Genomic DNA, 55,046 nt, shown 5'->3' with positions numbered 1-55,046 from the left:
CGTCTGTATTTGGTGGTGTTTCTTATCGGGCTGGCTGGTTTTATGGGATGGATAGCCTTGCCGCAAGGCTTGCAGCTGCTGGCGCATCCGGTGGTGCTGGGGGCCAGCGGCTTCATGGTGTTTGTCGAGTTTTTTGCCGACAAGATTCCCGGGCTGGATTCCTTGTGGGACGTGGTGCACAGTGTCATCCGCATACCCGCCGGTGCTGCTTTGGCGGCTGGCGTCTTCGGTGCCGACGGCGGGGCAATGGCCCTGGTGGCGGCCCTGCTGGGCGGCACCTTGGCGGCGACCAGCTTTGCGGCCAAAGCAACGAGCCGCGCGGCCATCAACACCTCGCCCGAGCCTTTCAGCAACGTGGGCGCTTCGCTGCTTGAAGACGGCATCGTGCCCCTGGGCTTGTGGCTGGCCGTAGCGCACCCTTTGTTGTTTGTGGCGTTGCTCGCGGTGGTGCTGGTGCTCAGCATCTGGCTGATTCGCATTTGCTGGCGGTTTTTAACGCAACTGCTTGCCCGCGTCGCCCGCATCTTCAGCGGCAAACCTGATCCGGGCTTGTCGCCTGCTTTTACCTTGAAGTCACCCTTTTCAAAGAACGACAGACATGTTTAATAAAATCCTGATCGCCAATCGCGGAGAGATCGCCTGCCGCGTCGCCGCCACGGCCAAACGCATGGCCATCAAAACGGTGGCCGTGTATTCGGATGCCGATGCGCACGCCAAGCATGTCAGCGTTTGCGACGAAGCCGTTCACATTGGCGGCAGCGCGCCCAAGGACAGCTACCTGCGCTGGGAGCGCATCATTGAAGCGGCCAAGGCCACGGGTGCGCAGGCGATTCACCCGGGTTATGGCTTCCTGTCTGAAAACGAGGAATTTGCCCAGGCATGCGCGCAGGCCGGTCTGGTCTTCATCGGCCCGCCGGCTTCCGCCATCAAGGCCATGGGCCTGAAAGCCGAGTCCAAGCAGTTGATGGGAAAGGCCGGCGTGCCGCTGGTGCCCGGCTACCATGGCGCTGACCAGGACCCGGTGCTGCTCAGGCATGAGGCCGACCGCATTGGCTACCCGGTGCTGATCAAGGCCAGCGCTGGTGGTGGCGGCAAGGGCATGCGCGCGGTCGACAAGGCCGGGGACTTTGATGCCGCGCTGGCCTCCTGCAAGCGCGAGGCCATCAACAGCTTTGGCGACGACGCCGTGTTGGTGGAGAAATACGTACAGCGCCCGCGCCACATCGAGATCCAGGTGTTTGGCGACACGCATGGCAACTATGTCTACCTGTTCGAGCGCGACTGCTCGGTGCAGCGCCGCCACCAGAAAGTGCTCGAAGAAGCGCCGGCGCCGGGCATGACGCCCGAGATGCGCCAGCAGATGGGCCTGGCCGCCGTGGCGGCGGCGCGTGCTGTGCACTATGTGGGCGCGGGCACGGTGGAGTTCATCGTCGAGCAGCGGCCGGACGGCAGCATGAATTTTTTCTTCATGGAGATGAATACAAGGTTGCAGGTGGAGCACCCGGTGACCGAAGCCATCACCGGCCTCGACCTGGTGGAATGGCAATTGCGTGTGGCCAGCGGTGAGAAGCTGCCGCTGGCGCAGGACCAGCTGCGAATCAACGGTCATGCGATAGAGGCCCGCATCTGCGCTGAAAACCCTGACAACAACTTTCTGCCGGCCACCGGCACCTTGCATGTTTACCAGAAGCCCGCTTGCACCAGCTTTGAGCGTAGCGTGGTCCGCGTAGACGATGGCGTGCGCCAGGGCGATGCGATTTCACCGTTCTATGACTCCATGGTCGCCAAGCTGATTGTGCATGGCGACACCCGCGAGCAGGCGCTGGCCCGGCTCGACGAAGCGCTGGCGCAAACCCGTATCGTCGGACTCAACACCAACGTCCAGTTTTTGCGACATGTGCTCCAGAGCCATTCGTTTGCCCAGGCAGATCTGGACACGGCCCTGATTCAGCGCGAGCAGGCGCACTTGTTCGGGCAGGAGAAGATCGGTTTTCCCATGGCGGCGGCCGCGGCGATTGCGCAGACCCTGCTGGAAGAAAAAGCAGGCGAAACCGCTGACCCTTTCAGTAAAACGGATGGTTGGCATTCGCATGGCGTGGCTGTGCGGCGTTTCGAGTTCGAGTTCCATGAGGAAACCCTCAAGGCCGAATTGACCTGTCTGCACGACGGTGCGCTGCGCCTGTCGGCCGGCGGCGTGGAAGGGCCGCTGGTGTTCTCGCGCGGCACAGCGGGGGTTGACATCGGGTTTGCAGGGCAGCGCCAGAGCGTCCACATTCATAGAAACGGCGAAACCCTTCATGTCTTTGGCGTCAAGGGTGCGACCCACATCACCGCCATCGATTTACTGGCGCATGCCGGCGAAACCCATGCGGAAGGCGGGCGTTTGACCGCCCCCATGCCGGGCAAGGTGGTGTCGTTCGCCGTGAAGGCGGGCGACTTGGTTCAAAAGGGCCAGGCGCTGGCCGTGATGGAGGCCATGAAGATGGAGCACACAATTGCCGCACCGGCCGATGGCGTGGTGCAGGAGCTGCTGTATGCGCCTGGTGACCAGGTCACGGAAGGCTCCGAGTTGCTCAGGATGACGGCCTGATATGGCCCCCACGCTTGTCGCTTCGCGTACTGCGCTGCCCCCCGAGGGGGCCGTAGTCGCCTTGGGGCGGCCCGGCGGCGACTGAGGGCGCCTTGAATTTCGGCCGACAATATACCGCATGAGAATTTCGTTTTGCTGCACGGATACCAAGGCCGAGCCATGGCTGGAGGGCTTGCGCGCCGCCTTGCCGCAAGCCGTGATTGAGCCGTGGTCACCCGGCGCGCCCCTGGCTGATTACGCGGTGGTCTGGATGCCGCCGCAGCAGTTCCTGACAGAGCAAACCCGGCTCAAGGGCATTTTCAACATCGGCGCGGGGGTGGATGCGCTGATGAAGCTGGACTGGCCGTCTGGCGCCCAGGTCGTGCGCATTGATGATGGGGGTATGGCCGTGCAGATGGCCGAGTTTGTGTGTCATGCGGTGATCCGCCATTTCCGCGAGCTCGATGGCTATGAAGTCGACATCAATAATGGCAAATGGTCGTTTCGCCGGCCCCGCCTGCGGGCCGATTTTCCGGTCGGCATCATGGGCTTGGGCGTGCTGGGTGAGCGTGTGGCGCAAGCGGTTTCGCATTTCGATTTTCCGGTGCTGGGCTGGAGCCGTTCACCCAAATCAATCGATGGTGTGCAGTGTTTCTCGGGGCAGGCGCAATTCAACGAATTTCTGGCGGCGACGCGCATCCTGGTGTGCCTGTTGCCGCTGACACCGGACACGCGCGGCATCATGAACCTGGACGCCTTGTCGCGGCTCAAGCCCGGCGGGTATGTGATCAATGTGGCACGCGGCGCCCATCTGGTGGAGGGCGACCTGCTGGCCCTGATTGACAGCGGGCATTTGTCGGGCGCCGCACTGGACGTGTTCAGTACCGAGCCCCTGCCGCCGGCCCACCCGTTCTGGACGCATCCCGCCATTACCGTGACGCCGCACACCTCGGCCCGCACGCTGCGGGAGGAAAGCATTGCGCAGATTGCAGGCAAAATCCAGGCCTTGCAGCGCGGAGAACCCATTGCCGGTGTGGTTGACCGGAACAGAGGATACTGAGCACGCTGTCATCCTGAGCACAGCGAAGGATCTGGGTATGGGTAGCCCACAGGGATTCTTCGCTGCGCTCAGAATGACAAGGAAAACACTGCAAGACGATTCATATGAAACTGCCCTCCAAAGTCAAACTCGTCGATGTCGGCCCGCGCGACGGCCTGCAAAATGAAAAGCAGCCGGTGCCCGCCGAGGTCAAGATCGGCCTGGTGCACCGCCTGCAAGACGCGGGCCTCAAGGAAATCGAGGTCACCAGCTTCGTCTCGCCCAAGTGGGTGCCGCAGATGGCCGACGCGGCCTCCGTCATGGCCGGCATCCAGCGCAAGCCCGGCGTGCGCTACTCGGTGCTCACGCCCAACATGAAGGGTTTCGAAGCCGCTGTGGCGTTCAAGCCGGACGAGATCGTGGTGTTCGGCGCGGCCAGTGAGGCCTTCAGCCAGCGCAACATCAACTGCTCGATTGCCGAGAGCATCGAGCGCTTCCGCCCGGTGGTGGAGGCGGCGCGCGCCCAGAACATTTACGTGCGCGGTGCGATCTCCTGCACCGTGGGCTGCCCTTATGAAGGCGAGATTCCGCCCGAGCGCGTGGAACTCGTCGCGCGGCTCATGAAAGACATCGGCGTGCAGCACATCGGCGTGGCCGACACCATTGGCGTGGGCACCCCGCTCAAGGTGCAGCGCGCCATGGAGGCAGCACTCAAATACTACGACCTCGACGATGTCTCGGGCCACTTCCACGACACCTATGGCCAGGCGCTGGGCAATACGCTGGCCTGCCTGGAGATGGGCATCTGGCAGTACGACACCTCGTCGGCGGGGCTGGGCGGCTGCCCCTATGCCAAAGGCGCCACCGGCAACGTGGCGACCGAAGACGTGGTCTACCTGCTGCAGGGCATGGGCATAGAAACCGGGATTGATCTCGACAAGCTGATCGACGCCGGCAAGTACATCAGCGACTTCCTTGGGCGCAAGCCCAATTCGCGCGCGGCCACGGCCATCCTGAACAAAAGGGCTGGCTGAGATGTGTGGCGCTGAATTGCATTCAATGCCTGAGGGCGTGCAGCGCGTGGCGCGGGCCTTGCAGGACAAGGGCCACCCCCACGCGCCGTTGATGCTCGACGACGCGGCGCGCACGGCGCAGCAGGCCGCCGACGCGTTGGGCATTGCCGTCGGCCAGATCGCCAAGAGCATCATCTTTCGCCGCAAGTCCGACGATGCGGCGGTGCTGGTCATTGCCTCTGGCGACCGGCGCGTCGACGAAAAGAAGGTCGACGCGATTGTCGGCAAGACCGGCCGTGCCGATGCCGAGTTCGTGAAGAGCAAGACGGGTTACTCCATCGGCGGCGTGTCGCCGATCGCGCATGCCGTGGCGCCGGTGACCCTGATCGACCGCGAACTGTTCCGCTTCGAGGAAATCTGGGCCGCGGCCGGCCATCCGCACGGCGTGTTCAAGCTCAGGCCGCAAGACCTTGAAAGCCTGACCGGCGCGCCGGTAGCCGATGTGGTGCAGGAGCCCCTGGTTTCATGAAAAGCGCTATTGATTTAATAGCTGATTGCGCAGAATCTGCAAGGGCTGGCGGCCAAAATGATGTGCCGTCGCCTTGCATTTCGGTGTGCCGCATGAGCCCGGTCAGCGGTTTGTGCGAAGGCTGTTTCCGCACGCTGGAGGAGATCGCAGGCTGGAGCCGGATGGACGGCGAGGGCAAGCGGGCCATCTGGCTGCTGATCGAGCAGCGCGCAGGGCTGGTGCCGACTTAAGGAGCACATGAACCCCCACGCTCACATTCGTTCGCTGCCCTCCGAGGGGGCTGAGTACCGCGGCTCTGAGCCTGCCCGCGCAGGCTCGGACGGCACGAAGAGCCGCTGCGTCTCGCAGCGGTCCGGTCTGGAAGACCATGCCTTCTTTGAGGCAGCTCGGCAGGAGGCCGCATGAAACACATCACCTTCTACCTCGATTTCATCTCGCCCTATGCCTACCTGGCGTTCGAGAAATTGCCCGAGGCGCTTCAAGGCATCAGCCACAGCGTCAGTTACAAGCCGGTGCTGTTTGCCGGGCTGCTCAAGCATTACGGGCAGCTCGGTCCTGCCGAGGTGGCGCCCAAGCGCGACTGGACTTACCGGCAGGTGCTGTGGCTGGCGCACAGCAACGGCATCGAGATGCAGCTGCCGGCCAGTCATCCGTTCAATCCCTTGTCGCTGTTGCGGCTGGCGCTGGCCTGCGATGCCCGGGGCATGCCCAACCGCTATGCCTGCGAGACGCTGTTTCGCCATGTCTGGCGTGGTGGCGCAGAGGCTGCCGATCCGCAGCGCCTCAAGCTGCTGGCCGAGCAACTGGCGCCTGTGCGCGACATGAATGGCGAGGACGTCAAGGCCCAGCTGAAGACGCATACCGAGCAAGCCATTGCGCAAGGCGTGTTTGGGGTGCCCGCATTTGCAGTCGATGACAAAGTGTTCTGGGGTTTTGATGCCTTGCCCATGCTGCGCGACTATTTGGCGGGCGATGCCTGGTTTGCGCAGGGGCATTGGGAGGGCGTCGGTGCGGTCAAAACGGCTACCGTGCGCCGACCGTCCTGAGCCATTTCGCGTTATAGCCGTTATAGCCGGTAGTCGAGCTTGAGCCGGCTTTGCAGCTTGCGCGCCTGCTTGAAGGCTTCCTTCAGGATGTGGCGATCGAGTTCATTCAAAAGGTCCGGGTTGATGCGGTTGCCCCCGCCGGGTGCGCCCAGAGCCTGATGCTGGTGGCGCAATCGCAGCAGCTGGATGTAGTAGAAACTGTCCACGATGGCCGCCACATCGTCGCCGCCGAAGTTCATGATCCGGGAAGTGGCCAGCAGGCGTTGCACGGTGCTGGTCTGCCGTACCCCGTGCGCGAGTGAGAGCAGGCGCGCCGCATCGACAAAGGGCCTGGAGCCATACAGCTTGAGGTTGATGGTGTGGGGGAAGTCCTTGTCGCCGTCGAACACGAAATCGCGAATCAGGCCCAACGGTGGCGCGCATTGCAGCGCGTTCTCGACCATCAGGCGCAGAAACAGCCGCGCGTTGCGGGTTTGATCGAGTAACCAGCTGCGCAGCGTGTCGCTGAGGTTCTCGTCGCCATAGAGGGGGCGAAAGTCGAAAAAAATCGCGGCGTTGAGCAAGGCCTTGGGTTGGGGGTGTTCAATCCAGTCGCTGAACCTGGCGCGCCATTCGGGCAGCGACAGGCACCATTGCGGGTTGCCCGCCATGATGTCGCCCTGACAGAGGGGAAAACCACAGGCATCGAGCTTGTGGTTGACCGCCTGGGCAAAGGGCAGGAAGCGCTGGCGCAGCGCTTCGGCGGCCGCTTCGTTCTCGCACGCGAAGATGATGCCGTTGTCCTGATCGGTGCACAGCGTTTGTTCATAGCGCCCCTCGGAGCCCAGCGCGAGCCAACACCACTTGACTTGCGGCAGGTCAAATTCATCGTGGGTGAGTTCAATCACGCGCAGGGTCAGCAGGTCATTGAGCGTGGAGACGAACTGCGTCAGTTGCCCCGCGGCCATGCCCTGCGTGAGCAAAGTCAGGGCGATGCGCTGAATGTCCTTGGCGCAGGCCTGCAGGCCCGGCAGGTCGCGGGCCTGTCGGATGTCGTTGCTGACGTCCTTGAGGCTGGTGCGCTGCAGGGCAAACAAATCGTTCTGCGACACGATGGAGACCAGGCGTCCGGCTTCATCCACCACCAGCAGATGGCGCAGGCCGCGGCTGGCCATGATGAGGGAGGCCTCGTAGGCGGTGGTGTGTGGCTTGACCGTGATCACACCGCCAGTCATGACGCTGGCAATCGGCTGGTCAAGGCCGACTTGTGGCAGCGTCACGCGATGCAGCAGGTCGCGCAGGGTGAAGATGCCCAGGGGCATGTGTCCCTGGGCATCCACCACGATGAGGGAGCCGATGCGCAGGCGGTCCATGATCGCCAGCGCCTCGCCAAGCGGCGTGTCCAGCGTGACCGTCACAGGCTCGCGCCGTGCAATCTGACTCAGCGGGCTGTGCATGGCCTGGAGATCATGGCGCGGGTTGGGGTCTGGGGCTGCTTCCATGATACTGGTTCAGTAACTGACTCTGGCGTAATAGGTGCGCGCGGCCGCCTCGCGTGCCTGGCGCAAGGTGTGAATGTCCTGTTTCGCCAGCAAGGGGATCATCTTGAGGAAGATCTCTCCGGTAACGATCGCGTCGCCCAGGGCCGTATGGCGCCCGATCACGTTGATGCCCAGGCGCCCGGCAATGGCTTCCAGGCGGTGTGATTCCTGGTTGGGATGAAGCAGCGCCGACAGCAGCAAGGTGTCCAGCACCGGTTGCTGGAACACGATGCCGGTGGATGCCTCCTTGAGTTGCAGGAAACGCATGTCAAACGCGGCATTGTGCGCCACCAGCACCGTGTCCTCGCAGAATTCATGAAAGCTCGGCAGGACCTGCTCGATCGTGGGTTGCCCCTTGACCATGTCTTCGGTGATGCCGTGGATGAGAATGGATTCGGGCTTGAGCCGTCGCCTGGGATCAATCAGCTGGTCGATGGTCTCGTTCTTGAGCAGGCGACCGTTGACGATGCGGATGGCGCCAATCTGGATGATCTCATCGCCGGCCGAAGGCTCCAGTCCGGTGGTCTCGGTGTCAAACACCGTGTAGCTCAGTTGCGTCAGCAGGCGATCATCCAGCGCACGTGTCTCCTCGGTTTGCTTGAACAGGTCAAAGTCGTAGTACTCGGGGCGGCTCTCATGGCGCAGCCATACGGCCGGGTCGGCCGCATCCTGCGCCGCGGCGGTTGGCAGCAGCATCCGGATCAGGGGTTGCTGCGTATTCTGGTCGCGCTGGTGCCAGAGTTCGCCGCCATGGCGTTCGATCACTTCGCGCAGCGTCAAGGGGGGGCCTTCGCCGTCAGCGTTCATGGGCGACTGTTCCCACCTCGCCAGCACGGCCGCGTCCAGAGCGGCGCCCGACCAGAGCAGGTCCAGTTGTGCCAGCCGCCCGGCTGGCCGCAGACGCAGGGCCACGGCGCCCACGCCGCACTCATCCTTGAGCCGGGTGGCGAGGTAGCTCAGGCCCTGCAGCAGCGAGAAGCTGTCGACCTTGACCCACAGGCCGTTGGCGACCTCTTCGCTGCTGGCACTCACACCGGGCTTTTGCTCAATGCGCTGCTGCAAGGCCTGCACCAGGTCCGCGCCATGCATGTCTTCCAGCGGCCAGCGCGCCTTGAGTGTGTCGGCGAACTCGGCGCTGGCGTGGTTGATGCGCTGGCTCATCGCCTCTGCTTCGTCGCGGATCACGCCCACGAAGCGGTCGCGCTGGCCGATCTCCATGTCCGGGTATTGCAGCAGGTTCTCCACCGCCGCGCGTACATTGCCCAACGCGGCGCGGCTGCCTTCGGTGAGTGTTTGCAAGAGCAGGTCGCGCCGGCTTTGTGTTTCTACATGGCGGGTGATGTTGTCGAGCATGAGCACGTAGCCGCTGATGACCCGCTCCCCGGTGGCGCCGGCCTGTGCGTCGTGATCGCGCCAGGAGTTGCCAAAGACCGGGGCCATCTGAACGCGTATCAGTTGCCCGGTGCGCGTGGTGGTGACGAAGGTGGCCGAGGGCTGTGCGCCGCCGTGCTGGAGGTGGTGCTGCACGCTCTCCAGGGCATGCGTGATGAGACCGCGCCCCATGATGGCAAAAATGGAACGGCCCAGGCCGATCAAGGCTGCGCCGCCGCCTTGCGCACCTTGTCCAGGCACCTGGAACTGCTGCCGCGCACGGTTGTTGTAGAGCAGGATGCGTCCATCCAGGTTGCACACGACCACGCTCTGCGTGAGTTCCGACATCAACGCGGCCAGACGGTTCTTTTCCTCTTCGACCGAGGCCTTGGCTTGCAGGATCTTCTGCTCCACATCGCGCTGCAGCGATTCGCGCTGGTCGGCCAGCGTATTGACGACCTGCGCCAGCGTTCGGATCTCGGGGGCGCCAAGCTCCTGCAGCCGCAACGCCGGGTTGGAGTTGACCATCACCAGTGCCTGCTCACGCAGGCTCAAAGGGGCCAGCACATAGACCCGGTACAAACCCCAGGCCAGCAGCCCCAGCCCGGCCCAGGCCAGCAAGATGATGAGCAAGGCCAGTGCGTAACGCTCCCGCATGATGGCCAGCACCGCCTGCCGCTCGGCGTCCTGCATGTCGGCCCACAGCACCACACCCAGGATGCCAAAGAGCACCGCCAACAGTCCATACAGAGCACCGAGTCCCACAGCGAGCCGGATTCGGGGGGTCATGGCGGCTGGGCAATGGCTTGGGCGGGCGCGTCGTTGAATGGACGGCTATTGCGCCGGCAGTCCGAGCAGTTGACGCACCTGCGCAACCAGGTCCTTGGTGGAAAAGGGTTTGGTCATGTAGGCGTCCGCGCCGAGTGCGAGGCCCTTGCTGACCTCGGTGTCGCGCCCTTTGGCGGTGAGCATCACCACCTTGAGCGATTGCCACTGGGGGTTGGCGCGGATTTGCTGGCACACCTCAAACCCGTCCTTCCTGGGCAGCATGATGTCGAGCAGGATCAGGTCCGGCAGCTGCGCGGCGATGGCCTGCAACGCCGCCTCTCCGTCCACGGCCACCTGGACATCAAACCCTTCGCGTTTCATCAGAAACTCGAGCGACACCACGATGTTGGGTTCGTCGTCCGCAATCAGGATGCGTTTGCTCATGAGTCGGTCCAATCTGGCTGTTGAGGCGCGGCGGCCCTGGTGCCCTCTTTGAAGGGCAGTGTAAACGAGAATGTGGCCCCGCTGCCAGGTTCGCTTTGCACCCACAGCCGCCCCCCAAAACGTTCGATGATGTGCCGGCTGATGGGCAGTCCCAGCCCGCTTCCCTGGGGCTTGTCGGTCATGGTATTGCCCACCTGGCGAAAGCGCTCAAAAATGATTTTTTGATTGGCGGCACTGATGCCGCTGCCGTTGTCCCGAACGTCCACGCGCAGACCGCCGGGCTCCTGGCGCAATGAGACGTGTATCCGGCCCCGGGTCGGATCGCAGAACTTGACCGCATTGGACAGCAGGTTGAGCATCACCTGGATCAGGCGGTCGCGGTCGGCCAGAATGCGGGGTGTGTGGGATGCCAGGTCTTGTGTCAGTGTCACATGCCGGTCGTTGAAGGTCGAGTAGGTGGCCGCCACCGATTCCTCGATCACTTCGCGCAAGTCCAGTTCCGACGTGTGCCATTCGGCATTGCCCGATTCGATCTTGGCCATGTCCAGCACCTGATTGATCAATCGGGTCAGGCGCTCGGCTTCCTTGACGATGATGCCCAGGAACTTCTTGCGCTCGTCCAGGCCTATCCTGGGGTCATCCAGCAGGATTTCCGAGAATGCGCGAATGGAGGTGAGGGGCGTGCGCAGCTCATGGGTCACGGTGGACATGAAGTCATCCTTCATGCGGTCGAGCTCTTTCATGCGTTCATTGGCGGCCCGCAACTCGGCGGTGGCGGCTTCGAGCTCCTGCGACTTGAGTTCGAGCTCCCTGGAGTAGGCGCGCACCTGGGAGGCCTCATCGAGGATGTTCATCACCTCGTCAATGCCCAGCGGTTCCTCCTGCACCACCGAGGCCACCATGGCCCGCGCGGAAGCGCTGCCCAGGGCGCCGGCCAGCAGTGTCTCGGCGTAATGCACCAGGTCCGCGTCGGCCTTCAATTGCGCGACGGATGACAGGCCGCGTGCCCGCGCATAGCTCAGGAAGGCTTCCTGCGCACGCACCGGCCCGAGGAAGCGGCCAATCAGCGGCAGCAGGTCCTGCACCTGGGCGCTGCCGCGCCACAGGCGCGAACCGCCCGCAAGGCTGACGGTATGACGAAACACATCCACAAAGGCCGTGGCCTGCCTGGTTTCCTCCACCGTCGCCCGGCCCGCCAAAGACACGCCCAGGTAGAAACCGATGTTGGCCAACAGGCTCCAGAACAGGCTGTGCGAAATCTCGTCCAGTCCGGACAGGCCGAACAGTTGCTGGGGCCGCAGCAGTTCCAGTCCGAACAGACCCTCGTTCAGAAAGGACGATGGCAACCAGCCCGATTTGGCGAATGAAGGCAGCAGCAGGGTGTAGCCCCACACCGCGAAGCCACCCAGCAGCCCGGCCATGGCGCCGTGGCGCGTGCCGCCTTTCCAGTAGATGCCGCCAAAAATGGCGGGCGCAAACTGGGCCACCGCAGCGAACGAGATCAGCCCGATGCCCACCAGGGCGTAGGCCTCGCCCGCGGCGCGGAAGTAGATGTAGCCCAGCAGCAGGATGGCCACGATCGCCCAGCGGCGTATGCCCAGCAGCAAACCGGAGAGGTCCTGCCGCTCGTTCAGGCGCAAGGCCTTCATGCGCAGGGCCAGGGGCATCACCAGGTCGTTGCAGATCATGGTGGACAGCGCAATCGTTTCCACAATCACCATGCCGGTGGCGGCCGAGAGGCCGCCGATGAAGACGAACAGGGTCAGTGCTTCGTGCCGCTGGGCCATGGGCAGGGTCAGCACGAAGGTGTCGGCATCCACATGGCCTGCCGGGAAGTGCAGCATGCCGGCCAGGGCAATCGGCAGCACGAAGATGTTGATCAGCAAGAGGTACAGCGGGAACAGCCAGACCGCCTTGCGCAGGTGCTGCTCATTGACGTTTTCCACCACGGTGATCTGGAACTGCCGGGGCAGCAGCATGACCGAGAGCATGGAGAGAATGGTCAGCGACCACCAGCTGCCATAGCCGCTGCCGCTGCCGGTGTCGGCCACGGTCATGAGCGCCTTGAGTTTGGGCACCAGCTCGGCGCGCTGAAAGATGTCGCCCATGCCGTCGAAGATGCCAAAGGTCACGAACAGACCCACAGCCAGGAACGCCAGCAGCTTGACCACCGATTCAAACGCAATCGCTGCCACCATGCCTTCATGCCGCTCGGTGGCATCCAGGTGCCGCGTGCCAAACAATACGGTGAAGGCGGCCAGGATCATGGCGATGTACAGCGCGCTGTCCTGCCACAGGGCCTGGGCGGTGGCTTTGGTGGGCATGACGATGTCAGGGTAGTGCAGAAGGATCGTGAAGCTGTTGGAGACAGCCTTCAGCTGCAGCGAGATGTAGGGAACAACGCCGATCACGGCAATCACGGTCACCATCCCGCCCAGCAGCTGGCTCTTGCCGTAGCGCGAGGCCACGAAGTCGGCAATCGAGGTGATGTGGTTGGCCTTGCTGATGCGAATGATCTTGAGCATCACAAACCACCAAAGACCCGCGATCAGTGTGGGGCCCAGGTAGATGGGAAGGAAGCCAATGCCCGCCGATGCGGCGCGTCCGACACTGCCGTAGAAGGTCCAGGTGGTGCAGTAGACGGCCAGTGACAGGGCGTAGATGGCCGGATTGGCGATGATGGAGCGCCCCGCGTCGGCGCGCTTGTCGCCGTAATAGGCAATGGCAAACAGAACGCCCAGGTAGGCAAAGGACACGCTGATGATGACCCAGCCTTGCAGCATCACTCGCGCCGTTCACTCACGTAGGCCATCAGGCCAATGAGCAAGGCCCACACCGCGAAGATGTAGAAGTACAGGAGCGGAATGCCGAACAATGCGCCGGGCTTGCTGAAGAGGGAGAGCACCGGGTAATTGAACAGCACGCAACCCAGCAGAACGATGGCAACCAGACGCTGACCCGTGATGTCGGAGTAATGCATGGCCGTGTCTCCTCAAGTTCTCGGCGCATTGTAGGCTTTGGCGGGATTAGGACATTCCCTAGGGCAGAGCGCATACTGGCTCTCCTCTCGCATCGCAAAACGGTGCGCCATGGTAAATACCTACTTTGTAAGTTTGCATTCAGCGCGGCGTCAGAATCTGGTCAGGACACGGCCTCAGATTGCGATCTGAGACAAGAATCTGTAAGAAAGAATAAAGCTTTATGTTGTTGACAGTCGTGATCGCAAAAAGCCTGATTGAGTTGTCGCTCATGTTCATCGTGGCGCGCTTCATCCTGGGGCTGCTGGCCGGCGCCAAGCGCAGCACCAACGTGTTCTGGCAACTGCTCGACATCGCAGCCAGGCCCGCGCTGTGGCTCACCCGGCGCGTGAGCCCCAAGCTCATCCTGGACCAGCACATCCCCTTGGCCGCCGCCAGCTGGTTGCTGATTGCCTGGGTGGTGGTGGTCAAGCTCAAGATTGATCTGTGTTTTCAGGCGGGGGCCGCAGCATGCCAATGAATTCGGTTCAGGGTGGTTCGTCCCGCGTGCCAGCGTTGGGGCGCTTAGAGCGTTTTGTGCTGGGCTGGAAAGCCAAGGTTTTGTTGCTGCTTGGCCTGCAGGCGCGCGCCCTTGAGGTGTTCCAGGACATTCTGCGGCGCTCGCCGCAAGACCTGCATGCCCTCAACAGCCTGGGCTATGCCGCCCTGCAACGCGGGGAGCATGAGCTTGCGCACCGCTACTTTGAGCAGGCGCTTGAGCTCAATTCACGGGCATCGAATGCTCATTTCAACCTGGCGTTCGTGGCGGAGCTGCTCGGGCGGCTGGACGAGGCCGAGCAGGGCTTTCGATCGGCCATTGCGCTGGAAGAAAAGATGGACCGGGCCTGGTATGGCCTGGGGATCGTGCTGGTGCGCCAGGGGCGTTTGCCAGAAGCGCTGGTGGTATTCAAGCGCAATGCCAAATTGCAACCCATGAGCCCGTTTGGCTGGTACCAGATGGCGCGGGTGCATGTGGACTTGCAGCAGCCCGAAGAGGCCAGGGCGGTGATCCGGCACCTGAAGGGATTCGAGCCCAAGGTGGCGGCCCAGCTGGAGCGCGAAACCGGCTTGCGCCCGGTGTGAGTTGGTTAGTGGTGGGTGGTAGGTAGTAGGTAGTGGCCCATTTCAATGGGGGCTGGCGGGGTGAGCCAGAGCTTGTTCGGAATGGTTATTCATATCAATGAGGAGCAAGCAATGCAGCTATCAGAAAAACACCAGGAGTACTGGCGCAAGAACCTTCGGATAACCAGCATCCTGTTGGGCATCTGGTTCTTGGTGACCTTCGTCTTACCGTTTTTTTCCAAGGAGTTGACCTTCAAATTTTTTGGCTGGCCATTTTCATTCTGGGTCGCCGCGCAGGGCGCCCTGGTGGTGTACTGCCTGATCATCTGGTACTACGCGCGGCACATGAACGCCCTTGACAACGAATACGGCGTAGCCGAAGGGGAAGAATGATGTTTGGCAACGAAAAACAGACGCAGAACGCATTCAAGAAAGGCCTGAACAAGGTCTATGGCTTTTACACCGGCGGCTTCATCGGCTTCGTGCTGCTGCTCGCCGCGCTCGAGCAGATGGGTTTGTCCAGGGCCTGGATCGGCTACTTTTTCCTTGCCGGGACGGTGCTGCTGTATGCCGGCATTGGGGTCATGAGCCGCACCAGTGATGCGGCTGAATACTATGTGGCCGGACGCCGCGTGCCCGCCATGTACAACGGCATGGCCACAGGCGCGGACTGGATGTCGGCGGCCTCCTTCATCGGCATGGCCGGCACGCTGTACCTGACCGGCTTTGGCGGCCTGGCCTTCATCACGGGATGGACGGGAGGATATTGCCTGGTGGCGCTGTTCCTGGCGCCTTACCTGCGAAAGTTTGGCCAGTTCACGATCCCTGACTTTCTGGGCGCCCGCTTTGAAGGCAACCTGCCCCGAATCATTGGTGTTTTTGGTGCCATTCTGTGCTCCTTCACCTACGTGGTGGCGCAGGTCTACGGCGTGGGCTTGATCACCACGCGTCTGACCGGGCTGGCTTTTGAGGTCGGCATTTTTGCCGGGCTGGGCGGCATTCTGGTGTGCTCGTTCCTGGGCGGCATGCGGGCCGTGACCTGGACCCAGGTAGCCCAGTACGTGATTCTGATCATTGCCTATCTGCTCCCGGTGATCTGGCTCTCGGTCAAGCACACCGGCGTGCCGATTCCGCAGGCGGTCTATGGCTACACGCTGGAGAAGGTGACGGCCAAGGAAGAGGTTCTGATCAAGGACCCCAAAGAGATCGAAGTGCGCAACATCTTTAGCGCCCGCGCCGATGAGGCCAGTGCCAAGCTCAAGGACGTGCCTGCCGCCATGGCTGCCGACAAGGCTGCAGCACAGAAGAAGCTGGACGACCTGAAAGCTGCGAACGGCGCTGTGGCCGACATCAAGGCCGCTGAAGCCGCCCTGGCGGCGCTGCCCAAGGACGAAGTCGCCGCCAAGACTGCCTACACGGCGGCCCGCGTCGGCAATGCCGCGCGTTCCGCCCCGCCACTGCGTCACGCCACACCCTTCCCCGGCAAGGATGAGGCCGCCAGCGACGTGGCGCGCAAGAACTTCCTGGCGCTGGTGTTCTGTCTGATGGTTGGAACAGCGGCCTTGCCCCACATTCTGATGCGCTACTACACCACGCCTTCGGTGAAGGAGGCGCGCGAATCGGTGAGCTGGTCGCTGTTCTTCATTTTCCTGTTGTACTTCACGGCGCCCGCGCTGGCGGTGCTGGCCAAGTTCGAGGTCTACACGGTGCTGGTGGGCACGCCCTTTGACCAGTTGCCGGCCTGGATTGCGCGCTGGAGCCTGGTGGACAAGAGCCTGCTCTCGGTGGCGGACATCAACAAGGACGGCATCCTGCAGTTGGCCGAGATAGCCATCGGGGGTGACATCATTGTGCTGGCCACGCCTGAAATTGGCGGGCTGCCCTACGTGGTGTCGGGCCTGGTGGCGGCGGGCGGTCTGGCTGCGGCGCTCTCCACGGCCGATGGCCTGCTGCTGACGATTGCCAACGCGCTGTCGCACGACCTGTACTACAAGATACTGGACCCGAATGCGTCCACTGCACGTCGTGTGATGGTGTCCAAGATGCTGTTGCTGGTGGTGGCGCTGTTGGCGGCCTATGTGGCGGCCCAGAAACCAGCGGACATCCTGTTCCTGGTGTCGGCGGCCTTCTCGTTCGCGGCGGCGACTTTCTTCCCGGCGCTGACGCTGGGCATCTTCTGGAAGCGTGCCAACAAGTGGGGGGCCTCGCTGGGCATGGTGGCTGGCTTGGGCATCACCTTCTACTACATGATGACGACTCAGCCCTGGCTTTACAAGCTCACCCACAGTGGGGCCGCCCTCACGCCTGAAATCCTCAAGGCCAATACCTGGTGGGACATTGCCCCGATCTCGGCTGGCCTGTTTGGCGTGCCGCTGGGCTTTGCAGTGATCATCATTGTGTCGCTGCTGACCAAGGCTCCGGGCAAGGAAGTTCAGGAACTGGTGGAGCATGTGCGCTACCCCAGCCTGGATGGCAAGGTTGCCGCTGCCGGTGCCGGCCACTGAACGCGGTCGCAGGTGAATCAAAAACCCCGCTAAGGCGGGGTTTTTTTACGGGTCTTCTCGCCGGGACTGAGCAGGTTAGGAGGTGGCGGCGAGCAAGAACTCCGCGGCTTTTTTCTCTGAGCGCATGGCCGCGATGATGCGCGAGATTTCAATGATCTTGGCATTGAGTTGCGCGCTGGAGGTGCAGCGCTCGATCTGCAGGCAGAGGCTTTCCGAATCCGGTCCGAGCAGATTGTCCAGCAAGTGTGTTGCACGCCGCATCGCCGCCGTCAGGGTGGCATCCGGTTCATTGTCTTTGGGCTTGGCGGCTTGGGTCGGTGCCGGCGTCGGCTGGGGGGCAGGTTTGGGCGCGTCGACGATGGAGGCAAATCCTGCGTCCAGCAACTGCGCCAGCATCTGCCTGGCTTCCTCCGGGTTGGGCAAAGGTTTGAGCAACTCTGCGACGGACTTCGCACCGTCCACCACAATCAACAACATGCGCAGCTTTGGAGTCAGCAGCGGATCTCTTTGTTTGATGCCGTTGATGCCGGCTTCGGTCTTGCGCAAAACGGTGCTGGCCTGGAGTTCGGACATGAGTGACTGCCTCCTCAAAATCGCAGGAATGGCCCGATCAGCGACTGCGAGAACGCGGGCATCCTGCTCTTGCTGCATTCTATCCATGCCGACTTCTTGTTGGAAATAAATTGGGAGCTGCCTGGGCTTGGTGCAGGGTGTTGGGGTTTTCCCTCGACTTGTCAGCCACGCATAAGTTTCACGCAAGCTCCTGTTGGTTTCGCGTCAGAGCTGGGTCAGGCCTGTCCAAAATAATCGTCTCCAGCTTCCATGTTGGAGGCCCAACTATTATGGAGACAAGCATCATGTCAACAGCAGTCGACAACAGACCCATGACAGGTGAGCAGAAGAAAGTGATCTTCGCCTCATCGCTGGGCACCGTATTCGAGTGGTACGACTTCTACCTGTACGGTTCTTTGGCCCCCATCATTGCAAAGCAATTCTTCAGCGCCCTGGATGCCGGCTCCGCCTTCATCTTCGCCTTGCTCGCGTTTGCAGCCGGTTTCATCGTGCGCCCCTTCGGTGCGCTGGTGTTCGGGCGCCTGGGCGACATGATTGGTCGCAAATACACCTTCTTGGTCACCATCGTGATCATGGGTCTGTCCACGTTCATCGTGGGCTTGCTGCCCAGCTACGCCTCCATCGGCGTCGCCGCACCGGTCATCCTGATTGCCTTGCGCATGCTGCAGGGGCTGGCGCTGGGTGGTGAATATGGTGGCGCCGCCGTGTACGTGGCCGAACACGCGCCGCACGGCAAGCGTGGCGCTTACACCTCCTGGATCCAGACCACGGCCACGCTGGGCCTGTTCCTGTCGCTGATGGTGATTCTCGGTACCCGCACCATTGTTGGCGAAGCGGCGTTTGCTGACTGGGCCTGGCGCGTTCCGTTCGTCGTCTCCATTCTGTTGCTGGCCGTGTCGGTGTACATCCGCCTCTCCATGAACGAGTCCCCCGCCTTCCAGAAAATGAAGGCCGAAGGCAAGACCTCCAAAGCGCCGCTGTCCGAGTCATTCGGCCAGTGGAAAAACCTGAAGATCGTGATTCTGGCCCTGATCGGTTTGACCGCAGGCCAGGCCGTGGTCTGGTATTCCGGTCAGTTCTACGCGCTGTTCTTCCTGACGCAAGCGCTCAAGGTGGATGGCTCGACGGCCAACATCCTGGTGGCCTTCTCCCTGGTTCTGGGCACACCGTTCTTCATCGTCTTCGGCGCCCTGTCTGACAAGATCGGCCGCAAGCCCATCATCATGGCCGGTTGCCTGCTGGCGGCCTTAACGTATTTCCCGGTGTTCACCGCCCTGACCAAAGCCGCCAACCCCGATCTGGCTGCTGCGCAAGCCAAGAACCAGGTCATCGTGACGGCTGATCCCAAGGAGTGCTCGTTCCAGTTCAATCCGACCGGCACCGCCAAGTTCACCAGCTCGTGCGACATTGCCAAGCAGGTGTTGGCGGGGGCTTCGGTGAGCTATGAGAACGCAGTCGCTGCATCCGGTACGCCTGCCACCATCAAGATTGGCGAAACCGTGATCACCGGCTACACCGCCAAAGGCCTGAGCGCTGATGAGGCCAAGAAAAAGGACGGTGAGTTCAAGAAAGGCGTGGCTGAGGCACTCAAGGCCGCCGGCTACCCCAGCAAGGCAGACCCCGCCAAGATTGACAAGGTCATGGTCACGGCCATCCTGTTTTACCTCGTGGTCCTGGTGACCATGGTGTACGGCCCGATTGCCGCCATGCTGGTTGAGCTGTTCCCCACCCGCATCCGCTACACGTCCATGAGCCTGCCCTACCACATCGGCAACGGCTGGTTCGGCGGCCTGTTGCCCACGACGGCGTTTGCCATCGTCGCGCAGACCGGCAACATGTACAACGGCTTGTGGTACCCGATCATCATCGCGGCTGCCACGGTGGTGATTGGCACGCTGTTCATCAGGGAAACGAAAGACGTTGACATTTACGCCAAGGACTGATTCTTTTCAAGTAAAAGCCAGAGGCCGGCACGATGACAAGATCGTGCCGGCCTTGATTGAAAACCTGCAGGCCCTCCCCATTTGCGAGGGCCTGTTTTTTGGAGAAATGACATGTGGAAAATTGTGGTGGGCTTTATCGTGTTTGCTGGTCTTGCGCTTTTGGTGTTGAGCAAGGGCGGCGATATTGACATGAGTGGAGAAAAGCACGGTGCGGCCAAAATGCACACACCCACGGGGGTGGCCATGAAGGCGCAGACCGGCCTGTCAGCGACCGTGTGAATGGGCTGCAGCCCGCCGTGGCGATGGCTGCGTCGATCTCATTGAGGGTCACCCCGAACTGGTACACGGCTCGAAAATAAGTTAAATTGAACCGAGGCGACCATAAAATTTATAACATCGTCGTGACAACAATTTAATTGCCGCAAGTCGCCGCCGGGGCGTGGCGTACCTATTGGAGACAAGCCGATGATTTACATAAAAACAGAGTTGGGGCAAGCCGCTTTGCACGACCGGTCGATTCCCCTGACACCTCGTCAGCGCTCGGCTTTCATCATGTTTGATGGCAAGCGCAGTGCGGATGACGTGTTGAAGGCAACCGCAGGGCTGGGCGTCAGCCAGGATGATTTGAATCACCTGGTGACGCTGGGCTTGCTGGCCGCGACAGCCGCGGCCCCCGTTGCTGCGCCAGCCCCCGCGCAAAACGCTGACGGAACGCCGACCCTGAATGCGCAGGAGCATTATTCACGCGCTTATCCGATCGCCACGCGGCTGACCGCCGATCTGGGTTTGCGTGGCTTCCGGCTCAATCTTGCGGTTGAGGCCGCCACGGATTTACCCAAGCTCAAGGAGCTGGCGCCCAAAATCAAGGAAGCTGTCGGCGACGAGAAGTTCAGGGAACTGGAACGCGCCCTGTACTACTGAGCGCCGCCTGATGGCCGCAGCCTGGCGGGCATCAGCGCTTGAATCTTCCGTCCGTACCAATGATGGACAAGTCGGCAAAATCCAGCCCCGTGTGATCTTCCGGGGTGTAGCTGACTTCCAGGCCGCCAATGTCCAGCTTGCGGATGTTTTCGAGCGCCGCCTGGACCTTCTCGCGGCTCGGTTTCGCGCCCGCACGGCGCAGGCCTTCCACCAGTACCTTGGCCGCCGCAAAACCTTCCAGCATGGCCGGGCTGACTTCATTCTGGCCCTTGGCCTTGGCCAGCTCCTGAGCCTCCTTGACCATGGGGAAAGCGATGGAGCGCTCATAAGGGAACACCTGCGTGACGATCACGCCGCGCCCCTGGTCGCCCAGGCTTTTGATGAACCCGCCTGAAGCATTGTTGGAGAGCGTCACGATCTGCGCCGCGGAGCCGGCTGCCCGGAAGGCCTTGATGCCGTCAACGACTGCGGCGCCCGACGCCACCATCATCACCGCCTGCGCGTTGCTCTGGTAAATCTTGGGGGCGATGGGGCCGAAATCAGGCTTGGCGCGGTTGAACTTTTCCAGAACAACGGGCTGCAGCTTGGCCGCGGACAAGCCTTTTTGCGCCCCTGCCACGCCATCGGCTCCGAAGCTGTCATCCGCGTACACAATGGCGATCCGGGTGATGCCCATGGAGTGCAGGTGCGAGATGGCTTTTTCAGCCTCGCGCTGGTAGGTCGCCCTGACGTTGAAGACATGTTTGCGCACCGGCTGGTGCAGCACCATCGCGCCGGTGGACGGGCCAACAAGGGGCACGCCGTGCTTGTCCAGCAGCGGAATCATGGACTCGGTATGTGGTGTGCCGCGGGTCAGGAACATCGCGGTTACGTTCTGTTCTTCAATCAGCTTGCGCGCGTTGTCGGCCGCCAGCTTGGGGTCGAACTTGTCATCCAGTGAAATCAGCTCGATCTTTTGTCCGTTGACACCGCCCTTGCCGTTGATGGCGTCGATGTAGAGCTTGGCGCCTTCGGTGGTTTCCTTCACGCCGGCACCTACGGGGCCGGTGAATCCGGCGGTTTGTCCGATCAGGATCTGGGCATGGCTGGTGGCACTCAAAGCGGCCAGCATCAGTGCGCCGCACCACAAATTCAATGGCTTCTTCAGTTGTTTCATTGCTTGTCTCATTGTCTGTCTCATTAAAAAGGCATCAGTCTATGCACCCCGGTGAAGCATAACAGTGTGGGAGCTGCGTACTGGGAAACCATGATAAGTGCACAAATGAATGCTTATGACCACACGCTGCGCTCAGCCGCACTCCCTGTCTAGAATGTTTGACCTCACCAGGAAAGACCCAACCCATGTCCCAGGGAACCATCCGCATCCGCGGCGCGCGTCAGCACAACCTTAAAAACCTCGATCTGGACATCCGCACCGGCGAAATGACGGTGGTGACCGGCCCCAGCGGTTCCGGGAAATCGTCGCTGGTGTTTGACACCCTGTTTGCCGAAGGCCAGCGCCGCTACGTTGAAACCTTCTCGGCCTACGCGCGCCAGTTTCTCGACCGCATGGACAAGCCGGCGGTGGACAAGGTCGAGGGCGTGCCGCCCGCCATCGCGATTGACCAGACCAACCCGGTGCGCAGCTCCCGCTCTACCGTGGGCACCATGACGGAACTTAACGACCACCTGAAACTTCTCTACGCCCGTGCGGCGCAGCTGTTTGACAAGAAGACGGCACAGCCGGTGCGCCATGACTCGCCGGAATCCATCTACGCAGAACTGATGGCGCGTACTGGACAGGATGATCCACGGGTCGTCATGACCTTTCCCGTTGAGCTGCCGGCCAATACCAGCGCCGATGAGGTGACTCAGTGGCTGTCGGCCAGCGGCTTCACGCGGGTGCATGCCGAGCGCGAAGTTGCCACGCCCACGGGTCCGAGAAAGCTGTTGGATGTGGTGGCCGACCGGTTTCGCCTGCACAGCGCTGAAAAGGCCCGCGTGATCGAAGCCATTGAAGTCACGCTCAAACACGGTGGCGGGCGCGTCAACGTTTATGTCCAGCGCGACGCAGGCGGCGACAGCGCAGGGCCGCCCCAAGCCGAGCCAGCCCCCTCGGGGGGCAGCGCATTACACGAAGTGAAAAGCGTGGGGGCTAACAATAAGCAGCCCGACGAGATGTGGCGCTTTTCCACCGGCTTGCATTGCCCGGACAGCAACCTGCGCTACGCCGAGCCCACGCCTTCGCTGTTTTCCTTCAACTCCGCCATGGGGGCCTGTGAAACCTGCCGCGGCTTTGGCCGCGTGATCGGCGTCGATTACGGGCTGGTGATTCCCAACGACAAGCTCACCCTTCGCGCGGGGGCGATCAAGGTCATGCAAACACCGGCCTGGCAGGAGGCCCAGGACGACCTGATGCGCCACGCGGAAGCGGCGGGCATACCGCGCGACACGCCCTGGTACAAGCTCACGGCCGAGCAGCAGGGCTGGGTCATCAATGGTTCACCGAGCTGGAACGGCAAGTGGAACCAGCACTGGTTTGGCATCAAGCGTTTCTTCGAGTACCTGGAAAGCAAGGCCTACAAAATGCACATCCGGGTGCTGCTGTCCAAGTACCGTAGCTACACCACCTGCGAAACCTGTGATGGTGCGCGGCTGAAAGCCGAAGCGCTGCTCTGGCGTCTGGGCTCCAAAGAGGCCGCCGACGCGGTGCTGCCGCCCGGCCAGCGTTTCATGCCGGTCGGCGTGCAATGGAGCCGTGCGCAGTTGGAAGCCCTGCCCGGGCTGTCCGTGCATGACCTGATGCGGCTGCCGATTGACAAGTTAAAAATGTTCTTTGACGGTATTGGCTTTACTCCCTCCCCTTTTGGAGGCGGGCAGGGGTGGGGGCGCGCCGAAAGCCCCCCTCCCAACCTTCCCCCAGCGGGGGAAGGGGCCAGACAGGGCGAGGCACAAGCGCTGAAACTTCTTTACGAAGAAATCTCCACCCGCATCAAATACCTGTGCGACGTGGGCATTGGCTACCTCACGCTGGACCGCCAGAGCCGCACGCTGTCCGGCGGTGAAGTGCAGCGCATCAACCTGACCACCGCGCTGGGCACCTCGTTGGTCAACACGCTGTTTGTGCTCGATGAACCCTCGATCGGACTGCACCCGCGCGACATGAACCGCATCACCCAGGCCATGCACCGGCTGCGCGATGCCGGCAACACGCTGGTGGTGGTGGAGCACGACCCGGCCGTGATGCTGGCGGCTGACCGCATGATTGACATGGGCCCGGGGCCGGGCGAGCGGGGCGGGCAGATCGTGTTTGACGGCACGCCCGAAGACCTCAAGCACGCCGATACCCTGACCGGCGCCTACCTGGGTTCGCGCAAGCAGGTTGGCATGGGCTTCAAGCGCGCGGTGACGGACAACACGCCACGCCTGATCCTGGAAGGCGCCCGCGACCACAACCTGAAAAACCTGACGGTGGAGTTTCCCCTGCAGCGGCTGGTGTGTGTCACCGGCGTCAGCGGCTCGGGCAAATCCACCTTGATGCAGGACATTCTGGCGCCCGCCCTGCTGCGCCAGTTTGGCAAGGCCACGGAAACCCCGGGCGCGCATGACCGGCTGATGGGCGCCGACCACCTGACCGATGTGGTGTTCGTCGACCAGTCGCCGATCGGCAAAACCGCGCGTTCCAACCCGGCCAGCTATGTGGGGGCCTGGGACGCCGTGCGCGAGCTGTTTGCCCAGGCGCCCCTGGCCAGGCAGCGCAGCTACACCGCCTCCAAGTTCAGCTTCAACAGCGGGGACGGGCGTTGCCCGACCTGCGGCGGCTCCGGCTTCGAGCATGTGGAGATGCAGTTTCTGAGCGATGTGTACCTGCGCTGCCCGGACTGCGATGGCAAGCGCTACCGGCCCGAGATTCTGGAGGTGACGATTGAAAGGCAGGCCCTGGGCGAGACCCGGCCGCGCGTGCTGAATGTGTCCGACGTGCTGGAGCTCACGGTCAGCGAGGCGACGAAACTGTTTGCGCAGGACCGTGAAGTGCTGCGCGTGCTGCAGCCCATCGTGGACGTGGGTCTGGAGTACGTCAAGCTCGGCCAGCCCGTGCCCACGCTCTCCGGCGGCGAGGCCCAGCGGCTCAAGCTCGCCGGCTTTCTGGCCGATGCCGGCAAGACCGGCAAAGCCAGCGTGAGCAGGCAGCCTCTGGCCCTCAAACATGCCAGCCGTGGCACCCTGTTCCTGTTCGACGAGCCGACCACCGGCCTGCACTTTGACGACATCGCCAAGCTCATGCGCGCGCTGCGCAAGCTGCTGGAAGCGGGGCACTCCCTGATCGTGATCGAGCACAACCTCGACGTGATCCGATCCGCTGACTGGCTGATCGACCTCGGCCCCGAAGGTGGCGAGGCCGGCGGCCTGCTGGTGGCCCAGGGCACGCCCGAAGAGGTGCGCCAGCACGCCACCTCGCACACCGCCCAGGCCTTGCGCGAGTACGAGCAGGCCATGGGTCAGGTGCATGGCGTGGAAGAAGCCCGGCCCAAGGCGTGGGCGACCCGGCCGCAGTTCGCCAACCTGATCCAGATCGTCAATGCGAAAGAGCACAACCTCAAAAGCCTGTCGGTCGACATCCCGCGCGGCAAGTTCAATGTGGTCACCGGCGTGTCGGGCTCCGGCAAGTCCACGCTGGCCTTTGACATCCTGTTCAACGAAGGCCAGCGGCGCTACCTGGAGTCCCTGAACGCTTACGCACGCAGCATCGTGCAGCCGGCCGGACGGCCCGAGGTCGATGCGGTGTACGGCATCCCGCCGACGGTGGCGATCGAGCAGCGCCTGTCGCGCGGCGGCCGCAAGTCCACGGTGGGCACCACCACCGAGGTCTGGCATTTTCTGCGTCTGCTCTACGTCAAGCTCGGCGTGCAGCACTGCACCAAGGACGGCGCGGCGGTGATGCCACAAAGCCCCGAGAGCATTGCTGCACAGCTGCTCAAAGCCTATCGGGGCCAGCACATTGGCCTGCTGGCGCCGCTGGTGATCAACCGCAAGGGGGTGTACACCGAGCTGGCCGACTGGGCCCGCCCGCGCGGCCACACGCACCTGCGGGTTGACGGCGAATTTTTGCCCACCACCGGCTTCCCGCGCATCGACCGCTTCAAGGAGCACACGGTCGAGCTGCCGGTTGCCGACATTCATGTGACGCCGGACAACGAGGCCGCCTTGCGCCAGGCGCTGGCCACGGCGCTGGAGCACGGCAAAGGGGTGGTGCATGTGCTGGCGCCGCTGGACGGCCTGCGTGGCGCCATGCTGGCCGGCACGCCGACCAAGGGCATAGGCCGGCTGGAAGCCTCGTCCACCAAGCGCGCCTGCCCGGTCTGCAGCACCAGCTACCCCGAGCTGGACCCGCGCCTGTTCAGCTACAACAGCAAGCACGGCTGGTGCCCCGACTGCGTGGGCACGGGCGTCAAGCTCACCAAAGAGCAGCGCAAGGTGTTTGACGACTCGGTGCAGGGCGACGACAACAAGGGCCGCGAACAGAGCTTTGCCGAACCCGAGGCCGACGATGTGGTGGACGCGGCATGCCCGAGCTGCGAAGGCACGCGCCTCAACGCGCAGGCCCGTGCCGTCAAATTTTCCGGGGTGGGCATTGCCGAGGTCGCACGCCTGAGCGTGACCGACGTGCGCCGCTGGGTCCAGACGCTGTCGCTCACCGGGCGCGAAGCCGGCATCGCGCGCGACCTGATTCCCGAGATCAAGAGCCGGCTGGAGTTTCTGGAGGACGTGGGCCTGGGCTACCTCACGCTGGACCGTGGCGCGCCCACGCTGTCGGGCGGCGAAGCGCAGCGCATCCGCTTGGCCGCGCAGCTGGGCTCCAACCTGCAGGGCGTGTGCTACGTGCTCGACGAGCCCACCATTGGGCTGCATCCGCGCGACAACCAGATTTTGCTGAGCGCCCTGGGCAAGCTCAGCGACCGTGGCAACACGCTGGTGGTGGTCGAGCATGACGAAGACACCATACGCCGCGCCGACAACATCATCGACATCGGCCCCGGCGCCGGCAAGCGCGGCGGGCGGCTGGTGGCGCAGGGCACGGCCGCGCAACTCTCGGCCGTGCCCGAGTCGCTGACGGGGCGCTACCTCGCACACCCGCTGATCCATCCGCTGCATGCGCGCCGCGAAACGGAGCGGCCCCTCACCCCAGCCCTCTCCCCAGAGGGGCGAGGGAGCGAAACGGGCTTGCTCCCTCTCCCTCTCCCTCTCCCTCTGGGAGAGGGCGGGGGTGAGGGCTCCCCTGCCAAGCCCCTGAGCAAACAAAAGCAGGCCGCGCTGAAAGCCGCTGCATTGAAAGCGGCCGCAGCAAGCGCCAGTGCGCAGCACAACGCCGCACCCGCTGCAGCCAGCAAATTCACCTCCTGGCTCAACGTGGCCAATGCCGACCTGCACAACCTGAAGAACGTATCCATCGACCTGCCGCTGTACCGGCTGGTGGCCGTGACGGGTGTCTCCGGCTCGGGCAAGTCCACGCTGGCGCGCGATGTGCTGCTGACCAATGTTCACGCGGGTGTGATGCAGCGCTCGACCAAGGCCGGGCGCGATGCCGACGAGGCCGGCAAGCGCCCGGCGTGGACCGGCTGCGGCGGTATTGACGGCTACCAGGCCGTTGACCGCGTGCTCGAAGTCGACCAGACGCCGATCGGCAAGACCCCGCGCAGCTGTCCGGCGACCTACATCGGCTTCTGGGACACCATCCGCAAGCTGTTTGCCGAGACGCTGGAAGCGCGTGCGCGCGGCTACGGGGCCGGGCGGTTTTCGTTCAACACTGGCGAAGGCCGCTGCCCGACCTGCGAGGGCGCGGGCGTGCGGACCATTGGCATGAGCTTTCTGCCCGATGTGAAAGTGCTGTGCGAGACCTGCCACGGCGCGCGCTTCAACCCCGAGACGCAGGCGGTGACCTGGCGCGGCAAAAACATTGGCGATGTGCTGCGCATGGAAGTCGATGAAGCCGTCGAGTTCTTTGCCTCCATGCCCAACATCAGCCACCCGCTGCAGCTGCTCAAGGACGTGGGCCTGGGCTACCTCACGCTGGGCCAGCCGTCACCGACGCTCTCGGGCGGCGAAGCGCAGCGCATCAAGCTGGTGACGGAGCTGTCCAAGGTGCGCGACGACATCACGCGCCGCGGCCAGAAAGCGCCGCACACCCTGTACGTGCTGGACGAGCCGACGGTGGGCCTGCACATGGCCGATGTGGAAAAGCTCATCCATGTGCTGCACCGGCTGGTCAATGGCGGCCACAGCGTGGTGGTGATCGAGCACGACCTGGACGTGATCGCCGAAGCCGACTGGGTGATTGACCTGGGGCCGGATGGCGGCAACGCGGGCGGTCGGGTCGTCGCGTCGGCGCCGCCGGAGGAGGTGGTGCGGCTGGGGACGCACACCGGAAAGGCGCTGCAAAGCGTGCTGGCGCGGGTTTGAGGATGGCTTTTGCTATTGAATTAATAGCTGTTTACGCAGGTGTTGAAAGGGCTGGAGGCCGAAATCATTGATAAAAGGTCTGCAAGCAAGCCTGACGCCCCGGAGACAGGCTTTCAGGTGTTGCCCTGATGCGTCGGGTGTGCTGGCGCCGCATGATGGGTCAGCTGGCTGCTCACCTATCGACGGTCAGCAACTGATCCACCACGGAGACCTACCCTCATGCAACGCCGTCATCTACTGCAAACAGCCGCCGCCACGCTGGCCGCGCCCACCCTGGGGGCCTTGAGCTCCGCGCTGGCCCAGGCCCCGGGGTTTCCGGTCAAACCGATCAAGCTCATCATCGCCTTCCCGGCGGGTGGGCCGACCGACATCACCATGCGCTCGCTGGCCGACAGCGCCGGCAAGGTGCTGGGCCAGCCGGTGATTGTGGAAAACAAGCCCGGCGCCGGCGGCACCTTGCCGGCCCAGCAGCTGCAAACCTCGGCGCCCGACGGCTACACCATCGCGCAGATTCCGCTGGGCGTGTTTCGCCTGCCTTACACGACCAAGATCAACTGGGACCCGGTCAAGGACATCGCCTATGTGCTCAATGTCACCGGCTACGCTTTCGGCGTGGTGGTGCCGGCTGACTCACCGCTCAAAAGCTGGACGCATTTTGTCGGCTGGGCCAAGGCCAATCCCGGCAAGCTGACTTACGGCTCGACTGGCACGCTGACCAGCCCGCACCTCACGATGGAGCTGATCGCGCAAAAGCTCGGCCTGCAACTGGTGCATGTGCCGTACAAGGGCAGCGCCGATCTGGCCCAGGCCATCGTCGGCGGCCACGTCATGGCGGCGGCCGATTCCACCGGCTTTGCGCCGCTGGTCGAGGCCGGCAAGCTGCGCGTGCTCAACACCTGGGGCGAGCAGCGCCTGGCCAAGTTCCCGGATGCGCCCACGCTCAAGGAGCTGGGCCTGGACCTGGTGCAGAACTCACCCTTCGGCATCGGCGCGCCGCGCGGCACGCCGCCCGCCGTCGTCAAGCGCCTGCACGATGCCTTCAAGCAGGCGATGGAGCAGGACAGCTACAAGACCGCACTGGCGCGCTATGACATGGTGCCCATGTACATGAGCTCGGCCGGCTACAGCAAGTTTGCGCAGGAAACTTTTTTGCGCGAGAAGGCGCTGGTGGAGAAACTGGGGCTGGGGAAATAGCACACCCCTATCGGGGCTCACTGCGTGTAGCCCCTTTTCCCCTTGCAGGGGACGGCGCCTGCGGCCCGGCTAAGCCGGTTCCGCGGCCCCTGCTGGATCAAACACAACCGTTCGGGCTGAGCTTGTCGAAGCCATGCGTGGGCATGGACATCCTTCGACAGGCTCAGGATGAACGGGGTGTTGGTTTTTCGGTTTTACCGACAGGGTGTACCAGCACAAACAGCTCGTCGGCGAGCTGGTCGGCCAGGGCCGGCTCCACGCCGGCGCCAAAAATCAGGCGGTAAATGAGGGGGGCCATCATGTGGTCCAGCACCTGCTGCACGCTGGGTGTGGCGTCGCCGCGCGCCTGTGCCCGGTTCACCAGCACGGTGGCTTCGGCGCGGCGGTTTTTCAGGCAGTTGGTCTCTTCCGATCCGGCCAGCGCGGCCGCCGCCTTCAGCATCGAGGTGTTGCCGGGCTTGTTGAGGTGGGTGATCAGCCCCCGGGCCCAGGCCGCGAGTTCAGCTTTCAGGTTGCCCGTCTCGGGCAGCGGGCGGTTCGGGTCCAGCCGCTCGGTCGCGGTTTCGCCCAGCAGGCCGTTCACGTCGCCCCAGCGCCGGTAAATGCTGGAGGCGCTGACACCGGCACGCTCGGCCACGGCCGGCACGGTGACCTTGTCGCGGCCTTCCTGGGCAATCAATTCTTCCAGCGCCTTGCGCACCACGGACTGCACCTGCGCGCTGCGGCCGCCGGGGCGTTTGGCCTGGGATGTCGTGGGGGTATTCATGCGCTGATTCTAGCTTAAAGCAACGATATTTGCGTTAATTTAAAACTGGGCGTAGAATTCGCAAACGCAAATAAATTTGCTTTAAGAAAGTCGAGCGTTTCCCATGACCGCACCTGCCACCCCCTCTTTGCAACCGTCCTCATCCTCCACAGCCGCTCGCTGGCGGCTGCCGCCCGCGGCCGCCTTCCCGCTGCTGGCGGTCCTGTTGTTCGCGTTTTTCGCGGCGGGCAGTGCGCCTTCGCCGCTGTTTGTCGTGTTCCAGCAGCAGTGGGGCTTTTCGCCGGCACTGCTGACGGTGGCGTTCGCGATTTATGCGATTGCGCTGCTGGCCTCGCTGCTGGTGGCCGGATCGCTGTCTGACCACATTGGCCGGCGCCCCGTGGTGTTTGTCGCCCTGCTGCTGCAGGCCGGCGCGATGCTGACCTTTTTGCTGGCCGAGGGCATAGGCGGCATCATCGCGGCCCGCGTCGTGCAGGGCATCGCCACCGGCATGGTCAGCGGCGCGCTGACGGCGGCGGTGGTGGAGGCGGCCCCGGCATCGCAAAAACGGCTGGGCGCGATGATAGGCAGTGTCTCGCCGCTGGCGGGGCTGGCCGTGGGCGCCTTGCTGACGGGCATTGCAGTCAAGCTCGCGCTGCACCCGGTGCCGCTGGTGTTCGGCGTGCTGGCCGCCATCTGCGTGACGGGTGCGGTAGCCACGCTGTTCCTCCCGGAAAGCGTCACGCCGCGCCCCGGCGCGCTGGCCTCGCTGGTGCCGCGCATTTCGGTGCCGGTGGCGGCGCGTGTTGAATTTGTGCGCGGGGTGCCGACGATGCTGGCGGTATGGTCGCTCGCGGGCCTGTACCTGTCGCTGGTGCCTTCCGTGCTGCAGCAAATCTTCGGCATCCACAACGGCATCGTCAACGGCCTGGCCATCGCGACATTTTTCGGCCTGGGCGCCGCTTCACCCACGCTGCTGAGGCGCCTGGCTCCCACGCGCATGAGCGCCGTCGGCATGAGCTGGCTCGCCCTGGGCGCCGGCCTGGTGGCCGTGTCGCTGGCCGTCCATTCGGTGGGCCTGTTTTTTGTGGGAACGGCGCTGGCCGGTTTTGGCGGCGGCTCGGCATTCTCGGCCCAGGTGCAGACGCTGGCCCCGCTGGCGCAGCCGCAGCAGCGGGCGGAACTGTTTGCCGCGCTCTATGCCACCAGCTACCTCGCCTTCAGCGTGCCGGCCATGCTGGCCGGCCGGCTGATCGCGCCGCTGGGCCTGCCCGTCACGGTGGAGGGTTACGCCGCGCTGGTGCTGGCGGTGGCCGGCATGGGCGCGTGGCTGCGCTGGGCGTCGCTGCGCCGGGAGGCCGCGCTGGCCGTGCGCTAAGGCCGGTTCAGCAGCGCGCGCGCCACCTCGGCAAAGCCCGCGCCGCGCTCGCCCTCGGTGATGTAGCCCGGCTGGTGCGCCAGCTCCGCCTCGAAGCGGCGGATGTTGGCCACGCCCACGCTGTGCGGAAAATGCTCGAACATCAGCTGGTCGTTGGTCGAATCGCCCACATAAACCCAGCGGGCTATCTCGGCGTCGAGCTCGCGGCCGAACAGCTCGCGGGCTATCCAGCGTGCGCCGTCCAGCTTGTTGTGCCCGCCATACCAGCCGTTGATGTGGATGGAGCTGACCGTGGCGTTCATGCCCTCGGACTGCATGATGCGCACGGCCTGCGCGATTTTTTCGGGCGGCAGGTGCGTGAACTCGCTGTGGTCGATCGCGATGTCGGTCTCGCGGCCCGGCGAGTCTTCAGCCAGCCTGGCGCCCGGCACTTCGCGCAGCACGCGCTGCGCCACCTGTTGCATGCGCGCAAAGTTGGCGGCGCGGGTTGCCGCGTCCTGCTGGTAGAGTTTGGTGAGACCCGCTGCCGTTGCGCGCAGGGCCGCGGCGCCGTTCTCGGCCACGATGGCATCGACCGGCCAGCGCTGTGCAAAAGGCTCGCTCCAGCCCACAGGCCGGCCGGTGATCGGAATCACATGCAGGCCGGCGGCCTTGAGCTCGGCCAGCGCCTGCAGGGCATCGGCGGTGATCGCGCCTTCGGTGGTCAGGGTGTCGTCAATGTCGGTCAAGACCCCGACGATGCCGCGGCGCGCTTCGGCGGGCCAGGTTTTGAGGAATTTCATGACGAAAGTGTCGCATGTCTGTACAATGGCTGGTTTCCTGAGGAGCGTTGCAACCCACGGCATGTGGTCTAGGCTCAGGACTTTCATTTGCAACCACGCTCGCCCGCATGTGCTTTCAAGCCGGGTGAGTGGTGAAAAAATCCCTCCCCACCCTCTTGAGGCGTCATGCCCGTGGCTATTTTGCCCAGTTTGACCATTCGCTTTGGAGATGCCCAAATGAACGCTGTATTGAAACCCGCCCAGCACAACGATTACGCCATTGCCGACCTGTCGCTTGCCGACTGGGGCCGCAAGGAGCTGAACATTGCCCAGACCGAAATGCCCGGCCTGATGGCGATTCGCGAAGAATTCGCCAAATCGCAGCCCCTCAAGGGCGCGCGCATCACCGGCTCGCTGCACATGACCATCCAGACCGGCGTGCTGGTCGAGACCCTGCAAGCCCTGGGCGCCCAGGTGCGCTGGGCCAGCTGCAATATTTTTTCGACGCAGGACCATGCCGCCGCCGCGCTGGTCGCCAAAGGCACGCCCGTGTTCGCCTACAAGGGTGAAAACCTCGACGACTACTGGAAGTACACCCACAACATCTTCGAGTTCCCGGGCGCCAAGGGCACGGCCGAAGAAGGCCCCAACATGATCCTCGACGACGGCGGCGATGCCACCTTGCTGATGCATTTGGGCACCAAGGCCGAGACCGATAGCTCCGTGCTGGCCAAGCCCGGCAGCGAAGAAGAAATCTGTCTGTTCAACGCCATCAAGGCCAAGCTCAAGGAAGACAGCACCTGGTACAGCCGCCGCCTGAAAAACATCATCGGCGTGACCGAAGAGACCACCACCGGCGTGCTGCGCCTCAATGAAATGTCGGCCAAGGGCACGCTGGCCCTGCGCGCCATCAACGTCAACGACTCGGTCACCAAGTCCAAGTTCGACAACCTCTATGGCTGCCGCGAATCGCTGGTCGATGCGATCAAGCGCGCCACCGATGTGATGGTGGCCGGCAAAGTTGCGCTGGTGGCGGGCTACGGCGACGTGGGCAAGGGCTCGGCCCAGGCCCTGCGCGCCCTGAGCGCCCAGGTCTGGGTCACCGAGATCGACCCCATCAACGCCCTGCAGGCCGCCATGGAAGGCTACAAGGTCGTGACCATGGAATACGCCGCCGACAAGGCCGACATTTTTGTGTCCGCCACCGGCAATAAAAACGTCATCACCTATGAGCACATGGCCAAGATGAAAGACCAGGCCATCGTCTGCAACATCGGTCACTTCGACAACGAGATCGACGTGGCCGCGCTGGAAAAATGCCAGTGGGACGAGATCAAGCCCCAGGTCGACCACGTGATCTTCCCGGACGGCAAGCGCATCATCCTGCTGGCCAAAGGCCGGCTGGTGAACCTCGGTTGCGGCACCGGCCACCCCAGCTTTGTGATGTCGTCCAGTTTTGCCAACCAGACCATTGCGCAGATCGAGCTGTTCACCAAGCAGGCCGACTACGAAGTGGGCAAGGTCTATGTGCTGCCCAAGCACCTCGATGAAAAAGTGGCGCGTCTGCACCTCAAGAAAGTCGGCGCGGTGCTGACGGAGTTGAGTGACGAGCAGGCGGCTTACATCGGGGTGTCGAAGGCCGGCCCGTACAAGGCAAATACCTACCGCTATTGATACCCTGCTCCCTCTCCCTCTGGGAGAGGGCAGGGGTGAGGGCTAGCGGCGCTGAGCCAATACCAGACCTGTTTTGAGGTGGCTCACCCTCACCCTCACCCTCACCCTCTCCCAGAGGGAGAGGGGACTAAACCGAAGGCATACATGCGCGCTGACTTATTCCTCGTCGAACACGGCTTTGCCACCACCCGCTCCCAGGCCCAGCGCCTGATTGCGTCGGGGGTGCAGTGGCGCGTGGAAGTTGAAGGCGCGTGGAAGCGGGTTGCCAAAAACGGTGACGAGGTGCCTGATGCCGCCGAACTGCAGGTGCTCGACAACCGCGAAGCCAAGTACATTTCGCGCGGCGGCCTGAAGCTGGAAGGCGCGCTCAAAAGCACGGGTCTCGATGTGACGGGCTTGCGCTGCCTGGACATTGGCCAATCAACCGGCGGCTTTACCGACTGCCTGCTGCAGCACGGTGCGGCGCAGGTGGTGGGCGTGGACGTCGGCCATGGCCAGTTGCACGCCAGCCTGCGTGACGACCCCCGTGTGGTTTGCATAGAAGGCGTCAACGCGCGCTCGCTAACCGCTATTGATTTGATAGCTGCTTGCGCAAATGATGCGGGGGCTGAGGCCGAATTTGATGATGAATTCGATCCGGTTTTTGACTTTCTGACCGGCGACCTGTCCTTTATTTCGCTGACGCTGGTGCTGCCGGCCGTGGTGCGGCTGCTGAAGGCCGACGGCCATTTGCTGATGCTGGTCAAGCCGCAGTTCGAGCTGCAGCCAGGGCAGGTGGGCAAGGGCGGCATTGTGCGTGATGCCTCGCTGTTTGAATTCGTCGAAAAGCGCCTGCGTGACAGCTGTGCCGAACTGGGGCTGGAGGTGCTGGCCTGGCTGGACTCGCCGATTGAAGGGGGTGACGGCAACCGCGAGTTTTTCATTCATGCGAAGAAGGGCCGCGAGCGCGTCGGCGAAGACCAGCCGCTCGCCGCCGCACCGCCGCGAAAAGCGCCCAAGCGCTTGCCGCGCGTCAGCCATGAACCGCACGAAGACCCGGACGCCGCACATGCGGGCCAGCCCGGGCCGGCGCGCAGCAAACGCCGCGACAAAGACCCGAAGAAGGAATGAGGTTTGTGATGAGTCTTCCCATCAGCTTTGAATTTTTCCCGCCCAAGACGCCCGAAGGCGCCGACAAGCTGCGCGCCACGCGCCAGCTGCTGTACGCGCAAAAGCCCGAGTTCTGCTCCGTCACCTTTGGCGCCGGCGGCTCCACCCAGGACGGCACCTTTGGCACGGTCAAGGAAATCCTCGATGAAGGGGTGGACGCGGCCTGCCACTTCTCGTGTGTGGGCGCGACCAAGGCCACGGTGCGCGCGCAGCTCGCCACGCTCAGGGCGATGAATGTCAAGCGGCTGGTGGCGCTGCGCGGCGACCTGCCCAGCGGCTACGGCATAGGTGGCGAGTTTCATTACGCCAGCGACCTGGTGGCCTTCATCCGCGCCGAGACCGGCGATGCCTTTCGCATTGAAGTGGCCGCTTACCCTGAAGTGCACCCCCAGGCCAAGTCGGCCGAGGCGGACCTGCAGGCTTTTGCGACCAAGGTCAAGGCCGGCGCCAACTCGGCCATCACCCAGTATTTTTTCAACACGGATGCCTACTTCCGCTTCGTGGACGACGCGGCCGCGCTGGGCGTGGACCTGGCCATCGTGCCCGGCATCATGCCCATCACCAGCTCGACGCAGCTGATGCGTTTTTCCGATGCCTGCGGTGCTGAAATCCCGCGCTGGATCCGCCTGCGCCTGCAGGGCTATGGCGACGACATCCAGTCCATCAAGGCCTTCGGTCTGGATGTGGTCACCGACTTGTGCGACCAGCTCTGCCGCGCGGGCGTGCCCGGCATCCACTTCTACACCATGAACCAGAGCGCTGCGACGCTGGAGATTTGCAAGCGGCTGGGTTTGTAGTCGGTGCTGCTTCAGCGGAAGAATGCTATAAATTAAATAGCAACTTGCGCCTGTTGATATTGGGCTGCAGGCATCTTTTGATGCAAACCAAGGGCTGCGCGAATTCCCCCGCAGCCGCTGCTTTTCCCGCCTTCAAGGCGGGGCCGGCCCAGCTTTTCGCAAATCCCGGACCTGCGGGCTTGACCTGGAGTGCACTCGAGGATTTTTAATGCGTGAGCGGGCCAGGGCAGCGACTCTGGTGTGTTGTCTTCAGCCCGTGAACCAGTCGGCCGGGCACAGCTTTCTTTTTTTCCTGTGCCGGGCCCCACACGCAGAAAATGGCATCAACGAAAGACCCATCATGAACGCAGCAAGCACCCCGGCAGGCGCCGCAGCATCCAACAAGCAACACATGCAGGAGGTCATGGCCGAACTGGCCAAAGGCAATGGCAAACCTTTTGCGGACAGCATGGCCGACGACTTTCGCTGGACGATACCGGGCAACACCTCATGGTCCCGCACCTACGAAGGCAAGCAGGCCGTCATTAGCGAGCTGCTGCAGCCGCTGTTTGCCCAGTTTGCGACCCGCTACACCAACACCGCGCACCGGATCATCGCTGAAGGCGACATGGTGGTGATCGAATGCCAGGGCCATGTGACCACCAAGGCCGGCAAGGCCTACAACAACAGCTACTGCTATGTCTGCCGGATGGAAGGGGGCCAGCTGAAAGAGCTGATGGAGTACCTTGACACGGCGTTGGTGAGCACTGCGCTGGAGGCACCCCCGGTTGCCGCCTGAGCGGGAACTCTAAAGGGTTATAAAGCGAAGCATGGCTGAAAGCTTGTTGATCGGAGAACTCGCCGCGCGCACGGGGCGCAGCGTCCACACCATCCGCTGGTACGAAGCCCAGGGGCTGATACCCGGCGTACTGCGTGACGGGGGCCACCGGCGGGTCTACAGCGAGCTGCATCTGAGCTGGCTAGACCTGATGGACCGCTTGCGGCGCACCGGCATGTCGATTGCCGAAATGCGCGAGTACACCGCGCTGGTCAAGCAGGGCAGCGCCACGCTCAAGCAAAGGCAGGCGCTCTTGTCTTCGCACCGCGCCCAGGTCAAGGACATGATTGCCGAGTGGCAGCTTGCGCTCAAGCTGCTGGACAGCAAGATTGATTTTTACGATGAATGGGTCACGACGGGAAAGCGCCCACCGGTCAAGGCCGCGGAGCGCGCCGGGGCGGCCCTTCAATCCTCGCCCAAGGCAAAGTCGCGCCAGGGAGCCAAACCCTGAACGCGCCTGTTAACGGGAGCAGGCGCCATGCCGGGATTTAAGCCGTGCTGGATGGGCGTTGCTGCGACCGTGCTGGCTTTGCTGGCCGGTTGCAGTACGGTGCCCGGCCCCGTCTCCCGGGAGGCGCCGGCCCGGCCTGCCGAGTCAAAGCCATTCCCGCCTGCGCAAGCGCCGAGCGCCCCGCCGGCCCCGGATGCTGGCGTTGGCGAGAAGCCCCTCATCGAAGGTGAGGCGCTCCGGGAGTTTGAGCAAGGTCAGGCGTCCTGGTATGGCCCGCGTTTTCATGGGCGGCGCACCGCCAGCGGCGAGCGCTACAACCAGCACGCCATGACCGCCGCGCACAAAACCCTGCCTTTCGGCACGCTGGTGCGGGTGCGCAGCCTGCGCACCGGGCGCGAAGTCGATGTGCGCATCAATGACCGCGGGCCGTATGCCAAGGGCCGTGTGATCGATATGAGCCGTGCAGCCGCCGAGGCGCTGGGCATGCTGGGGCTCGGTGTCAAGGACGTGCTGCTGCTGGTGCCCGAGTCCACCCCGCCGGTGCTTGCTTCCGCACCGCGGAAAGCAGGCAAGACCGTCCGGCGTGCGGCCAAACGCCCCGCTACGCCTACTCGCCCGCGTTAATGTGGGGTTTCAAATCGCCAAGCGCGGCGCACCGTTCGCGCCGGTAACGTATCTTGCTGCTGTCGGCGGCCGGCCCCGGGCGTCTGGCTGATCACGGTGGCGGCACCGTCGTCCGCAGTGACTGCGGCAGGATCACCCGCTGCATCGCACCGAGAAAGCCGAAACCGGGTGCACGGCTGGGCAACCCGTGTTCGCCATGCGAGGTTTGCACGCGGATTTTTCTCAAGATATCTCCATTCAAAGTGGGCTGGTAAGACTTGACCGAGCGAGCTGTAGCAACTAAATCAATCTTGCTATTGATAATCATTTGCATTTGCATTATTATTCGCGGACATGCTGTTGCGATGCTGCCAACGGAGGCATATTTTTTATGCAAATGAGTGGCGGTCGAACTGCAGTGCTTCCTCGCCTCGCCGGTCGCAAAGATCGTTAAGGGCTTAATTCAACGAAACAGGAATTCGAAGTCAAAGTTGAATTCGAACTCGAACTCGCCAATCATGCCGACCAAGTCTTACCTCGCCACTACTCACTCAGCCCCTTCTTCGTTCATCCCGGCGCCGATGCTCCTCAAGCCGTTGGCTATTGCCTTGCGCATGGCCTTCACAGGGCTGTTGACAGCCGGATTTATTGGCCATGCCCAGGCGCAAACCGCTCCCACGGCAAAGCAAGAGGTCGCTGAAAATATCAAGATGCTCCCGGAGGTGAAGGTCAGCGCGGAGCGGTCTGGCGATGTTTCCCAGCCCTATGCCGGTGGGCAAGTCGCGCGCGGAGGTCGGCTGGGCTTGCTCGGCAACACGGACGTCATGAACTCGCCCTTCAGCACCAGCAGCTATACGGCACAGATGATTGAGGACCAGCAGGCGGTTACGGCGGCCGACGTTCTGGCCAGAGACTCTTCGGTTCGCTCCACCGGCCAGACGGGGGGCATCCTCGATGCTTTCTTCATCCGCGGATTCCCGATCGGCGAGGGCAACGTGGGTGAAGTCGCTTTTGATGGGCAGTACGGCGTGGCGCCCAACTACCGCGTGTTTTCCGATTACGCCGAGCGCATCGAGGTGATCAAGGGGCCCGCCGCCCTGCTGTACGGCATGTCCCCGAACAGTGGCATCGGCGGCGTCATCAACATCGTTCCCAAGCGCGCATCCAATGTCGATCTGACCCGGTTCACGGCCGACTACAGCTCGAACTCGCAGGCAGGCGGACACCTTGATATGAGCCGGCGCTTTGGTGCGGATCGTCAGTTCGGCGTGCGATTCAACGGCAGTCATCATCAGGGCAATACGCCGCTGGACAACCAGTCACGGAAGGCGGATGTCGGTGCCGTGGCGCTCGACTATCAGGGGGAGCGGTTCAGGGCATCGCTCGACGTTATCGATCAGCAGGAACAATTCGATGCGCCATCCCGTCCGTTTCTTGCTGCTGCGGGGATTGCGGTGCCGTCGGCGCCAGACGGCCGGCGCAATGTGACCCAGGCGTGGGGATGGTCGAAGATCAAGGACCAGTCACTGCTGCTGCGGGCCGAATACGACATTTCCGACAAGCTGACGCTGTTCGCCAACGCCGGTGGCGCCCAATCGGATGTGGCGCGGCTGTCTGACCAGATGCCGACGATTCTGAATACCGCTGGCGATACCAGTTCGATGCCGATGTATTTCAAGTTCGGCGTTGAACGCTCCAGTGCCGACACCGGCTTGCGCGCCCGCTTCGATACCGGTTCGGTCCGCCATGCCGTCACTCTGCAGACAAGCGTTTACCATGACCAACTGTCGCGCGGCTCCACCAGCGGCACTGCGGTGCTGTCGAACATCTATTCCCCGGTTGGGCGCCCCAGCCAGAACCTGAGCGCACCTGCTCTGGTGCCGAAGATTTCAGAGACCAAGCTCTCCGGTGTTGCATTGGCAGACACCCTGTCCATGTTCGACGAGCGCGTGCAAGTCATGCTCGGCGTGCGCCAGCAGCAGGTCAAGTCGGATAACTTCAGTGCGGCTACGGGCGCCGTCACGTCTTCCTACGACAAGAGTGCCGTCACGCCGCTGCTGGGCTTGGTCGTCAAGCCCTGGAAAAACGTTTCGTTCTATGCCAACTACATCGAGGGACTGAGCAAAGGCGATGTTGCACCGTCGACGGCAAGCAATGCGGGTGAAGCTTTTGCACCCTATAAGTCAAAGCAGCACGAGATCGGCGTCAAGATCGATCATGGCAGCTTGATCACCACGGTAAGCGCCTTCCAGATCGAGAAGCCCGGCGGCCAGCTTACCGGTAACGTCTTCGCGGTCGATGGTGAGCAGCGCAACCGGGGCCTGGAAGTCAACGTGTACGGTGAAGCAGCGCCCGGTGTCCGATGGCTCGGCGGCGTGACGCTGCTCGATGCCAAGCTGACGAAGACCAACAGCAGTGCCACGCTTGGCAAGGCGCCGGTCGGGGTGCCGTCGCTGCAGGCCAACATGGGTGCCGAATGGGACACGTCGTGGGTGCCCGGACTCACATTGACCGGCAGCCTGATCCATACCGGCAAGCAAAATGTCAATCAGGCCAACACGCAAAGCATTCCGGCCTGGACCAGGCTTGATCTCGGTGCACGCTATCGCACCAAGGTTGCCGGAAGATCGACCACTTTCCGGGCGAACATTCTCAATGCATTCGACCGCAATTACTGGTCAGGTGTGGCTTCTTACGGCGGCTTTGTTCAGGGTGCTCCCCGCACCGTGATGCTGTCGGCCGCGGTGGACTTTTAAATCGAACCCGCGACAGCGACACTGCAAAGGGGCTGCCTGTGCAAAGCAATACGCTACTTGCCGAGTCGGATACCGAACGAGCACGGGCCATGTCGACCATGCCGCTGAGGCCTATTCTCGATCCGGCCATTTCGGACGTGGTCCATTCTTCGCCGGGGACGCTCCTGGACCTGGTTGACAGGTATGGATCTCCACTTCATATGGTTTGGCCGCATGCCCTGGGGAAGAACGTCGAAGCGTTTCGCGCCGTGCTGCGCGCTCACGAGGTGCGCTCTGAGATTTTCTACGGGGCGAAGGTGAACAAATCGCAGGCGCTGGTCCGTGCTGCGGTGGCGTCCGGTGTCGGAGTGGATGTGTCCAGCATCCATGAATTGCGGGATGCCCTGCGCGCCGGTGCGGACCCTTCAAGACTCTGCGCGACGGGCCCGGCAAAGACCAGAGCGTTTCATTCCGAACTGATGGTCAACGCTTCGCTGATCTCGGTCGACTCGGTCGAGGAATTCTCCGAGCTGGAGGAATGCGTCCGCAAGATTTCACCGGCCCGCAGGGTGCGGGTTCTTCTCCGCTATCGGCCAACCTCGTCTCAAGCGAGCCGCTTTGGGATGGGAGCTGACGATCTGTTGCGGTGTCTGCAACGCCTCACGCAACTGGGGAAGACGTTTGCTTTCGAGGGATTTCATTTTCATCTGGGTGGTTATGCCCATGAAACGCGCGCGCAGGCCATGCGCGAGATCACCCACTACGTGGATGCGGCGCGCAGCCTGGGTTTGAATCCCGGGATCATCGATATTGGAGGCGGCCTGCCCATTCGGTATGTGGACAGCGACGGGTACGAGGCGTTCTTGCGCGACCAGTGCAGCGATGATTACCGCAACGGAAGGGTCCCCGAGTCTTTTTACCCGTATGGCAGCCGGCTTGACGCCTGCGAGTGGCTGAGTCGACTGCTGGAGTCCCCATGCACGGAGGGCATGTCGGTCGCCCAGTACCTCAAGGCGATGGATCTTGTCCTGGCGATCGAACCGGGACGCAGTCTTGTCGATCAGGCTGCCATTTCCGTGTTCAGGATCACCCGCGTCAAGCCATTGGCTCGGGGGCATCAGGTGTTATTCGTGGAAGGAAGCAGCTTCAGCGCCTGCGAAACCTGGTTTGCCTCCGAGTTCCTGGTGGATCCGATTCTTGTTCCTGCGCAGGCTGTGGGCGAGATGCCAAGTCACTCCTTCCGGGCCTATATCGCCGGGCATAGTTGTCTTGACGATGACGTCATCACCAATCGACTGATCGGCTTCGCCAGGACTCCGAAAGCCGGCGACCTTCTCGTTTACGCCAACACCGCCGGCTACCAGATGGATCTGCTTGAAAACGAATTTCACCGCCATCCCATGCCGCGCCGGATTGCGGTGACCTGCAACGCTGCAGGCGGAATTGATGTTTCACCTGACGACCAAAGGGAGTAATTAGATGATATTGAACAAAGTAACTGAGCTGATCGGCAATACACCCATTCTTGGAATTTCCATCCCTGGGAAAAATTCCAAACTGCTGCTCAAGATCGAGAAGAACAATCCGGGCGGCAGCATCAAGGACCGCATGGCCCGCAATATGGTCATTGCGGCGCTCAAGTCGGGGCGGCTCAAGCCTGGTGGCGTTGTGGTGGAGTCGTCCTCCGGCAATACAGGCATCGGCCTGGCCATTGCGACGATCGAATTCGGGCTGCGTTTTATCGCCGTCGTCGATCATCATGCAGCCCCGGACAAAATCGCGGTGATGCGCGCGCTCGGCGCGGAGATTCGCTATGTCGAGGGCAACTACAAGGAGGACGAGGTCGCCGTCGTTGAACGCCAGCGCCTGGCCGCGGAGCTGGCCAGCCAAATCCCGGGTGCGGTGTTCATGAACCAGTCGGACAACGTGGCGAATGCCGGCGGGTATTTCGATTTCGTCCGGGAGGTCATTGAGCAGGTCGACGGCCGCGTGGGTGCCTATGTAGGTTGTGTGGGGACAGGCGGCTCGATGACAGGGATTGCAAGCGGACTGAAATTGCACAACCCCAGCACCAAGACGATTGCAGTCGAGCCCGCCGGCTCGATCATTTTCGGCCAGCCGGGGCGCCCCTACTATCAATCCGGAACGGGTACGCCCCAGGGCGACACCGTCGGCCTGGTGCTCGACTACAGTTGCATCGACCTGGGCGTGCAGGTCACCGACTCGCAGGCATTTGAAACTGCCCGGTACTTCGCCCGGCATACCGGACTGCTGGTGGGCGGGTCCACCGGGGGTGTCATCTACAAGGCCCTCGAGTTGATCCATGGCGGCCTGATCGGCGGCAACGTCGTGGCGGTGGTGGCGGACGGCGGAGAGAAGTATCTTCACACCGTGTTCAGCGAGACGTGGCTGAAGGAGCGCGATCTCCTCGATCCGGAAGTCTGGGCGAAGCTGGATGGGTGGCTCGTGCAGGAAAGCGCCGAAGAGGCGCCGCGAGTGGTTCCGCAGCTGAGCGTGGCATGACTCAACACACGGGCAAGGATTTCATCATGCGACCTCTCAATGTGGCCATTTGCGGTGGCGGCAGAACGGGCCACCTGAATGCCGTGTTGTTCAAACAGCTTCCCGGCGTGCGGGTCTCACTGCTCACAAGCCGCCGGGAGGTGATCGACCTCCATCACAACAGCAAGGACGGTATCACCGCCGTCCTGCCGAATGGAGCAAAACTCTCCGCCCGCCTGGATGCCGTCGCGAGCGAGCCGGAAGGACTCCTCGATGACGCGGATGTCGTCATCATCACGGTGCCTGCCCATGTGCGGCCAGAGCTTTTGCGCGCAATCGCATTGAACTTGCCGTCGGATAAGCCTGTCTATGTGGGCGCCATTCCCGGCTTCTGCGGCTTCGACTGGCTTGCCGAGAAGGCCTTGGCGGCCCGGCCCAATGCCGTCATCTGGGGCATGAAGGATGTGCCGCATACCGCCTACGACCTCACGCCCGGCATCTCGGTAAAAATGGGTGGGGCAAAGAGCACGCTTTACATCGGGACGCATGTGCGCGAAAACGAGCAGGCGCGCCTCTGCCTGCTGGAACACCTTCAAAGGCTGTACGCCTCTCCTGTCGAGCTGCTGGGTCATTATCTGGAAATCACCCTGACCCCCGGCAACCCGATCATGCACAGCTCGGTGGTGTATGGGCTTGTCGGACCCTACGCGCAGTGGCACAACAAGACCTTCTCGTCGCCCATGTGCTGGTGGACCGACTGTACCGAGCTTGGCGCGTACTTCCTGGAGCGCAGCGATCAGGAGAGCCAAGCGCTTTGCAAGGCCGTCGAGCAGCACTTGGACGTGGACTTGTCCTCGGTGAAGCCGTTGAAGCAAGAGATCATCGAAGCCTACGGGGACCAGATACGCGACCACGGCACGATGCTGTCGGTACTGCGGACCAATCAGGCGTATGACTCGATCCAGGCGCCGCTGGTCCCGGCAGACGACCACCCCGGATACGTCATCGACAAAGAGAGTCGCGCATTTCACGAGGACGTGGCTTACGGCTTGGCTTTGCTCGTCGAGATGGCAAAGCGGCTGAACGTGCAAGTACCGCATATCGAAGAAATATTCAGCTGGAATGTCTCCTACATGAGAGGCCTGCGCAGTTCGGCGCTGGACTACTTTCCCGAAACCTGGCCTGCCTGATACCTGAGCTCCATGAAACATAATCCAACCCTGTTACAGCCCGACAACGCCGTCCATGCCGAGCGCAAGAAGGCCGCCCTGGCATTTGCCCGGCGCAATGCCTTGCGCCGGATGGTTCGCTGCCTGTTTGCGGAGAAGATCCTTGACAAGGGCCTGTTGGTATTTGCACCCCACGGTCACTCTGCGTGGCTTCCCCTCTGGCACAGGCATGCCCTCGTCTTTTTTGAAGACCTGAGGGCGGCACCGGCGGACACTTTCATCAACCGCGGTTCCATTACCTTGATCGAATCCAGCGGCGTTCGGACGGCCATCGAAACGCCCGATCAACTGATCGATCTGCTGCGCAACGATTTTGATTTTTCTCCAAGTGACGAAGGCGTTGCCGGCCTGAAGGCGGACATTGCGAACAGCGTTGACAATGACGCGCTTGCCCGGATCTATCGTGATGCGTGGAATGCAGACCTGAGCAAGCTTATCGGCTCGACGGGCGCCAGTGGTCTGGTGGACGCCTTGCACAGGCAATCCAGCGTCAGGGACGCGGCCGTGCTGCTGGACCAATGGGGCTCGCTCGAAGGGCACCCGTTCTACCCGACCTGGAAATCCAAGCCGGACCTGAGCCCTGAAGAAGTGGCCCTGCTGTCCCCGGAGTTCAACGCGAGGGTCGGAGTGCGCATCGCTTCGTTGCGGGCGGATATGGCGTATATGGAGCGCATGCCGCACGTTCACAGCTACCATGACTGGTTCGCCGACAATTTTCCGGTGCTGTGGGAGAACTGGAAAGAACAGCTGAACGCAAGACAGTTCAACGAAAAGGACTGGTTGCCTCTGCCCATCCACTCCTGGCAGCTCGAACACTACGTGAAGAAGGAATACGCAGCGGAGATCGCGGAAGGCATCTTGATCACCGAAGGTCCCGATATCGAGACGCTCCCGACCATGTCCTTCAGGACCATGATGCCGCATCTGCCGGAAACGGCGCCGTTCATCAAGCTGCCGCTGGCGCTGTGGCTGACCAGCGAACAGCGCAGCCTGCAAGCGAAATCGATCCACATGGGGCCGCGCATCAGTACCGTGATCAAACGCATCCTGATCGACGAAAACGGATTCGACAAGACACTCGACATCTTTCCGGAAGAGGTCGCATTTCATTACAAACACGCCGTCAAGCAGGAGGACAGGCCCGGACGTCACTTGTCGGTCGCGTACCGCGCGAGCAGGGAAGCATTTGAGCGAACCGACGGACTGCTTCCCATTACCGTGGCCGCGTTATTCGCCAAGTCGCCATCGAGCGGCAGGCCGCTCATCTCGGAACTGATCGAGCGCGATGGCGAGCGTCCACCGTCGGAAATGGTGGAAACCTGGTTCAGGCAGTATGCGCGCGTCGTCACGCGCCCCGTGATCGGCATCTACCTGCTGTACGGTATCGGGCTCGAGGCGCATCAACAGAATACTTCAGTGCTGTTCTCCCCGGAAGGAATGCCCAAAAGCTTGCTGATACGCGACTTCGGGGATGGCCGCACCTATGCGCCGCTGCTTTCCGCGCGAGGATATGAACTCAAGCCCTACGTCCATTCCGGAATTCTTCCGACTGTCTTTTCCGGCGATATCGAGCCGGTTCGCACCTTTGTGCTCGATGCCTGCTTCGTGTGCCACCTGCACGAAGTGGCGCTGCTGCTTACGAACGAATACGAACTCGCTGCATCGCGTTTGTGGGAGATCTTGCGTGAAGAGACGGAAGGCGCTTTCGATGCCGCGGCGCCACGTGTTTCCAGGGCCCTATGGCAGGCGGAGCGAATGGAGTTTCTGGAGAAGCCCTGGCCGACACGCTCCGTGCTGCGCATGCATCTGCTCAGGTATTCCGACTACCGGCTGCAACACCATCTGCCCAACCCGCTGATGGCAGCGCACAGCGCAAACTGACCGATGTCGAATGCTACGGTCGCACCGGACCAGGTGTCGCGCCTGATTCACGTTCTTTTCGTGATTCAGCTGATTTCCATGGGCGCCATGGAAATGAGTGGCCCCTTCTGGCCCATTCACCTGAGGGCGCTTAGCTCATCCGACCTGTTGTTCGGCTTTGCCGGCATCGCCGTCTATGTCGGGCCGATGCTCGGCATTGTGTTGACGAGCGCGTTCTGGGGACGAATCGGCGATCGATTCGGGCACAAGCCGATGATGATCAGGGCCTTGGTGGGTTTGTCCCTGACCCAGTTGGCGCTGGCCTGGTCGAACGATGTCTGGATCATCCTCGTGCTGCGCTTCGTGCAAGGCGCTTGCGCGGGATACATTGCGCCGGCTCAAGCCTATAGCGTCAGCATCGAGTCTCCGGCACGCCGGGCGCGCCTGTTTGCTTATCTGCAGGTATCGACCAATGTGGGATCGTTGGCGGGGGCGATCGCCGGCGGCCTGATTCTCGACCATGCGACATTTTTCTGGATCAATATCGCCGCATCGATCCTGTGCGCGATCTGTGCTGTTGGCGTAGCGTTGATATTGCCCGGCGTGCCGGCATCGCCGGCGGCGCAATTCCCCAATACCGTGTCGGCTGTCGGACCGCATCCCATCTGGCGATCATCGACTATCTTTGGGCTGCTTGGCATCATCGGCATATTGCTCGTAAGCCGCATGATTACGCAGACCCCGTTCTCCCTTTATGTTCACTCGGTCTTCGAAGTGAGCAACTGGGTCGTGGGCTTGTGCTATGGCTTGCTTGCGCTGGGCTTTGTGGTGTCCGCTTCGCTATGGGCGAGGCACTTCGAGGAAAAGCCCTTGCCCGATGCGCTCTGCCGCATGGCCTATGTCGCCGCAGCCTGTGCTGGTTTGATGGCGGTCGCAGGCATCACGCGCAGCATCGGCGTGTTCATTGCGATTCATTTTGCGTGGGGTGTCCTGCTGGGAGCAACGACGCCGGTGCTGATGTCACTGATATCGAAGGCAGCCGGCAGTCTCCAGCAAGGCTATATCCTCGGAATCGCGCAAAGTACCGCACAATTTTCCTCGATCGCCGGCATTGCACTGGGCGGCTGGCTTAGCCATGTCGCCGGACTGCAATACACCTACTTCTTCGTTTCGCTTTCATACGTTCTGGCGGTTATCGCCATGGTGCTCATGAGACGGGGACATGACGCCATCCGGAATGCCGAAATACCGGCGGAACAATAAATATCAATATCAATATCCATATGAGAGTTTTTACGATGGCAATTCAACGTCGATGGGTCAGCGTGCTCATTGTCCTCATGCTGCTCGGTCTTCTGGCTGCGGTTTTCTTTTTTTCAAACCAGCGCAAGGGGACGGCCGTCGTGGCGGCTGCATCTCCTGCAACGACCACGGTGACCGATCTTCTCGGGCGCAAGGTCCATGTCCGCGTGCCGGTGCAGCGCGTCATACTCGGAGAGGGGCGCCAGTTGTACCTGGCTGCGGCGCTTGATACGGAAGACCCGATTCAACGCATAGTCGGTTGGCGCAAGGATCTGATTCAGGCCGACCCGGACACCTACTCTTTGTATCTGCGCAAGTTTCCAAAGATCGCCGGCATTCCCACCTTTGGCGGCTTCGAAGACGGAACGGTCGATGTCGAACAGGCTATCGCACAGAAGCCCGATGTCGTTTTTCTGAACATCGAAGCCCAACGCGCCACCGAGGATGCACGCACTATCGAGAAATTGGGTGCGCTAGGCATTCCGGTGGTCTACATCGATTTCCGTCATTACCCGATTGAAAACACCGAACCGACGATGCGCCTGTTCGGCAAGCTTTTCGGGAAGGAAGCGCGCGCCGAGGAGTTCATTGCGTTTCGCGCCAAGCAGCTTCAGCGCGTCACCGACGTCATTAGCGCACGTCAACCGGCACGACCGAAGGTATTCATCGAACGTATCGGCGGATATACCCAGGACTGCTGTCTGAGCTTCGGCAATGAGAACTTCGGCAAATTCGTCGAGATGGCGGGCGGCGGCAATATTGCCAAGGATGTCATTCGGGGCACCTTCGGCCAACTGAACCCCGAACAGGTCATTGCGGCCAATCCCGACCAGGTGGTTGTCACCAGTGCCAACTGGGAGGCCTATGCTCCTGGGGGGAGCTGGGTCGGCGTTGGCCCCGGAGCGGATCCGACCGAAGCCGCTCGCAAGCTTGAGGCTTACACCAAGCGGCCGGCATACGCCGGCATCAAGGCGAACCAACATCGCGCGTTTCATGCGATTTGGCATCAGTTCTACAACAGTCCTTACGAGTTCGTCGCGATCCAGCAGCTTGCCAAGTGGTTCCATCCGGCGCTCTTCGCCGATCTCGATCCGGACGCCACCTTTCGTGAGTTGCATGAGCGCTTTCTGCCCGTCCCCTACAGGCCGGGCTATTTTGTGAGTCTCGGCGAAAACACAGAGGCCAGGCCATGAGTTCCGTGTTCCAGTCGGACAATGCCCAGCGCGAGGCTTATCGGGCGCTGATACGGCGCAAGCGCTTGCTGCTTGGCGGATTCACCCTCTTGTTGTTGCTAAGCCTTTTGCTTGACCTTGCGCTCGGACCAGCCCGCTACAGTCTCGAAGAAGTCGTTCGAGCGCTGTTTTGGCCAGGCAGCGCGCCACTGCAGGTGCGGGTGGTGATGTGGGAGATTCGCCTGCCCGTGGCCTTGATGGCCGTCGTCGTGGGCGCCGCGCTGTCACTGGCCGGCGCCCAGATGCAGACCATCCTGAACAATCCTCTTGCGAGCCCTTTCACGCTGGGCATTTCCGCCGCAGCCAGTTTCGGCGCTGCCCTGGGGCTTGCTTTCGGCCTCAAGCTGTTTCCTGTCGCCGCCGAGTACATGGTTCCCCTCAACGCCTTTGCCATGGCGATGCTGTCGGCCTTTCTGATCCACGTGCTGAGCATGCGGCGAGGCGTGACTGGCGAGACGATCGTGTTGCTCGGCATTGCCCTGGTGTTCACCTTCAATGCGCTGCTCGCACTCGTGCAGTACTTCGCGACCGAGCAGGCGGTGGCCGCCGTGGTGTTCTGGACCATGGGCAGCCTCACCAAGGCCACTTGGCCGAAACTGGGCGTGACCTGCCTCGTCATCCTGGTCACACTGCCGATCTTCGCGCGCCGCGCCTGGGCATTGACCGCGTTGCGTCTGGGCGACGACAAGGCCGCAAGCTTCGGCGTCGACGTGCCGCGCTTGCGATTTCAGACCTTGGTCATGGTCAGCCTTCTGGCTGCATTCCCCGTGGCTTTTGTCGGCACCATCGGCTTTGTCGGCCTTGTCGGCCCGCATATCGCGCGCATGCTGATCGGTGAAGACCAGCGTTTCTTTTTGCCTGCGTCGCTGCTGACCGGGGCGCTGGTCCTCTCCCTCAGTTCCGTGGTGAGCAAAACCCTGATTCCGGGCGCCATCTTCCCCATCGGGGTCGTGACGTCGCTCATCGGCGTGCCTTTTTTCATGTCTCTCATCCTCGGCAGCAAGAAGAACTCATGGTGAAGCTACAGCTGGAAGACGTTGGCGCCGGCTATGGCCAACGTCTGATTATCTCGGGGATCAGCACGCCTTCCTTCCTTGGTGGTGAGGTGGTCTCGGTCATAGGCCCCAATGCGGCGGGAAAGTCGACGCTCTTCAAGCGCATGGCCGGCCTCCTCGATGGGCCCGGCACCGTTCTCCTGGAAGGCTCGCGCAAAGGAGACGACGGCATCTGCTACATGCCGCAGGAAATCACGGCAAATGCCAGACTGACGGTCTACGAATCGGTTCTTCTGGCGCGCAAGCAGCAGACGCCGTCCTGGTCGGTTCACGACACGGACCTGATGCTGATTGATGAAATCATGGCGTCACTTGGCATCGCCGATCTCGCGTTTTGCAACCTGGGCGAACTGAGCGGTGGGCAACGCCAGCTGGCCTCCATTGCGCAGACGCTTGCGCGCGAACCAGAAATTCTGCTCATGGACGAACCGACCAGCGCCCTCGATCTGCACCGGCAGGTTCAGGTCCTCGGTTTCATGCGTGCGCTCGCCAGGCAGCGGGGACTTGTCGTCTTCGTCGCCATGCATGATCTCAACCAGGCGTTGCGCTTTTCAGACCAGGTTCTGGTGATCGCTGACGGGACTGTGCGGGGAAGCGGTCCCTGCGAGGATGTCATCACCGTCGAGATGCTTCGCGAGGTGTACAGGATAGAGGCCCGCATCGAGCGCTGCTCAATGGGTATCGGTCATGTCATCGTCGACGGGATTGTTTGAGAAACTGTTTGTTTGCAATGAATCGTGGGTTCGAGCTTGTGACCCAGGGTGAGTGCCGTAGAGGAAGCCGCGTACCCGCAGCTGCACGACGAGGCGCCGAACAAGACATTCGCCAATGCCATTTACCGCCGGTCGCTGTCGCGCACCTGCCTGCTAATCCAGACCAAGCTGGTCCAGCGCCTGGACTTCTGACTGCTGCGTAACGTCGGCACCCCCCAAAATCAACCCTCTGATCAAGGCTGGTCCGTGCTGGCACAAATCTGCTTTATTTATTAGAATTTCAGTAATTTCTGAAAATTCAATAAATCAAAGCATGAATCTTCCCCCTCTGACCCAGCGTTTTGTCCTGCATTTCGGTGAAATGGGCAGCCGCTGGGGCATCAACCGCACCGTTGGGCAGATTTACGCGCTGCTGTACGTGTCGCCGCGCGCCCTGAATGCCGATGAAATTGGCGAAGCGCTGGCGTTTTCGCGCTCCAACGTCAGCATGGGCCTGAAAGAGCTGCAGTCCTGGAACCTGGTGCGCCTGCAGCACCTGCCCAACGACAGGCGTGAATATTTCAGCGCCCCCGAAGACGTCTGGGCGATTTTCCGTACGCTGGCCGAAGAGCGCCGCAAGCGCGAGATCGACCCGACGCTGTCGATGCTGCGCGATGCGCTGATGGAGCAGCCGGCGGCCCCGGACGACATTTATGCCCAGCGCCGCATGAAACAGATGCACGACCTGATCGAGCTGATGACCGGCTGGCTGGCCGATGTACAGAAAATGGATTCGGCCACGCTGGCCAGCCTCATGAAGATGGGCGCCAAGGTGCAAAAACTGCTCGAAGCCAAAGACAAAGTGGCCAAGACCGTCAAGGCCGGTTTGACAGGCCGGACCGTAGCGGACACAGTGGCAGCGCAGCCCGCCAAGCTTGCCGATAAGCTTCCCGATGAAGACAGGAGTTGACGATGGATGGACTTGACGCATTCCTTCTGGCCCGTATCCAGTTTGCCGCCAACATCACCTTCCACATCCTGTTTCCCACCATCAGTATTTCTCTGGGCTGGGTGTTGCTGTTTTTCAAGCTGCGTTTCGTCAAGACAGGGCAGCAGCACTGGATGGACGCCTACCAGCTCTGGGTGAAGATCTTCGCGCTGACCTTTGCGCTCGGTGTGGTCAGCGGCATCACCATGAGCTTTCAGTTCGGCACCAACTGGCCCGGTTTCATGCAAACCGTGGGCAACATCGCCGGGCCGCTGCTGGCTTATGAAGTGCTGACCGCTTTCTTTTTGGAAGCCACCATGCTGGGCGTGATGCTGTTCGGCCGCGCGCGTGTCAGTGAGCGCATGCACACGGTGGCGACATTTTTGGTCGCTGGTGGCACCACCTTGTCGGCGTTCTGGATTCTGGCGCTCAACTCGTGGATGCAAACGCCCGCCGGGTTTGAAATGATCAACGGCCAGGCGCATGTGACCAGCTGGTTCGAGGTGATCTTCAACCCGTCTTTCCCCTACCGGCTGACGCACATGCTGCTGGCCTCCGGCCTGACGGTGGCCTTTCTGGTGGCCGGTGTTTCGGCTTACCGCTGGCTGCGCCAGGACCGGGGCGCCGAAGTGCGGGCCACTCTGCGCACCGGGGTGTACCTGGCCGCGGTGCTGATCCCGCTGCAAATTTTCGTGGGTGACCAGCATGGCGTGAACACGCTGCAGCACCAGCCCGCCAAAATCGCCGCGATGGAAGGCATTTGGGAAACGCAGCGCGGCGCGCCGGCAGTGTTGTTGGCCTGGCCCGACAGCAAGGCGCGCGGGAACAAATTCGAAATCGCCATTCCCAAGCTGGCCTCACTCTATTTGACGCACGACATTGACGGCGAGGTCAAAGGGCTCAACGATTTTCCCGGCAAGCACCCGCCCGTGGCGCCGGTGTTTTTTGCTTTTCGCATCATGGTCGGCGTGGGCATGCTGATGCTGCTGGCAAGCTGGCTCAGCGTCTGGCAGCTCAAGCCCTGGCGGGCGGGCAACGAGCGCGACATCAGGCCCTGGCAGGCCCAAATGCTGCTGGCCATGACCTTTGCCGGCTGGCTGGCACTGGTGGCCGGCTGGTATGTGACTGAGATCGGCCGCCAGCCCTGGCTGGTGTCCGGCGTGCTGACCGCCGCGCAGGCCGCCTCCACCGTCCCCGCGCCGCGGATTGCCCTGACCCTGGCGATGTACCTGGCGCTGTATGCGGCGCTCATCACGGCCTATGTCTCGGTGCTGTTCTACCTGGCGCGCAAGGCCCTGCCGACGCCCGCAGGCGCGCCGGCCGGCACGGCGCTGGAGGACGATCTCAACGTCCTCAATTACCCCGACAAAGAAGGAGCCCGCCATGCGTGAACTCATTCCTGACCTGACGCAGGCCGCGGGCTGGATGCCCGTCGTGTTCATGGTCGTGATGGGGCTGGCCATGCTGGCCTATGTGATCCTGGACGGCTACGACCTGGGCGTTGGCGTGCTGATGCGCCGCGCCAGCGAGGACGACAAAGACACCATGATCGCCAGCATCGGCCCCTTCTGGGACGCCAACGAAACCTGGCTGGTGCTGGGCGTTGGTATTTTGCTCACGGTGTTTCCGGTGGCGCACGGCGTGATTTTGGGCGCGTTGTACCTGCCGGTGGCGCTGATGCTGGTGGGCCTGACCTTGCGCGGCGTGGCGTTTGACTTTCGCGTCAAGGCGCATGCGGCGCACAAGCCGATGTGGAACCGCTCGTTCTACGCCGGTTCGCTGCTGGCCAGCTGGAGTCAAGGCTATATGCTCGGCTCCCTGATCACCGGCTTTCGCACCGACCTCTGGCCCATGTTGTTCAATGCCGCGATTGGCCTGGCGCTGGTGGCGGCTTACTGCCTGCTGGGCGCCGGCTGGCTGATCATCAAGACCGAAGGCCCGCTGCAGCTGCAGGCGGTGCGCTGGGCGCGCGCCAGCCTGTGGCTGACGGCCGCGGGCATCGCCGCGATCTCGCTGGCCACGCCCTTTGTGAGCCAGGCCATTTTCGACAAATGGTTTGCCTTTCCCTACATCGTGCTGCTGCTGCCCATCCCCGTGGCCACCATGGTGCTGTTTGCGGTGATAGAGCGCAGCCTGCGCCGCCTGCCGCTGCGGTTGGCGCAGGGCAACGAGTACGGCGCCTGGATACCGTTTGGCTGCACCGTCGGCGTGTTCTTGCTGGCGTTTTACGGCCTGGCCTACAGCCTGTTCCCGTGGCTGGTGATTGAGCGCATCAGCATCTGGCAGGCCGCCAGCTCACCCGAAGCCATGGGCGTGATCCTGGCCGGCGCCGTGGTGGTGCTGCCCATGATCGTGGGCTACACCGTGTTTGCCTACCGTGTGTTCTGGGGCAAGAGTTCGGCGCTGAAGTATTGAGGAGAAGCGGGGAGCTTTTTTGCCCGCCATTCGCAGAGTCACCTATGCGCACTCAGGCCTCGCTCGCTGACCTGCCGAACCTCGCCCCCAAGTCGCAGCAGATGCTGGCGAGCGCTGGCATCACGTCCGCCGAGCAACTGCGGCAACTGGGCGCGGTCGCCGCCTATGCCAAGGCCAAGCGCTCCGGCGCCAACGTCAGTCTCAATCTCCTGTGGGCGCTTGAAGCTGCGCTCACGGGGCTGCACTGGCAAGAGGTTGCGCGCGTGCATCGCACCAGTCTGCTGCTCGCCCTGGAGGAGTATGAGCGACGTAGCTAGCCGCCGTGCTCCAGGGTAAAGCCGGCGTTGCGGTCCTGGCCCAGGCGCGCCACCATCTGCGGCAGGGCGGCCTGCAGCTCGGCCTTCAGCGTGTGCGGCGGGTTGATCACAAACATGCCACTGGCCGGCAGGCCCGGGCGCTTGACTTCGCCGCTGGCATCGGTCGTTAACTTGCTGGATTTGACGGTTAAAGTGGCATTCAGCCAGCTCCGCCCGGCTTTGGTGGCCAGGGTTTTCAGTTTCCGCGGCAAATCATGGGCTTCCGGCCGGGGAATGATGGGGTACCAGACCACATAGGTACCGGTGGCGAAGCGTTTGAGGGCGTCGGCCATGCAGGCGGTGACCCGGGCGTAATCGCTCTTGATCTCGTAACTGGGGTCGCACAGCACCATGGCCCGGCGGGCGGGGGGCGGCAAAAAGGTCTTGAGGGCTTCAAAGCCGTCTTCGCGCGCCACCGCGACCTGGCGGCCCACGCCCAGCTGCTCGATATTGCCCGACAGTGACTTGTAATCGGTGGGGTGCAGCTCAAACAGCTTGAGCTTGTCACGGCCGCCCAGAAACTGCTGCTCGATGAACGGTGAGCCGGGGTAGATCCTGAGGTGGGTCGGGTCGCCGGTCTGGGCGAACTGGGGATTGAGGCCGCGCAAAACCTCCACATAGTCCTGCAGGGCGGGCGCCAGCGCCTCACTTTGGGGGGGCTGGGGGCTTTTGGCGGCCGCGCCAGCCTTGGCGTCAGGGGCCGGGGTGACGGGTTTTGCTATATTTTTAGTAGCATGTTGCCCAGGTTTTACGTGGGCTGGAGGCTTGTTTGATTCAGATAAAAGCCTGAAAATGCCGTCCAGGGCTTCGCCGCTGGTTTCGGTGTAATCGCCGTCGAGCCGGTACAGGCCGGCGCCGGCGTGGGTGTCAATCACGGTCAGCGCCGTGTCTTTCTGGGTCAAATACTTCATCAGCGCGATCAGCGTGGTGTGCTTGAGCACATCGGCATGGTTGCCTGCGTGAAAGGCGTGGCGGTAGGAAAACATGGGGCTATGGTACCCGCTGGGCGGCAAAAATTGACGCAAGTGCTTGATTTTTCATATAATCCAAGGCTCTGCAGCGAACACGTGGTTCCGCGGCAGGGTTGCGCCAAGCTAACCCAGAGGCTCGCCTTTCGGATATTTTTGCGCAAATGACCACCTAAGAGGTTCTCATCAGAAGAACACCGACCGTGGAAAAGAACCCGACAAACCCTTAAAACTTAAGAGAAACTCATGAAAACCTTCAGCGCCAAACCCGCTGACGTGACGCACGAGTGGTTTGTGATTGACGCGACCGACAAGGTCCTCGGACGAGTAGCCAGCGAAGTTGCTCTCCGTTTGCGCGGCAAACACAAGGCCATTTACACGCCTCAC

Annotated in this window: 49 protein-coding genes and 1 riboswitch; of the genes, 38 read left to right on the top strand and 11 right to left on the bottom strand. The window is 62.4% G+C overall.

All coding sequences use genetic code 11. The annotated features are described in order from the left end of the window. From V6M61_RS13665 to V6M61_RS13630, 7 genes are all read left to right on the top strand, one after another. A partial coding sequence (locus V6M61_RS13665) for a DUF4126 domain-containing protein (RefSeq protein ID WP_332777120.1) occupies positions 1-606 on the top strand: 606 nt, incomplete at its 5' end. Then, on the top strand, positions 599-2,590 hold the full coding sequence (locus V6M61_RS13660) for an acetyl/propionyl/methylcrotonyl-CoA carboxylase subunit alpha (RefSeq protein WP_442957780.1): 1,992 nt from the start codon (positions 599-601) through the stop codon (positions 2,588-2,590). The genes V6M61_RS13665 and V6M61_RS13660, both read left to right, overlap by 8 nt. 118 nt (positions 2,591-2,708) lie before the next feature. Beyond that, a complete protein-coding gene (locus V6M61_RS13650; protein WP_332777119.1) occupies positions 2,709-3,629 on the top strand; it encodes a 2-hydroxyacid dehydrogenase in 921 nt (306 codons plus the stop codon). 104 nt (positions 3,630-3,733) lie between these two features. After that, positions 3,734-4,642 carry a hydroxymethylglutaryl-CoA lyase gene (locus V6M61_RS13645; protein ID WP_332777118.1) on the top strand — a complete coding sequence of 303 codons (909 nt, stop codon included), beginning with the start codon at positions 3,734-3,736 and terminating at the stop codon, positions 4,640-4,642. A 1-nt stretch (position 4,643) separates the two neighbouring features. After that, on the top strand, positions 4,644-5,150 hold the full coding sequence (locus V6M61_RS13640; protein ID WP_332777117.1) for a YbaK/EbsC family protein: 507 nt from the start codon (positions 4,644-4,646) through the stop codon (positions 5,148-5,150). A 92-nt stretch (positions 5,151-5,242) separates the two neighbouring features. Beyond that, positions 5,243-5,380: a DUF1289 domain-containing protein gene (locus tag V6M61_RS13635; RefSeq protein WP_332777116.1), complete on the top strand. Its 138-nt coding sequence runs from the start codon at positions 5,243-5,245 to the stop codon at positions 5,378-5,380. Between the two features lie 171 nt (positions 5,381-5,551). Continuing rightward, positions 5,552-6,196 carry a 2-hydroxychromene-2-carboxylate isomerase gene (locus V6M61_RS13630; protein WP_332777115.1) on the top strand — a complete coding sequence of 215 codons (645 nt, stop codon included), beginning with the start codon at positions 5,552-5,554 and terminating at the stop codon, positions 6,194-6,196. 20 nt (positions 6,197-6,216) lie between these two features. On the opposite strand, the gene V6M61_RS13625 is transcribed toward V6M61_RS13630, so the two are convergent. Genes V6M61_RS13625 through V6M61_RS13605 form a run of 5 tightly spaced genes read right to left on the bottom strand, consistent with a single transcriptional unit; the run spans position 6,217 to position 13,279 of the window. Further along, on the bottom strand, positions 6,217-7,677 hold the full coding sequence (locus V6M61_RS13625; RefSeq protein WP_332777114.1) for a DUF294 nucleotidyltransferase-like domain-containing protein: 1,461 nt from the start codon (positions 7,675-7,677) through the stop codon (positions 6,217-6,219). 9 nt (positions 7,678-7,686) lie between these two features. Next, on the bottom strand, positions 7,687-9,876 hold the full coding sequence (locus V6M61_RS13620) for a 3'-5' exonuclease (RefSeq protein ID WP_332777113.1): 2,190 nt from the start codon (positions 9,874-9,876) through the stop codon (positions 7,687-7,689). Positions 9,877-9,921: 45 nt separating this feature from the next. Beyond that, positions 9,922-10,299: a response regulator transcription factor gene (locus V6M61_RS13615; RefSeq protein ID WP_332777112.1), complete on the bottom strand. Its 378-nt coding sequence runs from the start codon at positions 10,297-10,299 to the stop codon at positions 9,922-9,924. Further along, entirely contained in the window at positions 10,296-13,082 is a 2,787-nt protein-coding gene (locus V6M61_RS13610; RefSeq protein WP_332777111.1) for a sensor histidine kinase, read from the bottom strand. Before V6M61_RS13610 ends, V6M61_RS13615 begins: the two co-directional genes overlap by 4 nt. Further along, positions 13,082-13,279, bottom strand: coding sequence for a hypothetical protein (locus V6M61_RS13605; protein ID WP_332777110.1), 198 nt, complete (start codon positions 13,277-13,279; stop codon positions 13,082-13,084). The genes V6M61_RS13610 and V6M61_RS13605 overlap by 1 nt, the downstream gene beginning before the upstream one ends. Before the next feature lie 221 nt (positions 13,280-13,500). Between V6M61_RS13605 and V6M61_RS13600 the strand changes: the two genes are divergently transcribed. From V6M61_RS13600 to V6M61_RS13585, 4 genes are all read left to right on the top strand, one after another. After that, on the top strand, positions 13,501-13,797 hold the full coding sequence (locus V6M61_RS13600; protein ID WP_332777109.1) for a hypothetical protein: 297 nt from the start codon (positions 13,501-13,503) through the stop codon (positions 13,795-13,797). Beyond that, positions 13,794-14,399, top strand: coding sequence for a tetratricopeptide repeat protein (locus V6M61_RS13595; protein WP_332777108.1), 606 nt, complete (start codon positions 13,794-13,796; stop codon positions 14,397-14,399). Before V6M61_RS13600 ends, V6M61_RS13595 begins: the two co-directional genes overlap by 4 nt. Before the next feature lie 111 nt (positions 14,400-14,510). After that, a complete protein-coding gene (locus V6M61_RS13590) occupies positions 14,511-14,771 on the top strand; it encodes a DUF4212 domain-containing protein (protein ID WP_332777107.1) in 261 nt (86 codons plus the stop codon). Next, the gene (locus tag V6M61_RS13585) at positions 14,768-16,882 is read left to right on the top strand and encodes a sodium:solute symporter family protein (RefSeq protein ID WP_332777106.1); all 2,115 of its coding nucleotides are present in this window, start codon (positions 14,768-14,770) and stop codon (positions 16,880-16,882) included. Before V6M61_RS13590 ends, V6M61_RS13585 begins: the two co-directional genes overlap by 4 nt. Before the next feature lie 75 nt (positions 16,883-16,957). On the opposite strand, the gene V6M61_RS13580 is transcribed toward V6M61_RS13585, so the two are convergent. Then, complete coding sequence (locus V6M61_RS13580) at positions 16,958-17,455, bottom strand: hypothetical protein (protein WP_332777105.1); 498 nt, start codon at positions 17,453-17,455, stop codon at positions 16,958-16,960. A 284-nt stretch (positions 17,456-17,739) separates the two neighbouring features. Here V6M61_RS13580 and V6M61_RS13575 point away from each other — a divergent pair, with 284 nt between their 5' ends. The 3 genes from V6M61_RS13575 (at position 17,740) to V6M61_RS13565 (ending at position 20,319) form a co-directional block, all read left to right on the top strand. Continuing rightward, the gene (locus V6M61_RS13575; protein ID WP_332777104.1) at positions 17,740-19,398 is read left to right on the top strand and encodes an MFS transporter; all 1,659 of its coding nucleotides are present in this window, start codon (positions 17,740-17,742) and stop codon (positions 19,396-19,398) included. 111 nt (positions 19,399-19,509) lie between these two features. After that, complete coding sequence (locus V6M61_RS13570) at positions 19,510-19,677, top strand: hypothetical protein (protein ID WP_332777103.1); 168 nt, start codon at positions 19,510-19,512, stop codon at positions 19,675-19,677. 186 nt (positions 19,678-19,863) lie between these two features. Then, positions 19,864-20,319, top strand: a complete 456-nt coding sequence (locus tag V6M61_RS13565) for a hypothetical protein (RefSeq protein WP_332777102.1) — start codon at positions 19,864-19,866, stop codon at positions 20,317-20,319. 31 nt (positions 20,320-20,350) lie between these two features. Here the strand turns inward: V6M61_RS13565 and V6M61_RS13560 are convergent, their stop codons facing one another. Beyond that, positions 20,351-21,475, bottom strand: coding sequence for an ABC transporter substrate-binding protein (locus V6M61_RS13560; protein ID WP_442957779.1), 1,125 nt, complete (start codon positions 21,473-21,475; stop codon positions 20,351-20,353). A 185-nt stretch (positions 21,476-21,660) separates the two neighbouring features. Here V6M61_RS13560 and uvrA point away from each other — a divergent pair, with 185 nt between their 5' ends. Next, positions 21,661-27,756, top strand: coding sequence for an excinuclease ABC subunit UvrA (gene uvrA, locus V6M61_RS13555; RefSeq protein ID WP_332777101.1), 6,096 nt, complete (start codon positions 21,661-21,663; stop codon positions 27,754-27,756). Between the two features lie 219 nt (positions 27,757-27,975). Continuing rightward, positions 27,976-28,950 (top strand): tripartite tricarboxylate transporter substrate binding protein, encoded by a 975-nt coding sequence (locus V6M61_RS13550; RefSeq protein ID WP_332777100.1) that lies wholly within the window; start codon positions 27,976-27,978, stop codon positions 28,948-28,950. A 163-nt stretch (positions 28,951-29,113) separates the two neighbouring features. On the opposite strand, the gene V6M61_RS13545 is transcribed toward V6M61_RS13550, so the two are convergent. Continuing rightward, the gene (locus V6M61_RS13545) at positions 29,114-29,716 is read right to left on the bottom strand and encodes a TetR/AcrR family transcriptional regulator (RefSeq protein WP_332777099.1); all 603 of its coding nucleotides are present in this window, start codon (positions 29,714-29,716) and stop codon (positions 29,114-29,116) included. A 103-nt stretch (positions 29,717-29,819) separates the two neighbouring features. Between V6M61_RS13545 and V6M61_RS13540 the strand changes: the two genes are divergently transcribed. Beyond that, on the top strand, positions 29,820-31,073 hold the full coding sequence (locus tag V6M61_RS13540) for an MFS transporter (protein WP_332777098.1): 1,254 nt from the start codon (positions 29,820-29,822) through the stop codon (positions 31,071-31,073). Here V6M61_RS13540 and V6M61_RS13535 read toward each other — a convergent pair. Then, positions 31,070-31,855 (bottom strand): HAD-IIB family hydrolase, encoded by a 786-nt coding sequence (locus tag V6M61_RS13535; RefSeq protein ID WP_332777097.1) that lies wholly within the window; start codon positions 31,853-31,855, stop codon positions 31,070-31,072. The two genes, V6M61_RS13540 and V6M61_RS13535, sit on opposite strands and share 4 nt — an antisense overlap. Positions 31,856-31,888: 33 nt before the next feature. Then, a riboswitch (S-adenosyl-L-homocysteine riboswitch) is annotated at positions 31,889-31,963 on the top strand. 108 nt (positions 31,964-32,071) lie between these two features. Between V6M61_RS13535 and ahcY the strand changes: the two genes are divergently transcribed. The 6 genes from ahcY (at position 32,072) to V6M61_RS13505 (ending at position 37,346) form a co-directional block, all read left to right on the top strand. Continuing rightward, a complete protein-coding gene (ahcY, locus tag V6M61_RS13530; protein WP_332777096.1) occupies positions 32,072-33,508 on the top strand; it encodes an adenosylhomocysteinase in 1,437 nt (478 codons plus the stop codon). A 144-nt stretch (positions 33,509-33,652) separates the two neighbouring features. Further along, the gene (locus V6M61_RS13525; RefSeq protein WP_332777095.1) at positions 33,653-34,618 is read left to right on the top strand and encodes a TlyA family RNA methyltransferase; all 966 of its coding nucleotides are present in this window, start codon (positions 33,653-33,655) and stop codon (positions 34,616-34,618) included. A gap of 8 nt (positions 34,619-34,626) precedes the next feature. Beyond that, a complete protein-coding gene (metF, locus tag V6M61_RS13520) occupies positions 34,627-35,454 on the top strand; it encodes a methylenetetrahydrofolate reductase [NAD(P)H] (RefSeq protein WP_332777094.1) in 828 nt (275 codons plus the stop codon). A gap of 340 nt (positions 35,455-35,794) precedes the next feature. Then, positions 35,795-36,232 carry a nuclear transport factor 2 family protein gene (locus V6M61_RS13515; RefSeq protein WP_332777093.1) on the top strand — a complete coding sequence of 146 codons (438 nt, stop codon included), beginning with the start codon at positions 35,795-35,797 and terminating at the stop codon, positions 36,230-36,232. A gap of 31 nt (positions 36,233-36,263) precedes the next feature. Beyond that, positions 36,264-36,722, top strand: coding sequence for a MerR family transcriptional regulator (locus V6M61_RS13510; protein WP_332777092.1), 459 nt, complete (start codon positions 36,264-36,266; stop codon positions 36,720-36,722). Positions 36,723-36,749: 27 nt separating this feature from the next. Next, the gene (locus V6M61_RS13505; protein WP_332777091.1) at positions 36,750-37,346 is read left to right on the top strand and encodes a septal ring lytic transglycosylase RlpA family protein; all 597 of its coding nucleotides are present in this window, start codon (positions 36,750-36,752) and stop codon (positions 37,344-37,346) included. Between the two features lie 91 nt (positions 37,347-37,437). Here the strand turns inward: V6M61_RS13505 and V6M61_RS21040 are convergent, their stop codons facing one another. Continuing rightward, entirely contained in the window at positions 37,438-37,659 is a 222-nt protein-coding gene (locus V6M61_RS21040) for a hypothetical protein (RefSeq protein WP_442957778.1), read from the bottom strand. Between the two features lie 184 nt (positions 37,660-37,843). Here V6M61_RS21040 and V6M61_RS13495 point away from each other — a divergent pair, with 184 nt between their 5' ends. From V6M61_RS13495 to V6M61_RS13430, 14 genes are all read left to right on the top strand, one after another. Then, positions 37,844-40,081, top strand: coding sequence for a TonB-dependent receptor (locus V6M61_RS13495; protein ID WP_442957781.1), 2,238 nt, complete (start codon positions 37,844-37,846; stop codon positions 40,079-40,081). Positions 40,082-40,170: 89 nt separating this feature from the next. Continuing rightward, on the top strand, positions 40,171-41,535 hold the full coding sequence (locus V6M61_RS13490) for a Y4yA family PLP-dependent enzyme (RefSeq protein WP_332777090.1): 1,365 nt from the start codon (positions 40,171-40,173) through the stop codon (positions 41,533-41,535). A 4-nt stretch (positions 41,536-41,539) separates the two neighbouring features. Beyond that, positions 41,540-42,583, top strand: a complete 1,044-nt coding sequence (locus tag V6M61_RS13485; RefSeq protein WP_332777089.1) for a PLP-dependent cysteine synthase family protein — start codon at positions 41,540-41,542, stop codon at positions 42,581-42,583. Further along, positions 42,580-43,752: an NAD/NADP-dependent octopine/nopaline dehydrogenase family protein gene (locus tag V6M61_RS13480; protein ID WP_332777088.1), complete on the top strand. Its 1,173-nt coding sequence runs from the start codon at positions 42,580-42,582 to the stop codon at positions 43,750-43,752. Before V6M61_RS13485 ends, V6M61_RS13480 begins: the two co-directional genes overlap by 4 nt. 12 nt (positions 43,753-43,764) lie before the next feature. Beyond that, positions 43,765-45,672, top strand: coding sequence for an IucA/IucC family protein (locus V6M61_RS13475; protein ID WP_332777087.1), 1,908 nt, complete (start codon positions 43,765-43,767; stop codon positions 45,670-45,672). A gap of 3 nt (positions 45,673-45,675) precedes the next feature. Then, complete coding sequence (locus V6M61_RS13470) at positions 45,676-46,914, top strand: MFS transporter (protein ID WP_332777086.1); 1,239 nt, start codon at positions 45,676-45,678, stop codon at positions 46,912-46,914. A 35-nt stretch (positions 46,915-46,949) separates the two neighbouring features. Then, positions 46,950-48,146, top strand: coding sequence for an ABC transporter substrate-binding protein (locus V6M61_RS13465; RefSeq protein WP_332777085.1), 1,197 nt, complete (start codon positions 46,950-46,952; stop codon positions 48,144-48,146). Next, positions 48,143-49,204, top strand: coding sequence for a FecCD family ABC transporter permease (locus V6M61_RS13460; RefSeq protein ID WP_442957777.1), 1,062 nt, complete (start codon positions 48,143-48,145; stop codon positions 49,202-49,204). Before V6M61_RS13465 ends, V6M61_RS13460 begins: the two co-directional genes overlap by 4 nt. Continuing rightward, entirely contained in the window at positions 49,198-49,953 is a 756-nt protein-coding gene (locus V6M61_RS13455; protein ID WP_332777083.1) for an ABC transporter ATP-binding protein, read from the top strand. The genes V6M61_RS13460 and V6M61_RS13455 overlap by 7 nt, the downstream gene beginning before the upstream one ends. 48 nt (positions 49,954-50,001) lie before the next feature. Then, complete coding sequence (locus V6M61_RS13450; protein ID WP_332777082.1) at positions 50,002-50,145, top strand: hypothetical protein; 144 nt, start codon at positions 50,002-50,004, stop codon at positions 50,143-50,145. Positions 50,146-50,266: 121 nt separating this feature from the next. Beyond that, a complete protein-coding gene (locus V6M61_RS13445) occupies positions 50,267-50,902 on the top strand; it encodes a GbsR/MarR family transcriptional regulator (protein WP_332777081.1) in 636 nt (211 codons plus the stop codon). A 2-nt stretch (positions 50,903-50,904) separates the two neighbouring features. After that, on the top strand, positions 50,905-52,311 hold the full coding sequence (locus V6M61_RS13440) for a cytochrome ubiquinol oxidase subunit I (protein WP_332777080.1): 1,407 nt from the start codon (positions 50,905-50,907) through the stop codon (positions 52,309-52,311). Next, complete coding sequence (locus V6M61_RS13435) at positions 52,304-53,335, top strand: cytochrome d ubiquinol oxidase subunit II (RefSeq protein ID WP_332777079.1); 1,032 nt, start codon at positions 52,304-52,306, stop codon at positions 53,333-53,335. Before V6M61_RS13440 ends, V6M61_RS13435 begins: the two co-directional genes overlap by 8 nt. Before the next feature lie 44 nt (positions 53,336-53,379). Next, entirely contained in the window at positions 53,380-53,652 is a 273-nt protein-coding gene (locus tag V6M61_RS13430; RefSeq protein WP_332777078.1) for a TfoX/Sxy family protein, read from the top strand. On the opposite strand, the gene V6M61_RS13425 is transcribed toward V6M61_RS13430, so the two are convergent. After that, on the bottom strand, positions 53,649-54,677 hold the full coding sequence (locus V6M61_RS13425; protein WP_332777077.1) for a 23S rRNA (adenine(2030)-N(6))-methyltransferase RlmJ: 1,029 nt from the start codon (positions 54,675-54,677) through the stop codon (positions 53,649-53,651). The genes V6M61_RS13430 and V6M61_RS13425 overlap by 4 nt on opposite strands. A 228-nt stretch (positions 54,678-54,905) precedes the next feature. Here V6M61_RS13425 and V6M61_RS13420 point away from each other — a divergent pair. Then, positions 54,906-55,046 (top strand): uL13 family ribosomal protein (locus tag V6M61_RS13420; RefSeq protein WP_332777121.1); only part of this gene is annotated, 141 nt, incomplete at its 3' end.

The organism is Polaromonas sp. (genome assembly GCF_036676035.1).
GTDB lineage: Bacteria > Pseudomonadota > Gammaproteobacteria > Burkholderiales > Burkholderiaceae_C > Polaromonas.
The sequence above is the reverse complement of the archived record's forward strand: the minus strand, read 5'-3'. Positions and strand labels throughout refer to the sequence as shown.

Coding starts and splice junctions, on each gene's coding strand:
- V6M61_RS13440 (WP_332777080.1), top strand. CDS start 50,905: ATGGATGGACTTGACGCATTCCTTCTGGCCCGTATCCAGTTTGCCGCC.
- V6M61_RS13565 (WP_332777102.1), top strand. CDS start 19,864: ATGATTTACATAAAAACAGAGTTGGGGCAAGCCGCTTTGCACGACCGG.
- V6M61_RS13430 (WP_332777078.1), top strand. CDS start 53,380: ATGCGCACTCAGGCCTCGCTCGCTGACCTGCCGAACCTCGCCCCCAAG.
- V6M61_RS13540 (WP_332777098.1), top strand. CDS start 29,820: ATGACCGCACCTGCCACCCCCTCTTTGCAACCGTCCTCATCCTCCACA.
- V6M61_RS13570 (WP_332777103.1), top strand. CDS start 19,510: ATGTGGAAAATTGTGGTGGGCTTTATCGTGTTTGCTGGTCTTGCGCTT.
- V6M61_RS13585 (WP_332777106.1), top strand. CDS start 14,768: ATGATGTTTGGCAACGAAAAACAGACGCAGAACGCATTCAAGAAAGGC.
- V6M61_RS13445 (WP_332777081.1), top strand. CDS start 50,267: ATGAATCTTCCCCCTCTGACCCAGCGTTTTGTCCTGCATTTCGGTGAA.
- V6M61_RS13635 (WP_332777116.1), top strand. CDS start 5,243: ATGAGCCCGGTCAGCGGTTTGTGCGAAGGCTGTTTCCGCACGCTGGAG.
- V6M61_RS13480 (WP_332777088.1), top strand. CDS start 42,580: ATGACTCAACACACGGGCAAGGATTTCATCATGCGACCTCTCAATGTG.
- V6M61_RS13535 (WP_332777097.1), bottom strand. CDS start 31,855: ATGAAATTCCTCAAAACCTGGCCCGCCGAAGCGCGCCGCGGCATCGTC.
- V6M61_RS13465 (WP_332777085.1), top strand. CDS start 46,950: ATGGCAATTCAACGTCGATGGGTCAGCGTGCTCATTGTCCTCATGCTG.
- V6M61_RS13460 (WP_442957777.1), top strand. CDS start 48,143: ATGAGTTCCGTGTTCCAGTCGGACAATGCCCAGCGCGAGGCTTATCGG.
- V6M61_RS13560 (WP_442957779.1), bottom strand. CDS start 21,475: ATGAAACAACTGAAGAAGCCATTGAATTTGTGGTGCGGCGCACTGATG.
- V6M61_RS13615 (WP_332777112.1), bottom strand. CDS start 10,299: ATGAGCAAACGCATCCTGATTGCGGACGACGAACCCAACATCGTGGTG.
- V6M61_RS13435 (WP_332777079.1), top strand. CDS start 52,304: ATGCGTGAACTCATTCCTGACCTGACGCAGGCCGCGGGCTGGATGCCC.
- V6M61_RS13475 (WP_332777087.1), top strand. CDS start 43,765: ATGAAACATAATCCAACCCTGTTACAGCCCGACAACGCCGTCCATGCC.
- metF (WP_332777094.1), top strand. CDS start 34,627: ATGAGTCTTCCCATCAGCTTTGAATTTTTCCCGCCCAAGACGCCCGAA.
- V6M61_RS13515 (WP_332777093.1), top strand. CDS start 35,795: ATGAACGCAGCAAGCACCCCGGCAGGCGCCGCAGCATCCAACAAGCAA.
- V6M61_RS13575 (WP_332777104.1), top strand. CDS start 17,740: ATGTCAACAGCAGTCGACAACAGACCCATGACAGGTGAGCAGAAGAAA.
- ahcY (WP_332777096.1), top strand. CDS start 32,072: ATGAACGCTGTATTGAAACCCGCCCAGCACAACGATTACGCCATTGCC.
- V6M61_RS13580 (WP_332777105.1), bottom strand. CDS start 17,455: ATGTCCGAACTCCAGGCCAGCACCGTTTTGCGCAAGACCGAAGCCGGC.
- V6M61_RS13625 (WP_332777114.1), bottom strand. CDS start 7,677: ATGGAAGCAGCCCCAGACCCCAACCCGCGCCATGATCTCCAGGCCATG.
- V6M61_RS13610 (WP_332777111.1), bottom strand. CDS start 13,082: ATGCTGCAAGGCTGGGTCATCATCAGCGTGTCCTTTGCCTACCTGGGC.
- V6M61_RS13510 (WP_332777092.1), top strand. CDS start 36,264: ATGGCTGAAAGCTTGTTGATCGGAGAACTCGCCGCGCGCACGGGGCGC.
- V6M61_RS13525 (WP_332777095.1), top strand. CDS start 33,653: ATGCGCGCTGACTTATTCCTCGTCGAACACGGCTTTGCCACCACCCGC.
- V6M61_RS13425 (WP_332777077.1), bottom strand. CDS start 54,677: ATGTTTTCCTACCGCCACGCCTTTCACGCAGGCAACCATGCCGATGTG.
- V6M61_RS13650 (WP_332777119.1), top strand. CDS start 2,709: ATGAGAATTTCGTTTTGCTGCACGGATACCAAGGCCGAGCCATGGCTG.
- V6M61_RS13485 (WP_332777089.1), top strand. CDS start 41,540: ATGATATTGAACAAAGTAACTGAGCTGATCGGCAATACACCCATTCTT.
- V6M61_RS13495 (WP_442957781.1), top strand. CDS start 37,844: ATGCCGACCAAGTCTTACCTCGCCACTACTCACTCAGCCCCTTCTTCG.
- V6M61_RS13620 (WP_332777113.1), bottom strand. CDS start 9,876: ATGACCCCCCGAATCCGGCTCGCTGTGGGACTCGGTGCTCTGTATGGA.
- V6M61_RS13545 (WP_332777099.1), bottom strand. CDS start 29,716: ATGAATACCCCCACGACATCCCAGGCCAAACGCCCCGGCGGCCGCAGC.
- V6M61_RS13550 (WP_332777100.1), top strand. CDS start 27,976: ATGCAACGCCGTCATCTACTGCAAACAGCCGCCGCCACGCTGGCCGCG.
- V6M61_RS13630 (WP_332777115.1), top strand. CDS start 5,552: ATGAAACACATCACCTTCTACCTCGATTTCATCTCGCCCTATGCCTAC.
- V6M61_RS13455 (WP_332777083.1), top strand. CDS start 49,198: ATGGTGAAGCTACAGCTGGAAGACGTTGGCGCCGGCTATGGCCAACGT.
- V6M61_RS13645 (WP_332777118.1), top strand. CDS start 3,734: ATGAAACTGCCCTCCAAAGTCAAACTCGTCGATGTCGGCCCGCGCGAC.
- V6M61_RS13490 (WP_332777090.1), top strand. CDS start 40,171: ATGTCGACCATGCCGCTGAGGCCTATTCTCGATCCGGCCATTTCGGAC.
- V6M61_RS13595 (WP_332777108.1), top strand. CDS start 13,794: ATGAATTCGGTTCAGGGTGGTTCGTCCCGCGTGCCAGCGTTGGGGCGC.
- V6M61_RS13600 (WP_332777109.1), top strand. CDS start 13,501: ATGTTGTTGACAGTCGTGATCGCAAAAAGCCTGATTGAGTTGTCGCTC.
- V6M61_RS21040 (WP_442957778.1), bottom strand. CDS start 37,659: ATGCAAATGATTATCAATAGCAAGATTGATTTAGTTGCTACAGCTCGC.
- V6M61_RS13660 (WP_442957780.1), top strand. CDS start 599: ATGTTTAATAAAATCCTGATCGCCAATCGCGGAGAGATCGCCTGCCGC.
- V6M61_RS13505 (WP_332777091.1), top strand. CDS start 36,750: ATGCCGGGATTTAAGCCGTGCTGGATGGGCGTTGCTGCGACCGTGCTG.
- uvrA (WP_332777101.1), top strand. CDS start 21,661: ATGTCCCAGGGAACCATCCGCATCCGCGGCGCGCGTCAGCACAACCTT.
- V6M61_RS13590 (WP_332777107.1), top strand. CDS start 14,511: ATGCAGCTATCAGAAAAACACCAGGAGTACTGGCGCAAGAACCTTCGG.
- V6M61_RS13640 (WP_332777117.1), top strand. CDS start 4,644: ATGTGTGGCGCTGAATTGCATTCAATGCCTGAGGGCGTGCAGCGCGTG.
- V6M61_RS13470 (WP_332777086.1), top strand. CDS start 45,676: ATGTCGAATGCTACGGTCGCACCGGACCAGGTGTCGCGCCTGATTCAC.
- V6M61_RS13605 (WP_332777110.1), bottom strand. CDS start 13,279: ATGCATTACTCCGACATCACGGGTCAGCGTCTGGTTGCCATCGTTCTG.